We start from the raw sequence: 56,453 nt of genomic DNA, 5'->3' as shown, positions 1-56,453 counted from the left end.
GTCGTAGAGGGTGGCGGTCAGGGTGTCACCCTGTTCGTACTGGCCCTTGCCGGCGTTCCAGCCGTAGTCTCCGGCCAGTTCCCAGACCATCGCCCCGCCGATGCCCTGCTCCACGATCCAGTCGGCCTTGGCCTGCACCGACTGCTCGTCCTCGGTGGAGAGGAAGACCTTCTTCTCCGCGTTCCACAGCCAGGGCGCGGCCAGGGTGGTGTCGTAGTTGCGGACATAGTCACCGGTGAGCGCGGTGTCGGCGGGGAAGCCGTACTGGGTGAGGTAGTCCCCGGTGATGCCCGCCTCCAGGTTCTTGGCGTGCCACATCGGGTTGGAGCCGGCCGGCGACTCCTCGCCCGCGGTGTCCAGGTCGTGCCAGAGGTTGTCGATGCCCTCGGCGCCGTCCCCGCAGCGGGTCAGGCCGGAGCCGGCCGGGCAGTCGGTGGTGGCGGCCCTGCCCCACAGCCCGTTGGTGCCGCCGGTGACGTTCTGCCAGCCCCGGGTGTAGTAGGGCAGTCCGATGTTGATCCGGCCGGGCGGCAGCGAGGTGCGGTAGTAGTGGTAGGCCCAGTCGGCGTTGAGGTAACCGATGCCGCCGTACTGCGAGGTGGTGTAGACCCCGGCGGCGGCCAGTTCGGCGTCCTTGCCGTCGTCGAACAGCGCGGCGTTCGGGCCGACGTACTCGTTCCAGGCGCCGTGCAGGTCGTACGACAGCACACATAAACGAACTAGTCGCCTGACGTGCGGAAACACGAAAACGGCCCCCGCTCCCAGATAGGAGCGGGGGCCGCGACTGGTTGCCCCGACCGGCAGCCGTGGGGGACGGATCATCTACCGGCCGGGGCGGGACCGTGCCGGGCGGGCGCCTCACACCGGACCCGACACGGCCGTCTCTACGCCCGCAGCGGCGCCAGCACCGGGCGCAACCCAAGCGGGTCCACCAGCGGGACACCACCATCCGGCAGCACCCGCAGCGGCGACGCCCACCACGGCGCGCCAGCCGCCAGCGGCGTCCGGTGCGGGTCCGGCACCACCAGCACGCTGCCCGGCCCGATCACCCGCGTACCCGGCCACCGCCACCGCGCCGCGCCCTCCGGCGACACCAGCGCATACGCCGTGTCCCGGGCCGGCCGGTAGATCACCGGCCCGTGCAGCTCGCCCGTCGCCAGCGCGGCGAGCACCGGAACGCCAGGGCAGCAGATCGCCGCCCAGTGCTGAGGCACGGTCACCGGCACCAGCGGCGCCCGCCGGTCCCAGTCCGCACCCTCACCGAGCCACCGGCGGGCCGGCGTACTCATGGCGCGGGCTGCGCCGGGACACCCCGGGCCACATCATGCGCCACCTGTAGCGCCCTGCCACGGGCACACGGGGCCCCGCTCTGGCACCCCGTGGCACACACCACCACGTGCGCCACGCGGAGATCCCAAATCTCTTCACCCGACAGATAGGTAGCCGCGTGGATGGGGCACGCGTACGCCACGCCTCCCGGGCCGCTCGCAGCCTCTACCATCCGCACGGCCAGTAACGGTCCGCCCCCCTGACACGTCACGCATCTACGGCTACGGGCGGGCGGGGTCCCTGCATGCACGGCAGCGCTCATGCTGCCCTCCGATCCTGTGATGGCGGCCTATGTCACCGTACCTCGTGACTCACATCACCGTATACCCCTAGAGTGGCCCCATGCATACAGACAGCACAGCCGGCCACCCATACGAGGCGCTGGCCGAGCGCATTCGCGACCGCATCCGATCCGGCCAGTACGCCCCCGGCTCCCAGCTCCCGCCGCTCCGTGCCCTGGCCGATGCCGAGGGAGTCGCCTACGAGACCGCCCGGCGCGCGATTGGGTGGCTCGCCGAGTCCGGCGCCGTGCGCGTCACCACGCACGGGACTTACGTAGAGGACTCCCCGCCCGTCGGGTCGGGGTGGCAGCACCGGCTCAGGCTGTGGCAGGCCACCGGCAGCACCACCGGCGCCGCCGAGATCATCAAGGGCGCGGACATCCGCCACGTCCGGCCCCCGCGGCACGTCGCCGAGATTTTCGAGCTGCCGCCCGGGACGCGGCAGATCCTACGGCGGCGGTACATCGTCGGTGACGACGACCGGCCGCGGGCCGCGGTCACCGAGTGGTGGTCGCCGGATCTCGCCGAGCGCGTGCCGGCCCTGGCCGAGCCGCGGCCCAACGTCCAGCCGCCGGGGACCGTGCTCACTGCGGTCCGGGACGCGACCGGCCGGCAGCCAACCACGGGCAGGGATGCCATGGTGGCCCGTGAGGCCACCGGGTGGGAGGCGGACGCGCTGCGCGTCCGGGACGGCGCGCCCGTGCTGGCCCTGGTCTGGCAGTGGTCGGACGGCAGCGGACTCATGGTCTACGGCGAGTCCGTGCTGCCCGCCGGAATTGAGGTGGGGTACGCGTACTGACCGGATCGGCCCCGCGCCGTGGGGCCGATCCGCTACGCTCTCTCGCGCCACCACCGATCGCAACCAAGGGGGCCCCGTGGGGGCGCGCAGCCTCACCGCACGACAGGTAGCAGCAGCACGACGCGCATACCGCGCCCGCCGCGCCACCGTCCGCCAACTGGCCGAGCGCTACAACGTAGCCGTGGCCACCATGCGCCACGCCATCAACGGCGGCACCTGGCGCCACATCACCAACCCGCCGCCCGTCCCCGGGCACCCACCGCGCAACCAGGCGCTCACCGCGGACATGGTGCGCCGCGCCCGCACCCGGGCCGCGGGCGGCGAGACCATAGCAGACCTCGCCCGCGAAATGGGCGTACGGCACGACGTGGTGGCGCACGCCGTGTACGGGCTGACCTGGAAACGCATCACGGACCCGCCGCCGCTGCCCCGCCCCGCCCCGGTCAACCCCAGCGACGTGCCATCCTCGCGGCGCCACGCCGACGCGCTCGCCACCCTCCGCGCCCAGCGCGCCGCAGACCCCGACGACTGGGAGCCCGGCGAGTACGAGGCGGCCCGCGACAAGATCCGCACCGACCAGGCGGACGCCCGCGCCCGCCTGGAGGCGGCGCGGGCGGCACTCACCGCACCCACCCGGGAGGATTTCGCGCCCGCGGTGCTGGCCGCCGCCCAGGTGTGGGACCGCATGGACGGCAGCCGACGCAACCGGCTGCTGCGTGAGCTGGTCCACCGGATCGTGGTGGGCCGGGATGCCGATGGCCAGCCCGTGATAGAGGTACATCCGCAGTGGGAGCCGGACCCGTGGGCCGGCCTGCCTGCGTCCCCCGTGCTCGGCTCCCGCCGGCCCCGCCCCGACCGCACCAAGTGACCAGGCCGGGCCACTCGGCCTACTAATTCATCTGCGTGTGCTGTCGTACGACATGATGTTGACGTAGTCCAGGTACCGCGACACCTGGTGGGTCTCCATGCCGCGCAGCAGATAGCCGGAGGAGGGCGCGGCCACGGTCAGCAGATAATGCTGCCCGTCCTCGGCGCCGGCCCGGTCCAGCTTCTCGCGCAGGGTCTTCATCAGCGCCGTATAGCCCTTCATCAGGCCGGCGCGGCGGGGATTGGAGACCGCCCAGTCCAGCGGATTGCCCGCGTCCTTCATGGAGGTGGCGTACTCGTAGTCGATGTCCACCCCGTTGAAGCCGTACTGGCGGATGAAGGCCACGGCCGAATCGGCGAAGGTGTCGATGCCGGCCTGGTTGACCGAGCCGTCGGCGTTGGTGGCCATGGTGTAGAAGCCGCCGGAGGCCACCCGGTCGCCGTCGTCGTCGAAGTAGCCGCCGGTCTCCGCCCAGCCGCCGACCGACACCAGCGTCTTGACGTCCGGGTGCTGCTTCTTGAACTTGCCGAGCAGGTTGAAGTGCCCCTGGTACGGGAAGTCCGGGTCCATCTCGGCGCCCGGAACGTCCGGCCAGGTCATCCCGGTGGCCGGGTTCCGCGGGGTGTCGCCGCCCACCGATATCCGGTTGTCGCCGCCCACGTGGGCGAAGGCGTAGTTGATGTGGGTGAGTTTGTCCCACGGGATGTCGGAGGCCAGATAGGGGTCCTGGCCGCCGGTGCCGGTGCGCCAGCCGGTGAAGTAGCCGATCACCCGGCGCTGGTGATCGGCACCGAGTTTCTCCCGGCCGTCGGTGTCGTAGACGGAGCAGTAGGGCACGTCCACCCCGGGGGTGGCCCACAGGCCGTCGGGGCGGCAGGCCGCGTGGTCCTCGGCCTGGGCGGCGTTCGGCGCGGTCAGGCCGCCGGCCAGCAGCAGGCCGCCGGCCGCCGCGGCGAGCACGCCCGCGGAAAGGCGTCTTCGGGCACGGGACAGCATGATCGTCCTCCGGTGGGGGAAGAAGGCGGAGCCATGGCGGAGCAGCCCCGGCGGTGGCCGGCAGACCACCGCCCGGCTGCTGCGTGAAGTGGCCCTGACATTAAGTGGACTAGACCAAAGCGTCAATAGGTCTGGACCACTTGCCCGCCCGGGCTTTCGCGCGTGCGCCCGCGGTCACGGGCGCGGGCGCGGTGCGTGGTCCGCGGGGTCCGCCCCGGCCACCGGGGAAAGCGGGGTGACAGCCCGGGCGGCCGGCAATCCGACGCACCGGCAGTTCGCCTCGCAGGCGCGGCGGTCGGGGCGCCCGGCACCCGCCGCCGGCCGGCGCCGGGCGAGGCGCTGCGGCGTCGCCGGGCCGGTGGCGCAGCGGTGTGAGTGATCGCACAGGTCTGCCGGGAGTGCCCCGCCCAGGGCCGTGGCACACTGGACGCGTACCAGTGACGCAAGCGCACTCCGGGGTCGGTGAAAGTCCGAACCGGCGGTTAAAGTCCGCGACCCGGCCGCTGCCAGCGGCCGGTTGACCAGGTGAAACTCCTGGACCGACGGTTAAAGTCCGGATGGGAGGCAGTGCGCGGCGGAGCCGGACCGGTGTGCCGTCGGCCCGACGGAGCCCGCCCGCTTTCCGCGGGCCGGCCGCCCGCGGCGCGGGCGCCGCCCGGTGCCGTGTTCCGTATCTTCACGAGCCCCGGAGTCCTTGCCCGACGAGGCAGGAGGATCCGGAGTGGCTCCCCGGGCAGCAGTGAGCGAGCGCGAGACCGCCGCCATGCGCCGGGCCATCGAACTGGCCGCCCGCGGCCTCGGACACACCCGCCCCAACCCCGTGGTCGGCTGCGTGATCCTCGGCCCGGACGGCGAGGTGGCCGGCGAGGGCTGGCACCGGCGGGCCGGCGGCCCGCACGCCGAGGTGCACGCCCTGGCCGAGGCCGGCGAGGCGGCGCGCGGCGGCACCGCCGTGGTCACCCTGGAACCCTGCAACCACACCGGCCGCACCGGCCCCTGCGCCCGGGCACTGCTGGCCGCCGGGATCACCCGGGTGGTGTACGCCGTGCCCGACCCCACCGCCGACGCCCGCGGCGGCGCCGCCACCCTGGCCGCCGCCGGGGCCGAGGTGTCCGGCGGCCTGCTGCGCGCCGAGGCCGAGGCGGTCAACGCCGCCTGGCTCACCGCCGTCCGGCTCGGCCGCCCCCTGGTGCACTGGAAGTACGCCGCCACCCTGGACGGCCGCACCGCCGCGGCCGACGGCACCAGCCGCTGGATCACCTCCGCCGCCTCCCGCGCCGATGTGCACCGGCTGCGCGCCGAGAGCGACGCCGTGCTGGTCGGCTCCGGCACGCTGCGCGCCGACGACCCGCATCTCGCGGTGCGCGGCGTCCCCGGCGCCGCCCAGCCGCTGCGCGTCGCCCTGGACACCGAGGCCGCCGTGGTCAAGCCCGGCGCCCGGATCCTGGACGGCGCCGCCCCCACCCTGATCGCCGTCGCCGACGACCTGCCCGCCGGGCGCACCGCGACGCCCGGCGCGGAGGTGGTCCGGCTGCCGCGGGCGGACGGCGGGCGCGGCCTGTCGCTGCCCGCGCTGCTGGCCGAGCTGCACCGCCGGGAGATCCGCTCCGTGCTGCTGGAGGGCGGCCCGGTGCTGGCCGGGGCCTTCGCCGCCGCCGGACTGATCGACCGGGTCACCGGCTATCTCGCCCCCGCGCTGCTGGGCGCCGGACCGCAGGCGCTCGGCGACGCGGGCATCACCACCGTCTCCCGGGCCCTGCGGCTGGCCGTCACCGGCCTCACCCGCACCGGGCCCGATCTGCGCATCACCGCCGTCCCCGCCCCCGCCGCACCCGAGGAGAGCTGAGTGTTCACCGGAATCGTCGAAGAACTGGGCCGGGTCACCGCCGTCGAGCGGCTCGGCGACTCCTGCCGGCTCACCCTGCACGGGCCGCTGGTCACCGAGGACGCCCGGCACGGCGACTCCATCGCGGTCAACGGGGTCTGTCTCACCGTGGTGGACACCGCCGACGGGGCCTTCACCGCCGATGTGATGGCCGAGACCCTGCACCGCACCGGCCTGGGCGCCCTGGTCCCCGGCTCCCCGGTCAACCTGGAGCGCCCCATGGTGCTCGGCGGACGGCTCGGCGGCCATCTGGTCCAGGGCCATGTCGACGGCACCGGCACCGTACTGGCCCGCACCCCCGGGGAGCGCTGGGAGACCGTGCGGATCTCGCTGCCCGCGCCGCTGGCCCGCTATGTGGTGGAGAAGGGGTCGATCACCGTGGACGGGGTGAGCCTGACCGTGGTGGAGGCCGGGGACGACTTCTTCACCGTCAGCCTGATCCCGGCCACCCTCGCGCTGACCACGCTGGGCGCCAAGGGTCCCGGCGAGCCGGTCAACCTGGAGGTCGACGTGCTCGCCAAGTACACCGAGCGGCTGCTCGCCCATGGCGCCGCCGCGCCCGGCGCCGCCGGGGCCGAGGCCCCCGGAGGGCCGGTCCGGTGAGCCTTTCCGGCGTCCTCGGCGGGCGCGGCGCCACCGCCTTCGCGGTGCCGGTCCGGCCTGTCGCCCGGCCCGTCGCCCGGACCGGCACGGCGGGCAGTCCGCCCGGCCTCGCCGCGCCGGCACCCGGCCGGTGCGGCCGGCGGCACCCTCGTCGTCGGCGGGGTGTTCACCGCCCGGCCCCGACCGTCCTGGAAACCCTGGCCGGACGCCTGCGTCGTCGTCGGCATCCCGGCCGCCCCGGCCCGCGGGCCGGTGGAGTCCCGGCGGCCCGGCTGCCGGCCGGCCTGGCCGGCGTGCCGCCGGCGTTCCACAGCGGTGCGGCCTTCCCGGCCCCGATCTCTCTCGTCTGCCTCGTCCTCGCCCTGCGGGGACTGCGCGACCGGTGGCTGCGCTCCCGAGCGCCGCGGCCCGTACTGGAAGGAAGCCCGGCATGACCGTCACACCCGCCGCCCCCGCCGCCATCGACTCCGCCCCCGGCGCGGAACCGGATCCCGTGCTGGACCCCGTGGAGCGGGCCGTGGCCGACTTCGCCGCCGGACGCCCGGTGGTGGTGGTCGACGACGCCGACCGCGAGAACGAGGGCGACCTGATCGTCGCCGCGGAGAAGATCACCGCCGAGACGGTGGCCTTCATGATGTCCGAGTGCCGCGGCCTGATCTGCGTGCCGATGGCGGCGGCCGACCTGGACCGGCTGGACCTGCCGCAGATGGTGGACGACAACACCGAGTCCATGCGCACCGCCTTCACCGTCTCGGTGGACGCCACCGCCGCGCACGGCGTGTCCACCGGTATCTCCGCCGCCGACCGGGCCGCCACCATCCGGCTGCTCGCCGACCCGGCCGCGGTGCCCGGCGACTTCGCCCGGCCCGGCCACGTCTTCCCGCTGCGCGCCCGGGAGGGCGGGGTGCTCACCCGCAACGGCCACACCGAGGCCGGGGTCGACCTGGCCCGGCTGGCCGGACTGCGCCCGGCCGCCGCCATCGTGGAGATCGCCGGTCCGGACGGCACCATGCTCCGGCTGCCCGAGCTGATCCCGTTCGCCCGCCGGCACGGGCTGGCCATCATCTCCATCGAGGACCTCATCGCCCACCGCGCCGCCCACCGCGCCGCCCGCCGGGCCGCCGGCGCGGGGACGCGGGCGGGGGAGGCTCCGGCTCCCGCCGTCCCGGACGCCCGGCCCGCGGTGCGCCGCGAGGCCGAGACCGCGCTGCCCACCGTGCACGGCGCCTTCCGCGCCCACGGCTACCGGGCCCCGGACGGGGTCGAGCACATCGCCCTGGTCGCCGGCGACCTCGGCGACGGCGAGGACCTGCTGGTCCGGGTGCACTCCGAATGCCTCACCGGCGATGTGCTGGGCTCGCTGCGCTGCGACTGCGGGCCCCAGCTGCGGGCCGCCATGGACCGCATCGCCGCCGAGGGCCGCGGCGCCCTGCTCTATCTGCGCGGCCACGAGGGCCGCGGCATCGGGCTGCTGCCCAAGCTGCGCGCCTACCAGCTCCAGGAACTCGGCCGGGACACCCTGGACGCCAATCTGGAACTGGGCCTGCCCGCCGACGCCCGCGATTACGCCGCCGCCGCCCGCATCCTGGCCGATCTGGGCGTGCGCTCGGTCCGGCTGCTGACCAACAATCCCGACAAGAGCCGGGCCCTGCGCCGGCACGGGCTGCGGGTGCTCAGCCGCGAGCCCATGCCCGCCCCGGCCGGCGAGCACAATCTGCGCTACCTGCGCACCAAGCGGGACCGGATGGGCCACGAACTGCCCTGGCTGGACCCCGAGCCGGTCTCCGCCTGCGGCCAGTGACCCCGCCGCCGCCCGGACCGCCCCGTACCGGCCCCCCGCACGACCACCCGCACCCGACCACCCGACCACCCGACAGTACGCATCCCGAGGAGAGAACACCGTGAGCGGCAAGGGCGCACCCGAACTGACCATCACCGGAGCCAAGGACCTGCGGGTGGCGATCGTCGCCGCGCAGTGGCACACCACGGTGATGGACGGGCTCGTCGACGGTGCCCGGCGCGCCCTGGCGGACTGCGGCATCGAGGACCCGCTGCTGGTCCGGGTGCCCGGCAGCTTCGAACTGCCGGTGGCCGCCCGCCGCCTGGCCGCCCTCGGCTACGACGCCGTGGTGGCGCTCGGCGTCGTCATCCGCGGCGGCACCCCGCACTTCGACTACGTGTGCCAGGGCGTCACCGAGGGCCTCACCCGCCTCGCCGTGGACAGCGGCGTGCCGGTCGGCTTCGGCGTGCTCACCTGCGACACCGAGCAGCAGGCCCTGGACCGCGCCGGGCTGCCCGGCTCCGTGGAGGACAAGGGGCACGAGGCCGCCACCGCCGCCGTGGCCACCGCCGCGGCGCTGCGCGGACTGTCCGAACCCCGGAACTGAGCGCGGACCGCCCGCCGTCACCCCGTAGGCTTGGCACACCATGGCGCTCAAGACATTCGAGGAGCTCTACGCCGAGCTCCAGCAGAAGGCAGCCACCGGCGACCCCGCCACCTCCCGCACCGCGGAACTGGTCGCCGCCGGTGTCCATACCATCGGCAAGAAGGTCGTGGAGGAGGCCGCCGAGGTCTGGATGGCGGCCGAACACGAGGATGCCGGCCGCACCGCCGAGGAGATCTCCCAGCTCCTCTACCACCTCCAGGTGATGATGGTGGCCCGCGGCATCACACTGGAAGACGTCTACGCCCATCTGTGAGCCCGCCGGGAGCGGCCGGCCGGTCCCCGCCGGGCCGGCCGCCGGGCCGTGAGCCGTCTCCCCTCAGTCCCCGTCCGCTTCGCACCCCGTCGGCACCCCGGAAGTAAGGAACCTCCCCTCATGCTGCGCATCGCTGTCCCCAACAAAGGCGCTCTCGCCGAGCCGGCGTCGGCGATGCTCCAGGAGGCCGGCTACCGGCAGCGCAAGGACCGCCGCGAACTGGTGCTGATGGACAGCGACAACCAGGTGGAGTTCTTCTTTCTCCGTCCCCGGGACATCGCGGTCTATGTCGGCTCGGGAAAGCTGGACATCGGGATCACCGGCCGTGATCTGCTGCTGGACTCCGGCTCCGAGGCCGAGGAGATCATGCAGCTGGGCTTCGGCGCCTCCACCCTGCGCTACGCCACCCGGCCGGACGGGGTGCGGGACGTCTCCGGGTTCAGCGGTCTGACCGTGGCCACCTCCTTCGCCGGAGTGGTCGGCAAGCACCTGGCCGACCACGGCGTCAACGCCTCCGTGGTCAGTCTGGACGGCGCGGTGGAGACCGCCATCCAGCTCGGCGTCGCCGAGGTGATCGCCGATGTGGTGGAGACCGGCACCACCCTGCGCCAGGCGGGGCTGGAGATCATCGGGGAGCCCATCCTGCGCTCCGAGGCGGTGGTCATCCGCCGCCACGACGCCCCGGGGGACGACCCCAAGGTGCGCCAGTTCCTGCGCCGCATGCAGGGTGTGCTGGTGGCCCGCCGGTACGTGATGATGGACTACGACATCCGGGCCGAGGCGGTCGAGCGCGCGGTGGCCCTCACTCCCGGCCTTGAGTCGCCCACCGTCTCCCCGCTGCACGACCGCGGCTGGGTCGCGGTCCGCTCCATGGTGCCCACCGAGGACGCCCAGCGGATCATGGACGACCTCTACGACCTGGGCGCCCGCGCCATCCTCACCACCACCATCCACGCCTGCCGGATCTGAGCCGGCCGGCCAGGAGGAGCGATCCCATGCCGGCGTCCGACGGCCGTGCCGAGCCCGAGGGGCTTCCGCCGCTCCCGGTCACCTTCCGGCCGACCCGCACCCGCATCGTGCTGATGGTGCTGGGCGCGGCGGTGTTCACCGCGCTCACCGCGGTCGCGGTGACCCTGCCCGGCAGCGGCGGCGCTCCCTGGGGGTCCGGCGACCGGATCGCCTTCGTGGTCAGCGGGCTGCTGGTGTGGGCGGTGCTGATGCTGCTCGCCCGGCCCAGGGCGGTCGCCGACCGGGACGGGCTCACCGTGGTCAATCTGACCACCCGCCGGCACCTGGCCTGGGCGCAGATCCTCAAGGTGAGCCTGCGGCCCGGCGACCCGTGGGTCTCGCTGGACCTGCACGACGGCACCACCCTGGCGGTGATGGCCATCCAGCCCGGCGTGGACAGCCGCCGCGCCCTGGCCGACGCCCGCGCGCTGCGTGCCCTGGCCGACACCTACGGCACGGCGGCCGGCTCCGGCGGCTGAGCCGCGGAAACCGGCGCCGCCGCCCGCTCACGGCTCCCGCCGCCCGCCGCTCAGCAGCGCCCGGAGCACCGACTCCACATAGTCCGCGGCCTCCTCGTCCCGGGGGAGTGCGCCGGGGACGGAGCGGGCGAGCTGGGCGTGGCCCAGATAGCCGGTGTAGGCCAGGAGCGCCCGCTGCCGGGCCTCGGCGGGCGGGCAGCCGTGCTCGGCGAACAGGTCGACGAGGTAGGCGATCCGCCGGCCGGTCACCCGGCGCACCGCGGCGGCCACGGCCGGGTGGCCCGCGTCGGCGAGCAGCGCGAGTTCGATGGGGCCGGACTCCCGCGCCGCCGCGGCCGTGGTGATCCGGAAAAGCCGCCGCAGCCGCTCCCCGGGCGTGCCGGCCTCCCCGATCTCCAAGATCACGGCCTCGGTCTCCCGCTCCTCCCACCGCTCCAGCGCCGCCGTCACCAGGGCGTCCCGGCCGGAGAAGTGCCAGTAGAAGCTGCCCTTGGTGGTGCCCAGCCGCGCGGCCAGCGGCTCCACGGCGACCGCGGCGAGACCGCCGTCCCGGATCGCGTCGAGGGCGGCGTCCGCCCAGTCCCGGGCCGACAGCCGGGAGGTGCGGGGGCGCTTCCGATCGGCCATGACCCTACGCTACCGTATGGAAAAACCGTACGGCAGCGTATGGAAGTCGCGGCAGGGCTGCCCGGCCGGTGCGCATATGGGGAGGATCCAGTGCGAAAAGTCCGCAATGTTCACGAACGCCTCATCAACGCCCCCGCGGAACGGGTCGGCGCCCTGCTCGACCGGCTGGCCTCCGACGACGACCCCGTCTGGCCCGCCCCCGCCTGGCCCGCCATGCGCTTCGACCGCCCGCTGGGCGTCGGCGCCGAGGGCGGCCACGGCCCCATCCGCTACACCGTGGAGGAGTACGAACCCGGCGTGCGCATCCGGTTCCGCTTTCCGCCGCCCGGCGGCGGCTTTCACGAGCTCGCCGTCGAACCGCTGGGGCCGGACCGCTGCCGGGTGCGGCACGACATGGTCATCGGGACCACCGGGCCGGAACTCCTGACCTGGCCGCTGGCGGTGCGCTGGATGCATGACGCGGTGGTCGAGGAGGTGCTGGACAACCTCCAGCGGGCCGCCGGGGACACCGTCGGCCGCCCGGTCCGCTGGACCTCCTGGGTACGGCTGCTCAACCGGGTGCTCTGGGAACGCCCGCGCGCGGTGCCCGCCCCGCCGCCCGAAGCCGGGCTCGCCCGCCGCGCCCTGCACCGCGTGGACTTCGCCGACGCCTGGCAGGTGCGGCTCCACCCCGCCATGCCCGGTGACCCGGACACCTGGGCCGCCGCCTTCGCCCGCCCGCCGGTCGCCGTCCGGGCCCTGCTGCTGCTGCGGCAGGCGCTGGTCGGCCTGATCGGAATCCGGCCCGGCCCGGCCCGGGGCGGATTCCCGGAGACCGGCCGGACGGAACACGAACTGCTGCTCGGGCTGGACGCCGGCCACCTCGACTTCCGCCTCTCCGTGCTGACCACCGGCAGGGCGGTCACCTTCACCACGGTCACCGCGATCCACAACCGGCGGGGACGTCTCTACTGGGCCGTGGTCCGCCGCCTGCACCCGGCCGTGGTGCGCGCCATGGCCCGCCGCGCCCACCGCGACATCGCCCTGCGCTCCACCCCCGCGGCACGGGCCGGGACCGCCGCGTCCGGCCGGCCGCACGCCGCACGGTTCCGCCTCCCGCGGATTTCTTCCCGTCCCCGGTGAACCGCACGGCCGCCCCCTCCGTGAAGCCCGGTGAACCCGCGCGACGGCGCGGTGAGCGAACAACCGGGGGAGCGGCACCATGTCCACCACCACGAGAGCGGAACACGCCGCACCGGCCCGCGGCATCATGCCGTTGCTGGCGATCACGCTGTCCGGCGCGCTGGTAGCGGTCGCGCTGGGCGCGTACGGAGCCACGCACACCCCGACCGGGCGGCCACTGGCGCTGGTGGTGGGCTTCCGCTCCATGCTGACCATGAAGGTCTGGCTGGCCACGGCGGCGGCCGGGCCGGCCCTGTTCCAGGTGTTCTCCGCGGCCTGGATGTGGCGGCGGCTGCCGGGCGCGGGCGACCCGCCGGCCTGGCTGGGACCGGCACACCGCTGGAGCGGCACCGCCGCCTTCCTGCTCAGCCTGCCCGCCGCCTACCACTGCCTGTGGAGCATGGGATTCAGCACCTTCGACACCCGCACCGCGGTGCACTCGGTGGCCGGGTGCGCCTGCTACGGCGCCTTCACCACCAAGATGCTCGCGCTGCGGGTGCGCAGGCTGCCCGGGTGGACGCTGCCCGTCGCCGGAGGGCTGCTCTTCGCCGCCCTGATGACCGCCTGGGCCACCTCGTCCCTGTGGTACTTCGGCCAGTCCGGCGTACCGCTGCGGTGACCGGGTCCGCTCCCGGCGGGCGCCGGCTCGCGGCGCGGGGAGGGGAGGGGACCGGGGGTCCCCGGAACGCGAGCGCACACCGCATGACCCCGGCCGGGGTCCGTCCTGAGAGGAAGCCGTCATCATGACCACAGAAGAAAGCAGCCCGCGGGACGCGCGGCGGGCGGGGGAGGCCGCGGCCGGGCCGGTGCGCCGCCGGATGCTCGGCGGCCTGCTGGCCGCGGGCGGGGCCACGGCCGGCGCCGTCCTGCTCACCTCCTGCTACATACCGTCGGAGGATCCGCCGGGCGGCGCCGGACCGGATTCCGGCACCGCACCCGGGGGCAAGGCCCCCGGAGACTCCGCCGAAGACTCCCCTGGCGGCAGCGGCAGCGGCAGCGGCGGCGGGGACGGTGCGGCGCCGCAGGGCGATCCGCTGGTCTCCTCCGACCAGGTGCCGGGCGGCGGCGGCGTGGTGCTGGCCGACCGGGAGATCGTGGTGACCCGGGACGCCTCCGGCACCGTCCGGGCGTTCTCCGCCGTCTGCACCCACGCCGGGTGCCTGGTGGACTCGGTCTCGGGCGGGACCATCAACTGCCCGTGCCACGGCAGCGCCTTCGACGCCGGCACCGGCTCCCCGGTGTCCGGCCCGGCCGGCGCGCCGCTGTCCCCGGTCCCGGTCCAGGAGATCGACGGCGGGGTGTTCCCGGCATGAGCGGCAGCGGCGGCGGGCTGACGGCCCGTCTTCCCACGGTGCTGTGGATCGTCGGCGCCACCCTGGCGGTGGGCGCGCTCACCCCCGTGGTGGGCCAGGCGGTCACCGCCCCGCAGCCGCCGGCCGCGGCCCCGGCGGGCACCGGGGAACAGCCGTCCGGCGAGCAGGACGCCGACGGCACCGGGGAAGGCGGCGACCCGGACGGCCCCGGCTATTCCGGCGACGCCCAGGACTCCACGGACGGGGCGGCCGACGAGGGGCGGCCCGGTCCCGCGGACCGGCTGATCGGCATCGCCGAGTCGGTGCTCGGCGAGATCGTGGTGGACGCCGAGGGCCGCACCCTGTACCTCTCCGTCCTGGACCGCACCGACCCGCCCGCCTCGGCGTGCCTGAGCCGGCAGTGCCTGGAGAACTGGCCGCCGGTCCGCCTGCCGGACGCCGGCGGCCTGCCCGCACCGGCCGCCGACGGCATCGACGCCGGTCTGCTGGGGGCCCTGGAACGCCCCGACGGCACCTGGCAGGCGACCCTCGGCGGCTGGCCGCTCTACCGCTACGCCGGGGAGGAGCCCGGCGAGGTGTCCGGAGACGGCATGGGCGGCACCTGGTTCGCCATCACCCCGGAGGGCACGCCCGCCGTCCGCTGACCCCTCGCTCCGGTCCCGCCGGTCCCGCCGGTCCCGCCGGTCCCGCCCGTCCCGCCCTTGCAGGCCGGGCGGGCCGCGGAGTCCTGATCGCGTGACGGGGAAGGAGCGGACGGCGTGAGGCCCGGGCACCGCGGGGCGAGCGCTCAGCGCCCCGCCGGCGGCTCGGGACGGTCGGTGGGGGCGATCCCGCGGCCGGCCATGACCTCCCCGTACGCCTGCATCAGGTCCGGCAGCCGCAGCGTGGCCAGGTCGCCGCGCGAGGGGGTGCTCACCATGCCCGTCAGCCGCATGTCCCGGAAGCCGCAGCTGGTCTCGTACAGGGTGCGCAGAAAACGGCCGTTGCCCAGCTCGTCGATCCAGCCCTCCGCCACCACGTGCTCGCAGATGGAGCGCAGCTCCTCGCGGGCCTCCGGATCCCAGGTGTCGCCGTGCTCCCCGGCCAGCAGCTCCCCGATGGCGGTCAGCTCGTCCGGCCGGTAGCTGGGGAACTCCACCCGGGCGGTGAACCGGGACCCGAGCCCCGGGTTGGCCGACAGCAGCCGCTCCATGCCCTCCGGATAGCCGGCCAGGATCACCACCAGATGGTCCCGGCTGTCCTCCGCCCGCTTCAGCAGCACCTGCAACGCCTCGTCGCCATAGGCGTCGCCCTTGCTGTAACCGGAGTGCACCAGGCTGTACGCCTCGTCGATGAACAGCACCCCGCCCAGTGCCGAGTCGATCAGCCGGTTGGCCTTGACCGCCGTCTGGCCCAGGAACTCGCCCACCAGATCGGCCCGCTGGGCCTCCACCAGCCGGTCGTGGCCCAGCACCCCCAGCGCGTAGAACACCTTGGCCAGAATCCGGGCCACCGTGGTCTTGCCCGTGCCCGAGGGGCCGGAGAAGACGAAATGCCGCTTGGGCGGCTGCACCGGCAGCCCCTGTCCGGCCCGGAACCGGGCCATCCGCAGCTGCGCGGACATCGCCCGGACCTGCTCCTTGACCGGCTCCAGCCCCACCATCCGGTCCAGCTCGGCCAGCGCCTGGGCGAGCAGCGCGCCGTCCGGCCGGCGTATCTCCCCGCCGCGCGGCCCGGGCGGGTAGCCGCCCGTCCCGGCATCCTGCCCCGGCCGGCCGCCGGCCGCCCCGCCCGGCAACTCCACCCCGGCGGCCACCACCGTGCGCCGCCCGTCGCCGCCGGCCGGCAGGTCGTCGGCGAAGTCCAGCGGGCCCGCGGCACCGTCGTGCGGCAGCGGGCCGCCGGCCCCGGCCAGCTCGTCCTCGTCCGCCAGCGCGGACAGCCGGGCCCCGGTGTCCATGAACTCCGGATCGGTCTGGTGCACCGCCCGGTACAGCGGCAGGGCCGCGGCGCTGCGCCCGCTGCCCTCCCGGGCCCGGGCCAGCCAGTAGCGCAGCTCCTTGCGCTGCGGCTGCTCGCTGCGGCAGCGCATCAGCGCCGTCGCCAGCAGCGGCTCGGCCTGCTCGAACATCTCCATCCGGACCCGGGCCATGCCCGCGAACAGGCCGGCCTCCACCCCGAGCTGGGGATCGTCCACCAGGGAGGCGGTGCAGCGGAACAGACCCTCCCAGTCCTTGGCCAGATAGGCCCGGCAGGCATGCAGGAACCGCGCGTGCGGATCGGCGTCCGGTGCCGGGCAGCGGGCCAGCGCCTGGTCCAGCTCGGCCAGCCGCCGGCCGTCCAGCAGATGCGAGGCGTGTGCCAGCCGCAGATCCCGCTCGCTCTCCAGCACCGGCTGCACCCACCAGCCCAGCCAGTACCAGGAGCTCAACTGCCGCCGGTGGCGGGCGCGCTGCTCGCCGAACCGGTCCCGGTGCTCGTACATCCGCAGCAGCGCGGTGGTCACGTCCGAGCGCAGCGCATGCAGCCCCAGCCAGGCGTCCGCCATGCCGGGATCCTCGCGCACCGCCGCGCGGAAGCACTCCTCCGCGTCCGCGTACGCGGCGGCGACATAGGCGTCCACCCCGCGCAGCCATGCCACGTCCGCCGCCGTGCGCCGGCCGTGCATGTCGTGCGTGCCTGAACTCATGACGTCCCCCACAACGGGCTCCTCAGCCGCCCGGCGCCGGCCCCCGGGTCTGCCGCTCCAGGATCCGGAAGGTACCGCCGTGCGGCTCAAGGAGGATATCTGCAAAGGGTGCTGACGGGTCTTCGGCCAGATGCCGCAGCTCCGCCCGCTTCCAGCTCGCCCAGAACGGGTCCAGCGCGGCACCGTCCCGCCGTTGTCCCCGTGCCCAGGCCGTCTCCCGGTCCACCCGCAGCCAGATCAGGCAGGCCAGGAAGGGCCGCACCGCGCGCCGGCCCGCCCCCACCCCCTCCAGCAGCACGACCGGTGCCGGCTTCACCACACTGCTGTGGATGTACCCGCGCCGCTCCCAGTCGTACACCTGGTAGGGGGCGGGCTCTCCCCGGCCCAGCGGCCGGAGCACCTGCCGGTCCAGCCGGCCGGTCCAGCCGAACAGCGACGCATGGCAGGCGAGGTCGTCCAGATGCACCACCGGGGCGCCGCCCAGCGCCCGGCTCAGCGCCGCCGACAGGGTCGTCTTGCCCGATCCGGCGTGCCCGTCCACCCCGATCAGCCGCACCGGGCCCAGAGAGGGGCGCAGCCCGCGCAGCCGGGCCGCCAGCCCGGTGAGCGCGGGATCGTCGGCGGTCGTCACCGGGACAGCGTACGGCGCGCCGCGCGCCGGTGCCGCCCCCTAGGGGCCTCGCGGGGAGCGCATCGGCGCGCACCGCGGCACGCGCGCTCCCGCGTGCCATGACTGGCCGCCGGCCCGGACGGGCCGGATAGTGGACGGGTGGCCGGCCCGGCCCGGTACCGGCCGCCGAACCCCACCGGCACCCCGGGAGAACCACCGTGACCCACCGCCGCGCCCTGCTCTCCGCCGCCCTGCTCTCCGCGCTCGCCGCCGGGACCGGGCCGGCCTCCGCCACCCCGCCCGCCGCGCCGCTGCGGCCCCGCCCGCCGGCCCGGCACCGGGACCCGGCGCTGCCCGCCGGGGGCGGCCCGGTCCCGGAGTACCACGCCTGGACCACCGCGGCCGACTGGGACCGCGGCACCGCACAGGGCACCGGCACCCGCGCCCTGCCCCGCCCCGGCATCGTGATCGACCGCCCGCACGGCGTCCTGCGCCACACCGACCCGCACACCGGCCGTTCCGCCGGCTGGGAGTACGCCGTCTGGGTCTCGCCCGAGCACCGCACCGCCGCCCCCGCGGACGAACTCGTCCCCTCCTGGAACGCCGCCACCCCGCCCGGCACCTGGCTGCGCGTGGAACTGCGCGCCGGCTACGCCGACGGCGGCCACACCCCCTGGTACACGCTCGGCGACTGGGCCTCGGGGGACCGGGATCTCCGCCGCACCTCGGTGCCCGACCAGTCCGACGGCCGCAGCACCGTGCACACCGACACCGTGGCCGTCGCCGGTCCGGCAGCGGACCGGGTGCCGTTCCGCTCCTGGCGGCTGCGCCTGACCCTGTTCCGGGCGCCCGGCAGCACCGCCACCCCCGTGGTGTGGCGGGCCGGCGCGCTGGCCTCCGCGGTGCCCGCCAGGGAAGAGGTCCCGGCCACCGCCCCCGGCCCGGCCGCCGGCACCGAGCTGCCGGTCCCGGCCTACTCGCAGAACGTCCACACCGGCCGCTACCCCGAGTACGACAACGGCGGCGAGGCCTGGTGCAGCCCCACCTCGGTGCAGATGGTCCTGGAGTTCTGGGGACACCGGCCGACCGCCCGGGAACTCGCCTGGGTCGACCCCTCCTACGACGACCCGCAGGTCTGCCACGCCGCCCGGCACACCTACGACCACGCCTACGGCGGCTGCGGCAACTGGCCCTTCAACACCGCCTACGCCGCCGCCGCGCACCCCGGCATCCAGGCCGTGGTGACCCGGCTGCCCTCGCTGGCCCATGCCGAGCGGCTGGTCCGGGCCGGCATTCCGCCGATCACCTCCCAGTCCTTCCACGAGGGCGAACTGCCCGGCGCCGGGTACGGCACGGCCGGCCATCTGATGGCCGTGACCGGCTTCACCCGGGAAGGGGATGTGGTGGCCCACGACCCGGCCGGCCGGGACAACGCCGACGTCCGCCGCGTCTACCCCCGCCGCGCCTTCGAGAACATCTGGCTGCGCACCCGGCGCCGCACCGCGGCCGGCGCCCCGGCCTCCGGCACCGGCGGGATCTGCTACCTGCTCTTCCCGCTGCACCCGAGTGCCGACCAGAGCGGTGCACTGGCCGCGGCCGGTATCCACTGAGGCACGGGCGCGCCTCGCCGGGTGCGCCCGGCCGTGCCGCACCGGCACCCGGGCCGGGCTCCGGGCCCCTCGTGGGCGCGGCGGCCGATCCGGCATACTCGGGCGGCCGGACGTGATCGCCGGCCGCCGCGACCCGGCGGCCGGACGGCACGGACCGCAGACCTCATCACGGCAGTGCCGCCGCCCATCCCTGGCGACCGCTGCCCCAGCGCCCGACAGGGAGGAGCGAGATGACCCCCGCCGTGACGCCCGCCGCCCGCCCCCGGCAGGTGCGGCGCACCCTGCCCACCGAAGAGGCCCGCGATCTGCTGGAGCTGGTCCGGGAGCTGATCCACAAGGAGATCGTCCCGGTCGCCGACGAGGAGGAGGCCGCCGCCCGGTTCCCCCGGGAGGTCTTCCGCCGGCTCTCCGGGACCGGACTGCTGTCCCTGCCCTATCCGCAGGAGTACGGCGGCGGTGGCCAGCCCTACCAGGTGTATCTCCAGATGCTGGAGGAACTGGCCGCCGCCCGGCTGACCGTCGGCCTGGGAGTGAGCGTGCACACGCTGGCCTGCCACGCGCTGGCCGGGTACGGCACCGCCGGGCAGCGTGCCGCGCACCTGCCCGCGATGCTCGGCGGCGGCACCCTGGGCGCCTACTGCCTCTCCGAGCCGGCCTCCGGCTCCGACGCCGCCGCCCTGCGCACCCGCGCCGTGCGGGACGGCGACGACTGGGTGCTGACCGGCACCAAGGCCTGGATCACGCACGGCGGCATCGCCGACTTCTACACCGTGTTCGCCCGCACCGGGGCGCCCGGGCCGCGCGGCATCACCGCCTTCCTGGTGCCGGGCGACGCCCCGGGGCTCACCGCCGCCGCACCCGAGCGCAAGATGGGCCTGGGCGGCTCGCCCACCGCGCAGGTCCACCTGGACGGGGTCCGGGTGCCGGACGCCCGCCGGATCGGCGCCGAGGGCGAGGGCTTCGCCATCGCCCTGGCCGCCCTGGACTCCGGACGGCTGGGCATCGCGGCGTGTGCGGTCGGCCTGGCCCAGGCGGCGCTGGACACCGCCCTGTGGTTCACCGCCCAGCGCCATCAGTTCGGCCGGCCGGTGCTGGACTTCCAGGGCCTGCGCTTCATGCTCGCCGACATGGCCACCCAGATCGAGGCCGGCCGGGCGCTGTACCTGGCAGCCGCGCGACTGCGCGACACGGGAGAGCCGTTCTCCCGGCAGGCCGCCATGGCCAAGCTGTTCTGCACCGACACGGCCATGCGGGTGACCACGGACGCGGTGCAGCTCATGGGCGGTTACGGCTGCACCTCGGACTTCCCGGCCGAGCGCTATATGCGCGAGGCCAAGGTCCTCCAGATCGTCGAGGGCACCAATCAGATCCAGCGCATGGTCATCGCCCGTGACCTGGCGGGCCCGCCCGGCCGCTGATCCCCTCCCCGGCGCGGAGCCGCCCCGGGGCCGGGTCCGTGCCGGCGTGCGCGGCCCGCCCGGGGGTCAGGCGGCGCGGCGCATCCGGGGGACGCGTCCGCGCAGCGGCGCGCGGACCGCCGCGCGGCGCATCGGGGTGCCGCGCAGCCGCTCCGGCGGCGGCGGGATCTCCACCCGCTCCACCGGCACCTCCACAGCCGGGCGCCGCGGCACCACCACCGCGTGCGAGAACGGCTGCAGGCGCCAGTCCAGGCTCTCCGGCAGGGCCCGGGCCGCCGGCTCGTGCCGCGGGGCGGGCTGCCGGGCGCCGGCCTCGAACTCCTCGGCCGAGACACTCCGGCCGGAGCCGGCGCACACCGTCAGTCCGAAGGGGTTCCACCGGGCGGGGCAGGTGGCGTGGCGCGGCAGCGGGCCGCCCGGCTCGGCCACCGCGATCGACTGCCCGCAGTCCGCGCATTTCACCCGGACGGCGTCGGCCGGCGTCTCGTCCTCCTCCGCGGACCCGGCCGGCAGGCCGTGGACCCGGCACCGGGCCGGGTCGTCGGGGTCCTCTGCCTCCTCGGCCGCCTCGATCACGGTGATCTCGGTGGCGCGGAGCTGCTTCGTGGTGCGCATGGCATCCCCCTTGCGAACTGTGGCCCGGAACTGTGGTCTTGGCCACAGCAAGCACTTCCCGCGGGGTCTGACCGCTAATCGCGGCGCACCAGCGCACACCGCAGCACACCTGTGGTTTTCGTCACACGCGGTGCGCGGACCGTGCCCCCGGCGCGCTCCCGATGCCCCGGTGCGGCCACCTCCTGTGCTGCCCGCCGTCCTGCCCGCCGCTCCGTCCGCCGGCCGCCCGTCGCCGGGTGTGCGCCGTCCGTCCGGATGCCCGGCGGATGTGCCTGGACGGGCCCGGCACAGTAAGTTGACCGGCTGTGGAGGAACTCGACCGGCGGATCGTGGAACTGCTCGTCAGCGACGGGCGCATGAGCTACACCGACCTGGGCAGGGCCACCGGCCTGTCCACCTCCGCGGTGCACCAGCGGGTCCGGCGGCTGGAGCAGCGCGGCATCATCCGCGGCTATGCCGCCATCATCGACCCCGACGCCGTGGGGCTGCCGCTGACCGCGTTCATCTCCGTCAAACCGTTCGATCCCAGCGCGCCCGACGACATCGCCGACCGGCTCGCCGACGTGCCGGAGATCGAGGCGTGCCACAGCGTGGCCGGGGACGAGAACTACATCCTCAAGGTCCGCGTGGCCACCCCGGCCGAGCTGGAGCACCTGCTTGCCCGGATCCGCTCGCTGGCCGGGGTGTCCACCCGCACCACCGTGGTGCTCTCCACGCCCTACGAGGCCCGGCCGCCCCGGGTCTGACCCCCCGCGCACCCCGCGTCGGGACCGGCCGGCCCCGGACGCGAGACTGGCAGCCATGACCGACCGCACAAGCCCCGGCGCCGCCCGGCGCACCGTCCTGCTCCGCAACGGCGCGGTGCACACCCCCGCCGACCCCTTCGCCACCGCCATGGTCACCGAGGGGGACACGGTCGCCTGGGTGGGCTCGGAGGGGGCCGCCGACTCCTTCGCCGCCTCCGCCGACGAGACCGTCGACCTCGACGGCGCCCTGGTCACCCCGGCGTTCACGGACGCACATGTGCACACCACCGCGGCCGGGCTGACCCTGACCGGCCTGGACCTGGCCGGCACGCGGGACGCGGCCGAGGTGCTGGAGCGGGTGCGGCGCCATGCCGCGGCCCGGCCCGGGGACGCGGTACTGCTCGGGCACGGCTGGGACGACACGCACTGGCCGGACCGCCGCCCGCCCGGCCGGGCCGAGCTGGACGCCGCGGCCGGCGGCCGGCCGCTCTACCTCAGCCGGGTCGACGTGCACTCCGCGCTGGCCGGCACCGCCCTGCTCGGCCTGGTGCGGGGGCCTTTCGCGCGGCACGGGCTGCCCGACGGGCCGCTCACCGGCGAGGCCCACCACGCCGTCCGCCGTGCCGCGCTGGCCGCCGTCACCCCGGCGCAGCGGGCCGAGGCGCAGCGCGCCGCGCTGGACCGCGCCGCCGCGCTGGGCATCGGCTCGCTGCACGAATGCGCCGGACCCGACATCTCCGGCGAGGACGATCTCACCGCCCTGCTGGCGCTCGCCGCCGCCCGGCCCGGGCCCCGGGTGTTCGGCTACTGGGGCCAGGCGTTCACCTCCGCGAAGGAGGCCGAGGCCGTCCTGGATCTCGGCGCGGCCGGCGCGGCCGGCGACCTGTTCGTGGACGGCTCCCTGGGGTCCCGCACCGCCCGGCTGCGCGAGCCCTACGCCGATGTGCACGGCGCCGCGCACACCGGCGACGCCTATCTGGACGCCGAGGCCGTGGCCGCCCATGTCACCGCCTGCACCGAGGCGGGCGTGCAGGCCGGTTTCCACGCCATCGGCGACGCGGCGATCGGCACGGTCACCGAAGGGGTGCGGGCCGCCGCCCGCGCCCTGGGCATCGCCCGGGTGCGGGCCCTGCGGCACCGCGTGGAGCACGCCGAGATGCTCACCCCGGCGGCCATCGCCGAGTTCGCCGCACTCGGCCTGACCGCCTCGGTCCAGCCCGCCTTCGACGCGGCCTGGGGCGGTGCGGACGGGATGTACGCCGGACGGCTCGGCACCGCCCGGGCCGGCACCCTCAACCCTTTCGCCGCCCTGCTGCGGGCCGGCGTGCCGCTGGCCTTCGGCTCGGACGCCCCGGTGACCCCGCTGGACCCGTGGGGCGGGGTCCGCGCCGCCGCCTTCCACCGCACGCCCGGACACCGGATCTCGGTGCGCGCCGCCTTCACCGCGCACACCCGGGGCGGCTGGCGCGCGCTGGGCCGTGACGGTGCCGGTGTGCTGGTCCCGGGCGCACCGGCGGACTACGCGGTGTGGCGGACCGGGGAGCTGGTGGTGCAGGCCCCGGACGACCGCATCGCCCGCTGGTCCACCGATCCCCGCTCCGGCACCCCCGGCCTGCCCGGCCTCGCCCCCGGCGGTCCGCTGCCGCACTGCCTGCGCACCGTGGTGGCCGGCCGCACCGTGCACGACGCGCTCTGAAGCACCCGGCCCGGCACCGGGCGCGGGCACCGGGGCCGTCCGGAAGGCCCCCCGCCGGGGCCGCGGCGGCGACCGGGGCGGCGACCGGGGGGCCGGACCGGTCTTGCCGGTCGGGTGATCCACCGCTCGGGTGATCCGGGTGCGGCGATACCGCCGAACGACGTGCGCCGGGCCGCGGGTGCCCGGCCCACCGGTCCCCACTGACCAGGAGCTTTGCGGAAACGCCGCAGGTCAGACCAGTGTTGACAGGCGGCTCACGACGAACGATAGGTTCGGCCGGGTCCACCTGAGGGCATCCGGCCGGTGTGCCTCGCGCGCAGTCGTCGAACGCTGCTGGGCCAGGGGGCGGGACCGCTGCAACGGTCTTCCGTCGCTGGGAGCCAGGTCCAGCACCCGCGGCACGGGGGCGCAGGGTTTCCGCCCGGCCGGCAGGTGCGACCCGGATGGTGGCCCGGCCGCTCAGTAGACAACGGCTTTCGGTCGACCCGCAGCCAGCGGGTCCCAGGTCGGCCCGAAGGGCGCCGGGCCCCATTCCCCGGTCGCGCCGCCCCGGCACGGCCCCGCCGTGCCGAAGCAGCCGCCGTTCGGGGTACCGTCGACCTCACACCGGTCGATCAGCAGGAAGGCCACCCACCCGTGCCACCGACCCCGGACACCGCCACCGCCGGTCATGGCACCGGCGTCCCGCCCGCCGCAGCCGCCGGGCAGACCCCGGACGGTCCGGCCGGGCGGAAGCCCGCCGCGGCGTCCGAAGATCCCGCGGGGGCCCCCGGCCGGGCGTCCGTACCGGGGCCGCGCCGGCTGGCCGCCGCGGCGCGCCGCCACGCGCCCCGCAGCGCGCTGGCCGCACTCGCCGGCGGCGCCCTGGCCGCCGCCTTCCCGCCGCTGGGCTGGTGGCCGCTGTCCCTGCTCGCGGTCGCCGCCCTGGCGCTGCTGACCCGGGGCCGCACCGCCCGGCAGGGCGCCTGGACCGGTTTCGCCATGGGGCTGCCCTTCTTCGTCGGCCTGCTCCAGTGGCTGCGGGTGATCGGCTGGGACGCCGTGCTGGGGCTGTCGGTGATCCAGGCGCTGTTCTTCGTCCCGCTGGGCGCGGGGCTGGCGGCCGTCTCCCGGCTGCGGCCGTGGCCGCTGTGGGGCGCCTGCCTGTGGGTGGCCGAGGAGTGGGCCCGTGACCGGGTGCCGCTCGGCGGCTTTCCCTGGGGCCGGCTGGCCTTCGCCAACACCAGCACCCCGTTCACCCCGCTGGCCGCGCTCGGCGGCGCCCCGCTGGTGACCTTCGCGGTGGCGCTGAGCGGCGGGCTGCTGGCCGCCGCGGGCCTCGCCCTGTGGCGGCTGCGCCGCCGCCCCGCCGCGGTCCCGCCGCGCACGGCCGTGCCCCGGGCCCTGGTACCGGCCGGACTGGCCGCGGCCGTGACCCTCGCCGGCCAGGCCGTACCGGTGCCCACCGACGCGGACGACACCGTGCGCATCGCCGTGGTCCAGGGCAATGTCCAGCAGCCCGGCATGGATTTCCTGGGCCGCCCGATGCTGATCCTCAGCAACCATGTCGAGGCCACCCTCGGACTCGCCGAGGACATCGACGCGGGCCGCACCGAACGGCCGGATCTGGTGATCTGGCCGGAGAACGCCTCCGACCTCGACCCCTACCGCGACCCCGCGGCCCGGGCGGCCATCGAGGAAGCGGTCCGGGCGGTGGGCGTCCCGGTGCTGGTGGGCGCCCTGGTCGACCATCCCACCAAGGAGGGCTACGTCGAGAACCAGGGCATCGTCTGGGACCCGCAGACCGGCCCCGGCGACTCCTACACCAAGCAGCACCCGGTCCCGTTCGGCGAGTATGTGCCCTTCCGGGAGCAGCTCAGCAAGGTGATCAGCCGGCTGGAGCGGGTGCCCCGGGACTTCTGGCCCGGCGACCACAGCGGCGTGCTGGACGTCGGCCCGGCCCGGCTGGGCGATGTGATCTGCTTCGAGGTGGCCTACGACGGCATCGTCCGGGACACCGTCAACGACGGCGCCCGCGCCCTGGTCGTCCAGACCAACAACGCCACCTACGGTCACACCGGCCAGCCCGAGCAGCAGCTCGCCATGTCCTCGCTGCGCGCCGTGGAGCACGGCCGGGCGATCGTCACCGCCGCCCCCAGCGGGATCAGCGCCATCGTGGCGCCGGACGGCACGGTGCTGCAGCGCACCGAGGAGTTCACCCAGGACGTGCTCACCGGCGAGCTGCCGCTGCGCGACGGCCGGACGCCGGCCGACCGGGTCGGCGCCGCCCCGGAATGGGCGATGGCCGTCGTCGGCCTGCTGGCCTGGGCCGCGGTCGCCTGGCGCACCCGCCGGGCGGCGCGGCGGGACACGGCGGCGCAGGACTCCCCGGCGTGAGCGCACCCGACGCCCGGGGCGGGCTCCCGGGCCCGGTACTGGTGATCATCCCGACCTACAACGAGGCCGGTAGCCTGGAACCGCTGGCGGCCCGGCTCCGGGCGGCGGTGCCCGCCGCCGATCTGCTGATCGCCGACGACAACAGCCCGGACGGCACCGGCAAGATAGCCGACGCGCTGGCCGCCGCCGACCCGGGCGTCCATGTGCTGCACCGGCCGGGCAAGGAAGGCCTGGGCGCGGCCTATCTGGACGGCTTCCGCTGGGGCCTGGAGCGCGGCTACCGGGTCCTGGTGGAGATGGACGGCGACGGCTCGCACCAGCCGGAGCAGCTTCCGCGGCTGCTCACCGCCCTGGAACGGGCCGATGTGGTGGTCGGCTCCCGGTGGGTGCCGGGCGGCCGGATCGTGCACTGGCCCCGCTACCGGGAGCTGCTCTCCCGGGGCGGCTCGGTCTACTCCCGGCTGCTGCTCGGTCTCCCGCTGCACGACGTCACCAGCGGCTACCGGGCGTTCCGCAGCCATGTGCTGACCCCGGCGCTGCTGGACGACATCGCCTCCCAGGGCTACTGCTTCCAGGTCGATCTGGCGCACCGCGCGCACCGGGCCGGACACCGGGTGGCCGAGGTGCCCATCACCTTTGTCGAGCGGGAGCTGGGCGATTCCAAGATGAACCGGGACATCGTGGTGGAGGCGCTGTGGCGGGTCACCGTCTGGGGGCTGGCCTCCGGGCTCCGCCGGATCACCGGACGCGGGCACACTGGAGAACATGACGACCGGCAACTCCCGACCCTCCCGTAACCCCGCCGGACCCGCCGGGCGCGCCGGCCGGCGGCTGAGAACCCTGCTGCCGCTGGGCGTGGCCCTCTGGGCACTGGCCGAACTCTGGCTGCTGATCCTGCTCGGCGACGCCGCCGGCGGATTCACCGTCTTCCTGGTGCTGCTGGCCGGGCTGGTGCTCGGGGCCCTGGTGATCCGGCAGGCCGGCAGCCGGGCCTGGCGGCGCCTGGCCGAGTCGCTCCAGCGCGGCGGCCCGGAATCCGCGGCGGCCGGCTCCGGCAACGGCCTCACCATGCTGGGCGGCCTGCTGCTGATGGTGCCCGGGCTGCTCTCCGACGCGGCCGGGCTGCTGTGCGTGTTCCCGCCGACCGCCGCGCTGCTGCGGCGTACCGGCGCACGGCTGCTGCGCTCCGGCAAGGGGCCGCTGGGCACCGCCTACCGGCAGTTCAAGGACGCCGAGGAGGCCGCCCGGCTGCGCCGCTCCGAGGCCGCGGGCGACGGCGGCGGGCGGGTGGTGCGCGGCGAGGTGGTGCCTGACGACGGGCCGGCCGGCGGCGGGAGCGGTCCGGGCGGTCCCGGGGCGCCGGAGGAGGACCCCGGGGAGGGGCCGCGCGGCGAACTAGGCGGCCCCCGGCGCTGAACCATGGCCGGACCATGGACGGGCCGCCGCGGCGGCCCGTCCGGCGACAGCCTTGAGGGCGGACCACCGCGGTGGTCCGCCCTCAAGGCCTGTCATGACTCGTCCGCTCGCCCCATATGCTCCTCAGGTCGTGGTCCGGGCCCGCGTGACCGCGGCCGGACTCAGGCGGACTTCTTGTCGCGCGGGTGCACCGCCACGTTCATCCCGCCGGAGCGGAGCACCGCCAGCCGCTCGGCCAGCACTTCCTCCAGCTCCTCGCGGGTACGCCGCTCCATGAGCATGTCCCAGTGCGTCCGCGCGGGCTTGACCTTCTTCTCCTCCGGACCGTCGCCGTCCACCAGCAGGGCCTGGGAGCCGCACACCCGGCATTCCCACTCCGGCGGGATCTCGGCCTCCACCGAGAAGGGCATCTCGAAACGGTGCCCCTTCTGGCATGCGTACTCCACGGCCTGGCGGGGCGCCAGATCGATACCGCGGTCCGTCTCGTAGCTGGTCACCACGAGCCGCGTACCGCGCAGAGCTCGCTCACTCATGAATCGTGCCTCCCGGGCTGGTCGCCCACAGGACAGGTGTCGCTGTCGTCGTTATCCGGTCAACGTCCGGTCGCCGGTGAAGATTCCCGATCCGGGACATGCGTCGCCCACGGGCCGCCTCTTGGTTGTACCCACCGACGTCCGGTTTGTCACATCTGGCAGGAGATGTCACCCAGCGTTCGTACCGGAGTGACGTGCGGTAACGGTCCCTCGTGCGGCCAGAGGCGTACCTTACCGCCCCTCGCGGGGCCGGGGCATCCCCGCCCCGGCGGCGGGGCCCTCCGGGCTCCGCGCGGGGCGCCCGGCGGGCCGGCGGCGGACTACCACCGAGGGGGCCGGCGGCAGCCCGCGGACCTCGAAGACCCGCAGGAAGAACTGGGTCAGCGGGCCGATGGCCAGCGCGTACAGTACCGTGCCCACCCCCGCGGTGCCGCCCAGCAGAATGCCGCTGACCAGCACGGTCAGCTCGATCGCGGTGCGCACCAGCCGCACCGACCGGCCGGTGACCCGGTGCAGCCCGGTCATCAGACCGTCCCGCGGGCCGGGGCCGAACCGGGCGGCGATGTACATGCCGGTGGCCATGCCGTTCAGCACCACCGCCAGGAGCATCAGCGGGATCCGCACCGCGAGCGGCCCGAAGTCCGGGACCAGGGCCATGGTGGCGTCCATGGCCAGTCCCAGCACCACCACATTGGACACCGTTCCCAGGCCGGGCCGCTGGCGCAGCGGCACCCAGGCCAGCAGGACCAGCGCGCCGGTCAGGATCACCACCGTGCCGATGGTGAGCCCGGTGCGCTCGGCCACGCCCTGATGGAGCACGTCCCAGGGGTCGAGCCCCAGCCCGGCACGCACCATCAGCCCCAGGCTCGCGCCGTACAGCACCAGTCCGGCGTAGAGCTGCACCAGACGGCGCGGCAGCCGCGCCTCCCCTTGGACCTTGGACACGGCTTCTCTCCTGTACTTCCGGCGCGGCGGTGGCGGCGCGGTACTTCCGGTGTGCTGCCGGCTGGTCCGAGTGGACCGCCGCGTGGCATCATGTGGCCTGCAAGACCCGGTGTCAAAGGGCCAATCTGATAAAGGTGGACTGATGAATGCGTCGGGCTGGACTTCGACGGTGGGAGCCACCCAGCTTGCCAGGCTGCTCCAGGCGGACGGCGGCGGGGAGGGATGGCGCTCGCCCCGCACCCCGGCCTACCGCGCACTGGCCGACCGGGTGCGGCTGCTGGTCCTGGAGGGCCGGCTGCCGGTGGCCGCCCGGCTGCCCGCCGAGCGGGAGCTGGCCGGCGCCCTCTCGGTGAGCCGCACCACCATCGCCGCCGCCTTCGACGCCCTGCGCGGCGAGGGCTTTCTCACCTCCCGGCGCGGTTCCGGAAGCTGGACCGCCGTCCCCGCCGGGCAGCCGCTGCCCACCCGCGCGCTGGATCCGCTGCCGCCCGATCCGACCGGCAGCACCATCGACCTCGGCTGCGCCTCACTGCCCGCCCCGGCCGGCCTGCTGGACCGTTCCTTCCGCGCCGCCCTGGCGGACCTGGCCCCCTCCGCGCACACCCACGGCGACTACCCGGCCGGACTGCCCCTGCTGCGCGAGGCGCTGGCCGCCCGGTACACGGCCGACGGCGTGCCCACCATGCCCGAGCAGATCATGGTCACCACCGGGGCGATGGGCGGGGTGGCCGCACTGTGCCGGCTGCTGGCCGTGCAGGGTGAGCGGGTCGCCGTCGAGCACCCCTCCTATGCCAATGTGCTCCAGCTGATGCGGGAGGCCGGCGCCCGGCTGGTACCGGTGGCCATGGCCCCCGGGCCGGCCGGCTGGGATCTGCCGGCCTGGCGCCGGGTGCTCCGTGACGCCGCCCCCCGGATGGCCTATGTGATGCCCGACTTCCACAACCCGACCGGCGCGCAGGCCCCCGAGGAGCAGCGCCGGGAGCTGGTGGCCGCCGCCCGTGGCGCGGGCACCGTGGTGGTGGCCGACGAGACCATGCGGGACCTGGCGATCGGCCCCGCGCCCGGGGCCGGTCCGCGGCGGCCGGAGCCGCGGCGGCTCGCCGCCTTCGACCCCGGCGGTTCCACCGTGATCACCATCGGTTCGGCCAGCAAGACCTTCTGGGCCGGGATGCGCATGGGCTGGGTGCGGGCCGCCCCCGAGGTCATCCGCAGCCTGGTCGCCGCCCGCGCCTATGCCGACCTCGGCAGCCCGGTGCTGGAGCAGCTCGCCCTGGCCTGGCTGCTGCGCGAGGGCGGCTGGCAGGAAGCGGTGGCACTGCGCCGGGCCCAGCTGCGCGAGTACCGGGACGCCATGGCCGGCGCGCTGCGCCGGGAGCTGCCCGACTGGGAGTTCGAGCTGCCCGGCGGCGGGCTGACGCTGTGGGTGCGCACGGCTGGCCTGTCCGGTTCACGGATCGCCGACGCGGGCGAGCGCCTCGGGGTGCGGGTCGCCTCCGGACCCCGGTTCGGAGTGGACGGTGCCTTCGAGGGCTTCGTCCGCCTGCCCTTCACGGTGGCCGCGCCGGTGGCCGACGAGGCCGTGGCCCGGCTGGCCGCGGCGGCCCGGATGGTCTCCCGGACCGCGGTGACCGCACCGGCCACGCCCACCGGCTACATCACCTGACCGGCCGCGCCGGGCCGCGGCCGTCAGCGGCCGGCCGGGCGGGCCCGGACATGCATCCGCTCGCCCTGCGCACCGAACAGCGAGAGGAACTCCACCGGCCGCTCGCCCGGGTTGGCGAAGCCGTGCGGGGTCCGGGTGTCGAACTCGGCCGCCTCGCCGGCGGCCAGGACCAGATCGTGCTCCCCGAGCGCCAGCCACAGGCGGCCGGAGAGCACATACAGCCATTCGTAGCCCTCGTGCACGCTCTGCTCCGGGCGCGTCGCGTCGGCCGGCCGGCGGGCCGGAATGATGATCTTGTAGGCGTGCAGTCCGCCCAGATAGCGGGTGAGCGGAACGAAGGTGCGGCCGTACTGGGTGAACGGCCGCGGGTGGACCCGCGGATCTCCCGTCGCCGGCGCACCCACCAGCTCGTCCAGCGGGACCCCGTGCGCCCGGGCCAGGGGCAGCAGCAGCTCCAGCGTCGGCCGGCGCTGCCCGGACTCCAGCCGGGAGAGGGTGCTCGCCGAGATCCCGGTGCTCTCGCCGAGCTGTGCCAGCGTGGTGCCGCGGGCCAGCCGCAGCGCCCGCAGCCGGGGCCCCACCGCGGTCAGCACACCCGCCAGTTCGTCGTCGCCGGCCATCCTCCCATTTGCCACCCCGGCAAACGCCGATGTCAACCCCCGGCGGTCACCGGCAGAAGCTGTCAACACCGGTCAACAGAACACCCGGTCCGGCCGGTGCCGGCCGGCATTCGGTCGGCGCCGGTCTGCGCCGTCTGCGCCGGTCTGCGCCGTCTGCGCCGGTCTGCGCTGGTCAGGTGCTGGTCAAGAAGGGTCGATCCCCGTCGTTTCGGGGGCCGGGGAGCGGCGGTCCAGGGAGAGCACGGGCTCCGGCAGCAGGGCGCGCACCGCCCGGCGCTGGGTCTCGCTCGCGGTGTCGTCCTGCGGGTCCGGGGTGGCCGGGACCTGGAGCCGGACGGCCCGGTCCGGACCGAGCCGGGCATAGCCGCGGCCCGGCGGCAGCACCGGCGGGGGAGCGCTCGGCAGCGGGCCGTCCAGCACGAACCGGATCTCGGCGGCGGGCATCGAGCCCAGCACCACCCGGGCGCCGGGCGCGGTCCGCACCGCCTCCGACAGCTCCTCCCACGCCGCGCAGTCCTCGGCCACCGCCACCGTGACCCGGGCCGCCCGTCCGTACCGCAGCGGCACCTCCAGCAACTGCTGTGCGCCGGGCGAGCCGTCCGGACGGGCCGGATGGCCGAGCAGCGAGGGCCGGTCCAGCACGATCCACAGCGGGCGCACCGCCCGCTGCGGGCCGCCGGCCTGCCGGGCCCGGCTGACCTCCAGCAGCCGCCGGCCGGTCTCCCGGGCGGCCCACTCCAGCGCCGCCCGGGCACCGGACGGCGAGGATTCCACGGACAGCACCCCGCGCCGGCCGGTGAAACAGCCGAACTCGCCCGCGCCGCCGCCGTCGATCAGCAGCACCTCCCCGTCGCGCAGCGCCTGGAGCGTCACCGAGCGCAGCAGCGAGGTGGTCCCGGAACCCGAGGGGCCGACCGCCAGCAGATGCGGGGCGGGGGAGCGCGGCCCGGTCCGCCACACCACCGGCGCGGCATGCACCGGCTCCGCCTCCCCGTCCGCCGCGACCGGCACCAGCCGGTCCACCGCCTCGGTGTCGGTGAAGCCGAGCACCAGCTCGCCGGGCGCCATGATGAAGCGCTGGGCGCAGATGCCGGCGGGCAGCGGGCCCGGCACCGTCATCTCCAGCCGGTTGCGCTCCTCGTCCCAGCGGAAGCGCAGCTCGCGGTCGCCGCCGGTCTTGGCGGCCAGCAGCCGCTCCACCCGGTCGCGGGCCTGCGGGTCGCCGTCCGGGAAGTGCCCGGGGTAGCGGATCAGCAGCCGGGCGAGCCGGTCGTCCAGGCCGAAGGCGTACTCCTCGATGCCGCGCTCCCAGCCACCGCCCAGCAGATACATCGCCTCCGGGGGCGGTTCGCCGCCGGCCGGCGGCCCGGGCGGGGCGAAGTACGGCACCAGCGACTCGTAGAGGGTCTGCAGGCGTTCCTCGTCGCCCTCCGCCGGGGGCCGGACGCCCGGCGGCCCGGTGCGGTCCCGCCACCCCGCCGCCAGGGCCGCGGCCAGCAGCAGCAGCCCGCCGGCCGGCGGCCCGTAGGGCACCACGGCGAGCAGCACGGCCGTCCCGGCGGCCAGCACCAGCAGCGGTCCGCGGCGGTCCGCGGGGGCGGCCCGCCAGCCCCGCCCGGCCGCCGCCGCCAGCCGTACCAGGCCGCGGCCCAGCATCAGCGGCGGGCGCAGCCAGAACCGGTTCGCCCCCTGGCTCACAGGGAGAGGCCGCCGAGCAGGCCGGCCAGGCTCTGGCCGCCCGCCCGGATGCTGGGTGCCACCGCGGTGCCGGCGAGATAGAAACCGAACAGTCCGCAGACGATCGCATGGGACGGTTTCAGTGCATCCTTGCGGAAGAACAGGAAGACAATGACCCCCAGCAGCACGACCCCGGACACCTGGAGAACCATCAGCACACCACCTCGCGTCTCGGCAGAAAACGCACCGTCAGTACGCTAAGCGGCAACAAAGGTACTCAGGGTATTTTCGGCGCATACAGGTGACAGCGCGGCAAAGGTGTGAAGGTTCGCGGCCGGCGCGGAGGCCGGCCCGGCCGGCGGGAGCCACCTGCGGGACCGTGCCGGAAGCACCACGGACCCCGATAGTCTTGTGCCCGATCAAGGGGCAAGGAGGAGCAGTCACCATGACAGAGAGCACGGCGCCCCTGTCGCCACGGTCCCGCATCGCCGTGACGGCGGGCCGGGCGGCGGCAGCCGTATCGCGGGCCGCCGGCCGCGGCAGCGGATCGGTCATCGGAGGACGCGTCGCGCTCAAGCTCGATCCCGAGCTGCTTCGCGTTCTCTCGGGCCACCTCGACATCGTGCTGGTCTCCGCGACCAACGGGAAGACCACGACCACCCGCCTGATCGCCGAGGCCCTGCGGGCCGCCGGAGAGGTGGTCTCCAACGCGCTGGGCGCCAACATGCCGGCCGGCATCACCTCCGCCCTGGCGCAGGGCAGCCGGGCCCGGTACGGCGTCCTGGAGGTCGACGAGAAATACCTCACCGCGGTGGCCGCCGAGGTCAACCCGAAGGTCGTGGCCCTGCTCAACCTCTCCCGCGACCAGCTCGACCGCGCCGCCGAGACCCGCATGCTGGCCGACCACTGGCGCGAGGGGCTCAAGGACACCAAGGCCGTGGTGGTGGCCAACTGCGACGACCCGCTGGTCACCTGGGCCGCCTCGGACAGCCCCAATGTGGTCTGGGTGGCGGCCGGCCAGGAGTGGAAGGACGACGCCTGGTCCTGCCCCTCCTGCGGCGGGGTGCTCCAGCGGCCCGAGGGCGGCTGGGCCTGCGCCGAATGCGGCTTCCGCCGCCCCAGCCCCACCTGGGCGCTGGCCGGGGAGACCGTGCTCGACCCGCACGGCACCGCCTGGCCGATCCGGCTCCAGCTCCCCGGCCGCGCCAACCGCGCCAACGCCGCCACCGCGGCGGCCGTGGCCGCCGTCTTCGGTGTCGCCCCGGGCCCCGCGCTGGAGCGGATGTACCAGGTGACGGCGGTGGCCGGCCGCTATGACACGGTCACCTGGCAGGACCGCGAGCTGCGCCTGCTGCTGGCCAAGAACCCGGCCGGCTGGCTGGAGACCTTCTCCCTCATCGACCCGCCCCCGGCCCCGGTGCTGCTCTCGGTCAACGCCCGCAGCGCCGACGGCACCGACACCTCCTGGCTGTGGGACGTGGACTACACCCGGCTGGCCGGCCACCCGATCGTGGTGGTCGGCGACCGCCGGCTGGACCTGGCGGTGCGGCTGGAGGTGGCCGGACAGAACTTCCGGGTCTTCGACACCGTGGAACAGGCGGTCCGGGCCGCCGCCCCGGGCCGCATCGAGGCCATCGCCAACTACACCGCCTTCCAGGACCTGCGCCGCGCCGTCGGCAACTGACTCGCAACCGAAGGAAGCCAGCACCATGAGCGAATCCAGCCTCCGGGTGGTGTGGGTCTACCCGGATCTGCTCAGCACCTACGGCGACCAGGGCAACGCGCTGGTCACCGCCCGCCGGGCGGAGCAGCGCGGCCTGAAGGTCACCCGCACCGACGTCCGCTCCGACCAGCGCATCCCGACCTCCGGCGACATCTATCTGATCGGCGGCGGCGAGGACCGTCCGCAGCGGCTGGCCGCCGAGCGGCTGCAGCGCGACGGCGGCCTCCAGCGGGCCGTGGACAACGGCGCCATCGTCTTCGCGGTCTGCGCCGGCTACCAGATCATCGGCCACGAGTTCATCAACGACCTGGGCGAGCGGCAGCCCGGCCTCGGCCTGCTCGACGTGGTCACGGTGCGCGGCGAGGGATCCCGCTGCGTCGGCGACGTGCTGGCCGACATCGACGAGCGGCTCGGCCTGCCGCAGCTCACCGGCTTCGAGAACCACCAGGGCGTCACCCGTCTGGGCCCGGGCGTGCGCCCGTTCGCCCGGGTCCGGATCGGCCGCGGCAACGGCACCGGCGACGGCACCGAGGGCGCCTGGCGCGACACCGTGATCGGCACCTACATGCACGGCCCGGTGCTCGCCCGCAACCCCCAGGTGGCCGACCTGCTGATCAAGCTGGCCCTGGACGTCAACGCGCTGCCGCCGGTGGACGACCGCTGGTACGAGGCGCTGCGCGCCGAGCGCATCGCCGCCGCCCGCCAGCCCGCCTGACCGCGCCGCACCCGGGAGCCGCCCCCGGCCCGGGAGCGGGCCGGGGGCGGTCCTATGCTGGTGGCGCCCCGGGCATCTCCGGCCGGACACCCGGAACCGGGGCGGATCGGGAGCGACGGGATGGATCACCACAGCATGGACGGCGGGGCCGGTCACGGCGGGCACGGCGCGGGGCTGCCGCCCCTGACCCTGCCGCGGGCGCTGGAGTTCTCGCCCGACGCCGTCTTCCTCACCGCCTGTGTGCTGCTGCTCGGTCTCTATCTGTGGGGCGTGGCCCGGCTGCGGCTGCGGGGCGACGCCTGGCCGGTGGGCCGCACCGCCGCGTTCGGGCTCGGCGTGGCCTCCCTCGCGCTCGTCACCTGCACCGGGCTCAACGACTACGGCATGGTGCTGTTCAGCGCCCATATGACGCAGCACATGGTGATCTCCATGCTGACGCCGATCCTGCTGCTGCTCGGCGCACCGGTCACCCTGGCGCTGCGCGCCCTGCCCATCGCCGGGCGGGGCCGCACCGGACCCCGGGAACTGCTGACCGCCCTGCTGCACTCCCGCTACGCCGGCGCGGTGACCAGCCCGCTGTTCACCATCCCGATGTTCATCGCCAGCCTCTACGGGCTCTACTTCACCCCGCTGTTCGACTTCCTGATGAGCAGCCGGGCCGGCCATGTGGCGATGATGGTGCACTTCCTGGCCGTGGGGCTGGCGTTCTTCTGGCCGATCATGGGCGTGGACCCGGGCCCCCGCCGGCCCGGCCATCTGATGCGGATGCTGGAGCTGTTCGCCACCATGCCCTTCCACGCCTTCTTCGGCATCGCGCTGATGATGGCGACCGGCCCGATGGTGGAGACCTACGCCGACCCGCCCGCCTCCCTGGGCGCGGACGCGATCGCCGACCAGACCGCGGCCGGCGGCATCGCCTGGGCGTTCAGCGAGATCCCCTCGGTGATCGTGCTGATCGCGCTGGTCATCCAGTGGTATTTCTCCGAGGACCGCAGGGCGCGCCGGCTGGACCGCGCGGCCGACCGGGACGGCGACCGCGAACTCGCCGCCTACAACGCCTATCTGGCCTCGCTGGAGACCCGCACCTGAACCGCCGCGCCGCCCTCGCGCACCCCCGTCCGGGCACCACCGTCCCCGGCGCCGGGCTCAGTGCTGGCCGGCGGCCTCGGCGGCGGCATGCAGGGCGCGGGCGATCATCGCCAGGTCCTCCGGGGAGGAGACATAGGGCGGCATGGCGTAGATCATCTCCCGGTACGGGCGCAGCCAGACGCCCTCGGCGCGGGCGGCCCGGGCGGCCCGGGCCGTGTCCACCGGCCGGTCCATCTCCACCACCGCGATGGCGCCGAGCGTGCGCACCTCCCGCACCCCGGGCAGCTTGGCGGTGGGGGCCAGGGCCCCGGCCAGCGCGGTCTCGATCGCGGCCACCCGTCCGGCCCAGTCGCCGTCCGTCAGCAGCCCCAGGCTGGCCTCGGCCACGGCGCAGGCCAGCGGATTGGCCATATAGGTCGGACCGTGGTTGAGCTGCGGATATTCGCCCGAGGCGATCCCCTCGGCCACCCGCGGGGTGCACAGGGTGGCGGCCAGCGTCAGATAGCCGCCGGTCAGCGCCTTGCCCACGCACATGATGTCCGGGACCACCCCGGCGTGCTCGGCGGCGAACATCCGCCCGGTGCGGCCGAAGCCGGTGGCGATCTCGTCGAAGACCAGCAGCACCCCGTGGCGGTCGCACAGCTCCCGCAGGATCCGCAGATAGGCCGGCTGGTGGAACCGCATGCCGCCCGCGCCCTGGACCACCGGCTCCACGATCACCGCCGCCAGTTCCCCGGCGTGCTCCGCCACCGTCCGTTCCAGGTGCTCCGCATACGCCCGGTCCACCGGGGCGGCGAACCCGGCCGGCGGCAGTCCGGCGAACACATGGCGGGGCAGCAGCGGTGCCCACAGGTGGTGCATGCTGTTGTCCGGATCGGACAGTGACATCGCCTGCCAGGTGTCCCCGTGGTAGCCGCCGCGCCAGGTCAGCAGCCGGTGCTTCGCCGGGCGGCCCCGCGAGTGCCAGTACTGGAGCGCCATCTTCACGGCCACCTCCACCGACACCGACCCGGAGTCGGAGAGGAAGACATGCGACAGGTCGCCGGGGGCCATCCCGGCCAGCCGCCGGGCCAGCCGCACCGCGGGCTCATGGGTGAGACCGCCGAACATCACATGGCTCATGGCGTCCAGCTGGCGGCGTGCGGCCCGGTTGAGCACCGGGTGGTTGTAGCCGTGCACCGCGGCCCACCAGGAGGACATGCCGTCCACCAGCTCCCGCCCGTCCGCCAGCCTGATCCGGGTGCCGGCCGCGCCCGCGACCGGCAGCGCGCCCGCCGGATCGGGGTGCGGCGCGTACGGATGCCACAGGTGCCTGCGGTCCAGCTCGGCGATCTGCGGGCCGGTCAGCGGAGCGGTGTCGTCGGCGGAGTCCTGCGCGAAGTCGGTCATGGGCCCTCGTGGTTCTCGGCGGCGGGCGCGGGTCGGCGGTCCCGGGCCGACGCTACCGGGGGACCCGTGCACTTCTCACGGTCGGATGGTGACAGAGGGGACTGTGCCGCCCCTGTCGCGGACTGACAACGTGGCGGGTGCCGGCCCACACGCTGCCGAGGAGAGCGATGAACAAGCGGTACGAAGTCTTCTGCCTCGCGGACCGCCGCTTCTACGAGACCCCCGACCGGATCGCCGGGGGCACCGCCCCCGGCGGGGACGGCCCGGGGGAGCTGTTCGGCACGGCCCGGCGGCCGGTGCCGGCGGGCTGGCGCTCCGAGCGCTCCGGGGACTGGCTGCATCTGCATCCGCCGGGCGTCCGGATGCCGCCGCAGGGCTGGAAGATCCACGCCTCGGCCTGCCCGGACAACGCGGACCGGGTGGCGGGCCGGGTGTGGGAGTACTGCGTGCCCCGGGGCATCCCGTTCAAGTTCGTGCCCGGCCGCAGCCTGCTGTTCCTGCGCAACTCCAAGTACGCCGGCCGCGACTCCAGCGGCAAGTTCGCCACCCTCTACCCCCGCGACGAGGAGCAGTTGCACACCGTCCTGCGCGAGCTGGGCGAACGGCTGTCCGGTGAGCCCGGCCCGTACATCCTGACCGATCTGCGCTGGGGCGCCGGGCCGCTCCATGTGCGCTGGGGGGCGTTCGCGCCGCGCCACTGCGACAACGGCTCCGGCACCCTGGTGCCGGCCGTCGAGGATCCGTCCGGGCGACTGGTGCCCGACCGCCGCGACCCGGTGTTCACCGTGCCGGAGTGGGTCACCCTGCCCGCCTTCCTGGAACCGGAACTGGCCGCCCGCAACGGCCTGACCGTCGCGGACCTGCCCTACCGGATCGAGCAGGCGCTGCACTTCTCCAACGGCGGCGGGGTCTACCGGGGCACCGATCCGCGCAGCGGCGCCGCCGTGGTGCTGAAGGAGGCCCGGCCGCACGCCGGTCTGGCCTCGGACGGCGCCGACGCGGTGACCCGGCTGCGCCGCGAGAAGGCGGCCCTGGAGCGGCTGGCCGGGCTGTCCGTCGCCCCGGCGGTGCGGGACTGGCTCACCGTGGGCGAGCACCGCTTCCTGGTCATGGACCATGTGCCCGGCCGCACCCTGAACTCCTTCTTCGCCGAGCGGCATCCACTGCTGTCGCCGGAACCGGCCCCGGCCGCCGTGGCGGACTACACCCGCTGGGCGCTGGACGTCCTGGCCGCGGTGGAACGGGCCGTGGCCGCCCTGCACGGCCGCGGCGTGGTCTTCAACGACCTGCACATGTTCAACATCATGGTCGGCGAGGACGAGAAGTCGGTGACCCTGCTGGACTTCGAGGCGGCCCGGCTGACCGGGGACGAGCCCGCGGACACCATCCGGCAGACCGTCGCCCATCCCGGCTTCGTGGCGCCCGCCGACCGCTCCGGCTTCGCCATCGACCGCTATGCCCTGGCCTGTCTGCGGCTGGCGCTGTTCGTGCCGATGACCACGCTGCTGGCCATGGACCGGGGCAAGGCGGCCGGTCTGGCCGAGGTGGCCGCCCGCCAGTTCCCCGGGCTGCCGCCGGACTTCCCGCGGGAGGCGGTCGCCGAGATCACCGCCCCGGCCTCCGCGGCCCCGGCCTCCGCGGCCCCGGCGCCCGCCCGCTCCGGCGCGCACCGGCCGGCCGGGACACCGCCGCCGGAACCCGCCGACTGGCCGGCCGGCCGGGACGCCATGATCCGGGCCATCCTCGCCTCCGCCACGCCCGGGCGCGACGACCGGCTCTTCCCCGGCGACATCGCCCAGTTCGCCCCCGGCGGCGGCCTCGGCCTGGCCCACGGCGCCGCCGGGGTCCTCTACGCCCTGGCCGAGACCGGCGCCGAGCCCTGGCCGGAGGGCGAGCGCTGGCTGCTGCGGCACGCCGCCGACCCGCCCCCGGCCACCGCCCCGGGGCTGTGGGACGGCCTGATGGGGGTCGCGTACGCGCTGCACCGGCTGGGCCGCACCGAGGCCGCGGCGGGCCTGGCCCACCGGGCGCTCGGCGAGCGCTGGGAGCGGCTGCCCGCACATCTGCACGGCGGACTGGCCGGCATCGGCCTGGTGCTCGACGAACTGGCCGCCGCCACCGGCGATCCCGCCCTGGAGCGCAGTGCCGCGCTGGCCTGCCGGCTGGCCGCCGACCGGGTCTTCGACCCGCCGGAACCGCTGCCGCCCGGCCCCCGGCGCGCCGGCCTGCTGTACGGCGCCACCGGCCCGGCGCTGCTCTTTCTGCGCCGCCACCGGCGCACCGGCGACCCGGCGCTGCCGGCCGCCGCCGAGGCCGCGCTCGCCCGCGATCTGGCACACTGCGCGCCCGGCCGGGACGGCGCACTGGCCGTCGACGAGGGCCGGCGCACCATGCCGTACCTGGGCGAGGGCAGCGTGGGCATCGCCGCCGTGCTCGACGACTATCTCGCCGTCGCCGGCGGACACCCCGGCTTCGAGCGGGCCCGGCGCGCCATCCTGCCCGCCGCCCGGCTGCGCTACTACGCCCAGCCCGGCCTGTTCCAGGGCCGGGCCGGCATGATATGGCATCTGGGCCGCACCACCGCGCCGGGGGTCCGTCCGGGGGATCTCGCCGCGCAGACCGAGGCCCTGGGCTGGCACGCCATGCCCTGCCTGGGCGGCCTGGCCTTCCCCGGCGAGCAGTTGCTGCGGCTGTCCATGGACCTCGCCACCGGGACCGCGGGCTGCCTGCTGGCGCTGGGCTCGGCCCTCGGCGTCCCCGGGGCGCGCGCCGCGCGGCTGCCCTTCCTGCCGCCTCCGGGCGGCGGGCCACAGACCGGTCCCCGACCGGGGGCCGAACGCGAGGAAGCCCTCTCGGGCGGGGCGTGACCCCGCGCCGCGCCCGGCTTTCTCCGCGATCCGCACAACCGACACCGCGAACGACACCGGAAGGAGCCGATATGTCCCTGCTCGACCTGCAGAACCTGGAGACCCCGGAGACCACCGGCGGGGGTGGCGACGACAGCAGCGTCAGCCTGCTGCTGTGCGACAAGCACAGCTCGCACAGCAATCTGCTGTGCCTCTGAGCGCGGCCTTGCCGCACACGGCGCGGCCCCGGGCGGCTTCCGCCCGGGGCCGTCCCCGTGGCCGCCGGCCGGCGGGCCGTCAGACCCAGCCGGCTGCCCGGGCGATGCGGATGGCGTCCACCCGGTTGCGGGCCCCGGTCTTGTGGATGACCGCGGCCAGATAGTTCCGCACCGTGCCGCGGGCCAGCGAGAGGACCGCGGCGATCTCCGCCACCGGTGCCCCCTCCGCCGCCAGCGCCAGCACGCTCAGCTCGCGCCCGGTGAGCGGCATCTGCGCGGCCCGGAGAAAGTCCCGGGCCAGGGTGTCGTCCACGAACGGCCGGTGCTGCGCCACCTGCCGGACCGCGTCCAGCAGCAGCTCCGGCGCCGCCTCCTTGCTGACGAATCCCAGTGCCCGGGCCTCGGAGGCCCGCCGCACCAGACCGGGGCGACCGCCCTCCAGCAGCACCAGCAGCGCGGCCCCGGTGGGGGCGGGCCGGCAGCGGCCGCGGGAGTCGAGGTCGACCATGCAGACATCGGCCGGCCGGGAGCCGGGTGCCGCCCCGTCGGCCTCCTCCCAGGAAGCGGTGGCCACCTGGATGTCCGGATGTCGGTCCATCAGCGACGCCAGCGCGGAGCGCAGCAGCGGCTTGTCGTGGACGAGAAGTAAGCGGATCACGAAGTGCCCTCCCTGACATGCCCGGCACCTGCCTGCGGATCTGCACTCCCCCGTGTCCGTCCCACCCCGCTCCTGCCCGCGCAGACCGGGATAATTCCGGGCGCACCGGTTCTTCGAGGTTTTTCGGAAAGCGTGCCCGGTCCTGGAGATTCCGCGGCCCCGATGTGGCGGCCGGGCCCCGGTGCCGGTCGGTCAGCCGGTCAGCTCCGCGACGGCGCGCAGCAGCCGCTCGATGTGGGCCGCGGGGGTGGCCGCCCCGAAGCCGGCCCGCACCGCCCGCAGCGGCCCGTCGCAGCCGGTGTCCCGCCCCGGCATCGCCCAGCAGGGCCCGGACCAGGGGGTGGGCGCGGAACAGCCCGGCCCGCACCCCGACGCCGTGGCGCCGGCCGTCCGCGTCCCGGGTCACCGCCCGGCCGGCGCCGCCGCCGGCCAGATAGGATGCGGCGCCGGACGGGGCGCAGAGCTTGTGGCCGTTCATCCACCAGTCGCCGGCCGATCTCGGCACCCTGTGCCCCTACTGCATGGTGGTGTGGACCGTCTCCATCGCCCTGTTCTGGTACGTGGCACTGCATGTGCTGGAACGCGGCATCGTCCCGCTCCCGGAACGGGCCCGGCCCGCCCTGCGCTGGATGCTGGACACCCACTGGGTGATCCTGGGCGCCTGGTACGCGCTGATCGCCCTGGCCGCGTTCCTGCGCTTCACCGGATGATGCGCCCCCGCCGCCGGTGACAGTTCTGTCACAGTTCCCCCGGCCTTCCGGCCCGGCATGTTTGTCCGTCAACTCCTGGGTACGCGCGTTACGTTGCGTGCCGGGCCGGAGGGGGAGACGTGACGGAGAAGCGACCGATCTTCGAACGGCGTGCGGTGATCCGGGCGGTGCACGCCCTGGTGCAGCCGGACTTCGCCCTGCCGCCGCCCGGTGACCGGCCGCTGGTGCTGATCGAGGGACCGCCCGGCAGCGGCAAGACCGTGCTGCTGGACGCGCTGGCCGACCGGATCCGTCCGCACATCCCGCACGGCCGGGCCGATTTCACCGACCCCCGGCACGAGGACGTTCCGTACACCCTGTCCGTCCTCGCCGGAGCCCTCACCCACCGCCGGCCCCGCTACCGCCGGCTGCGCTTCCCGCGCCTGCTGATCGGCCTGCTGGTGACCGGGGAGGATCTCGGCCATCTCGACTTCGAGCAGGCCCGGCAGGAGATCACCGCGCTGCTGCGGCAGCGCCGGCGCGGAAGCTGGCCGCACCGCTTCCTCCAGGAGGTGGCCGGTGCCCAGAACCTGGAGCTCGGCCTGGCCACCGGGCTGCTCGGCACCTCCCTGCAGATGCCGCTGCGCGGCCTGGACACGCTGGTGGGATTCACCTTCTCCGGCCGGGCGCAGACCTGGTTCGGCCACCGGGACCGGGACCTTCCGGACCACCCGGTGGACACCCTGGTGACCCTCAACACCCGGGCCCGGGAGGCGCGGGAGGAGGAGGGCGGAGCGGAACGGGCCGCCGCCGCCCGGGCGTACACCGCCCAACTGCTGTGCGAGGCGTTCCTGGCCGATCTGCGGGACGCCGCCCGCCGCCTCCGTGGCCTGCCCACCCCGGTGATCCTGCTGGACAACGCCGGAACCCCGGCCGGCCGCCGCTTTCTGCGCCGGCTGCTCCAGGCCCGCCCGCCGCTCGGCCCGGCCGAGCCCCTCACCGTGATCGCCACCGCCCACGACGCGCTCCCCGAACTGGCCGACGCCCGGACCGCCCGGCTGCTGGAGGTGCTGGAGGCCCCCGAGCGACCGCTTGTTCCGGCGGCGGAGACCTCCGGGCCGCTCTGGCTGCGCTACCGGCTGCCCGACCTGAACCGGGCGGATGTGCAGACCCTGCTGGACGGCGGGTCCGGCCGCGCCGACCGGCGCCTGGCCCGGCTGGTGCACGAGTTCTCCGCCGGCCACGCCGAGACGGCGGGACTGCTGGCCACGCTCGCCGTGCGCGGCCCCGGCGAGCCCGGCTCGGTCGGTGAACTGCTCGGCCGCCCGGTGCCCCGGGAGCCGGAAGGAGCCGGCACCGGCACCGGCCACGGCACCGGAACCGGCACCGGTGAGGCGGACACCGCGGGGGAGCGGCTGCTGCACCGGCTGCTGCCCGCCGAGGCGCACCAGGCCGGGGCCGCCGTGACCGCCCTGGCCCGCGGCGCAGCCCCCCGCCGCGAGACCGACGGGCTGTGGCTGAGCCACCAGAGCGATCTGATCGACCCCGCCTGGCAGGACACCGTCCGGCAGGCCGCCCTGTGGCTGGGCGCCCCCGCCGGCCCCGCACCCGGCACTCCCCGGGACTCCCGCACCCTGGTGCTGCGCCGGCTGCTGCTGCGCCGGCTCGCCGTACTCCCCGGGGACGACGGGCCCGGCTGGCGGACCGTGCACCAGCGGCTCGCCGGCTTCTGCCGCACCGCCGGGGACCGCACCGGGGAGCTGTACTACCGGCTCGCCGCCGACGACCTGGAACAGGTCGCCGCGGACCTCGCCGCGCTGCTGCCCGGCACCCCGGGCGGCGCATGGCTCCGGCTGCTCACCGAGGTGACCCGGGCCCCGTGCGGCTCCGCCGAGCGGCGGGAGCTGGAACCCTACGCCCACTACCGGCAGTTGCTGGAGATGTCCGCCGCCGGTCCGGGCGACTCGGCCGGGGCCTGGACGGCGCGGGCCGTGGCCGCCCTGCGGGTGCTGGCCGACCCGGCCGGCGGAACCGACCGCGGGTTTCTCTGCTCGCAGGCGGCCCGGGCCCTGGCCGCGCTCGCCCCGCACTCCCGGGACGGGCTGGTCGAACTGCACCGGGCCGCACGCGAGTACGAGCGACAGGCCCAGTGGTGGTCCTGACCGGGCCCCGACCGGCACCGCCGCCCGCCGGACGCACCGGAACCGAGCCGCACCCAGCCGCACCGAGGAGACCCTGATGTCCGCGCGTACCGACACCTCCGAGGATTTCGCCCCCAGGCCCCGGGTCCTGACCAGGCTGCTGCTGCCGGCCGCGCTGCTGGTCCTGGCCGTCCTGGCCGCCGTGGCCGTGGTCCGGCTGCCGCCCCATCTCGCCTGCGGGGGGCTGGGTTCCGGGCTGGTCGAGCGGGGCGGCGAATGCATCGGCGTGACCGACGGCGGGCCCGCCTTCCTGCCCGGCCCCGAGGAACTGCACGAGGAGTACCGGCGCATCCAGTCGCTGATCAAGGCGGAGAACGACCGGGTGGCGGACGACGGCCGGCCCTCGGTGAAGGTCGCGCTGGTCTCCACCCTCACCCCGGACACCGGCGGCCCGCTGTCCCCGGAACAGATCCTGCACTCCCTGCGCGGTGCCTATGTCGCCCAGATGCGTGCCAACCACGGCGAGGAGGCCCGCCTCGGCGACCCGGGCCTGCAGATCCGGCTCCACCTGGCCAATGCCGGCAAGGTGCAGGACAAGTGGGAGCCGGTGGTCGAGGAACTGATCGGCATGACCGACGACCGGGCCCCGCTGATCGCCGTCGTCGGCTGGGGGCTGAGCGTCCAGGACACCGAGGACGCCGCGGCGCGGCTGTCGGAGGCCGGCATCCCCATGGTCTCCTCGGTGGCCAGCGCCACCGGCCTCAATCACAGCACGATCCCCGGGCTGGTCCGGATCACCCCGTCCAACGACGACTTCGTGCGGGCGCTGGCCGAGTACGCCGACGCCCGCCCGGACCTGAGCCGGGCCGCCCTGGTCCTGGACGAGAACTCCGAGGACCGGCATGTGAACACCCTCACCGAGGCCTTCCGGGCGCATTTCGGGGACCGGATCGTCAGCGAGGAGCCCTTCGGCGGGACCACCGTGGGCGACGAGTACCGGTATGTGGAGTTCTTCAACATCGTGCAGAACGTCTGCGGCACCGGCGCCGAGATGGTGCTGTTCTCCGGGCGCACCGCCAATCTGCACGACTTCCTGGACCGGCTGCGCGGCCGGTACTGCACGGAACGGCCGGTCACCGTGCTGTTCGTGGAGACCGGGCCGGTGATCGCCGAGGAGGACGTCCGGCCGCTGGACGACAGCGACATCACCGTGGTGCAGGCATCGGCCAACGACCCGCGCTGGTCGCTGGAGGAGGACAGCGGCGCCCCGGCGGGCTTCGCCCCGTTCTACCGGGCCCACCAGGAATATCTCGGCGGCCAGGGGCTGCCGGCCGAGCTCTCGGACGGCTACGCCCTCGCTCATCACGACGCCCTGATGACCGCCGTGCTGGCGATCCGCTCCCAGTACAGCGAGCGGCGCGGGGAACTGCCGAGCAGCGCCCAGATCCGGCCGGCCCTCTTCCAGCTCAAGGACGGCAACAGCGTCAAGGCCGCCAGCGGCAGTCTGCAGTTCCCCGCCGCCCGGGCGGGCGACCCGGGCGGGCGGCCGGTACCGGTGATCGAGATACCGGACCGCGGCACCGGCCACCCCGTCCATCACACCCCCCTGGAGTGACCGGTGCGCCGCCCGCCGGGCTAGCGGAAGCGGTCCGCGTGCTCGGCGGCCCACTGCGCGAAGGTGCGCGCCGGGCGGCCGAGCACCCGCTCGACGGTGGAGTCGACGCTGCTGCCGGCGCCTGGGTCGGCGTACCAGCCGACGACGTACTCGGCGTCCGCCCGGGACACCCCGGTGGCCATCAGCCGCTCCACGGCCTGCTCGTGGGTGATCGGGACGAAGGCGATGTCCCGGCCGACGGCCCGGGAGAGGACGGCGATCCGCCGGCGCGGGGTGAGCGATTCGGGCCCCGTGAGGTGGTAGGCGCGCCCGGCATGGCCGTCCCCGAGCAGTGCCTCCGCCGCCACCGCCCCGATGTCGGCCTCGTGGACGACGGCGCTGGGCCGGTCGTAGGGCTCGCGTACGACGCCCTCGCCGCGTATCGAGGCGGCCCAGGTCAGCGTGTTGGACATGAACTCCTGCGCCTCCAGCCGGGTCCACTCCACGCCGGAGTCCGCCACCGCCTGCTCGGCCGGGCCCACCCAGCCGCCCCACAGCACGGTGATGCGCCGGACGCCCGCGTCGACCGCCCGCCGCACCAGTGCCGGGCCGGCGTTGCCGAGCCCCGACGTCACCGTCAGATGCAGCCGGTCGACGCCGCGCAGGGCGGCGTCCAGCGTCTCCGGCTCCGTGTGCGTGCCGGCCACCGGCTCCGCCCCGGCCGGCAGCCAGGCCGCCGCCGCGGCCGGATCGCGCGTCAGGGCCCGGACCCGCTCTCCCCGCCGGGTCAGCTCCGCCACCACGTGCCGTCCGGTGTTGCCGGTGGCGCCCGTGACAAGTGTGGTCACCGTTGTGCTCCCTTCGTCACCGCCGACGCTAGAAGCTCAACTGCACTTGAAGTCAACCGGCCCCCGGCCGCTCTCCGGCCCCTCCTCCCGGACCGCGAACAGGCTGCCCGGTGCCTGCCCGTTGCCTGACCGGCGCTCAGCCCGCCGGGGGCTCTCCGGCGCCGCGGGGCAGTCGGGCGGCGAGCTTGCCCAGGAACTCCGGGCAGTCGCGGAAGTCCTCGGCATCGCACCGCAGGGCATGCTCCACCAGGTCGAGCGAGACCGTGGCCGCGGCGATGCGCTGCCGCAGCGCGGACCGCTGCCGCAGCAGGATCCGCCGCCGCTCCCCCCGGTCCGGCTCGTCACCCAGCCGGCGGATCTCCTCCAGGGAGAAGCCGCTCTCCTTGCCCAGCAGGATCATCGCCACGTCCATGACCTGTCCTGGCGCGTAGCGGCGCTGCCCGCCGACCCGGCGCGCCGGGACGAGCACACCCGTCTCCTCCCAGTGCCGCAGCACATGGGTGGCCAGACCGAAACGCCCGGCGAGCTCCCCGATGGTCAGTTCCCGCGGGACCGGATGCGATGCCGTCATGCCCGCCATCCTGGCACCCCGCCGGCGTCCGGGCCCCCGGCGCTCACCCCTCCCCGGTCTCCCCTCCGGCGGCCAGCACCAGCCGGGCGTACCAGGGGAACGGATTCCAGCCCGGCCGCAGCGGGCCGCGCCGCACCGGGGAGGCGGCCAGGCGCGGGCGGGCCCGCAGCGCCGCCTCGGCCTCCTCCAGCGGCGCGAACCGGAAGTCGTACACCATCACCCGGCCGCCCGGCCGCAGCACCCGCTCCAGCTCCGCGGCGGCGGCCGGCAGATCCGGCCAGTGGTGCATGCTCAGCGTCGTCACCACCACATCCGTGCCGCGGTCCGGCTCGGGCAGGGCGGCGACATCGCCGGTGCGCAGGGTGATCCGGCCGGACAGCCCCCGTTTCCGGGCCGCCTGCTCGCCCAGCGCCACCATGTCCGCGGAGACATCCACCCCCGTCAGACGCAGATCGGGGCGGAGCGCGGCCAGCTCGTGCAGCAGCCGGCCCGGCCCGGTGCCGATGTCCAGCACCCGTCCGTCCGGCGGCGCCACGGCCGCCACCTCCCGCGCCACCTGCCGGTACAGGCCGCGCAGCGTCCAGCGGGCCAGCCGGTCGTAGGACCGGCTGCGCCGCCCGTCGAAGTGACCGTGATCGTGCCGGCCGTGCCGCTCCACCGTGAGCCGCCTCCGCTTCGGCATGGGATCATCCCTCCTTCCAGGTGTCCGGACGGAAGGCCGGACACCCGGCCACTGTGGAGGTTCAGGTCGGCCTGAAGTCAACTCCCGCCGCCGCCGGGGCCGGGCCCCGGGCCGCCGGGCTCAGGCGGTCGCCGGGGCGTTCGCCCCGGCCCGGGAGATCAGCAGGTCGAGCAGCGCCAGCAGCGCCCCGCGCACATCCTCGCGGGAGCGGGCGTCGAGCATCAGGACCGGCGTCGCCGGATCGCTCAGATGCAGCGCGGCGGCGATCTCCTCGGCGGTGTAGAGCTGCTCCCCGTGGAAGCAGTTGGCGCCGACGATGAACGGCAGGCCGCGGTTCTCGAAGAAGTCGATCGCCGCGAAACTGCGGTCCAGCCGCCGGGTGTCCACCAGCACGATGGCCCCCAGCGCGCCGGCCAGCAGGTCGTCCCACATGAACCAGAACCGCTCCTGGCCCGGCGTGCCGAACAGATACAGCACCACCCCCGCGTCGCGGAGGGTGATCCGGCCGAAGTCCATGGCCACCGTGGTCGCCGTCTTCGACTCGATGCCGGCCAGGTCGTCGACACCGACCCCGGCGGCGGTCAGCCGCTCCTCGGTGCGCAGGGGCTGGATCTCGGAGACCGCTTCCACAAGGGTCGTCTTGCCGACGCCGAATCCGCCGGCGATCAGAATCTTGACCGGCGACTCTTCCTGGGCGGCGGGGTCGTCATATTCGGGCAAGGCTGTCCCTGATTCTCATGAGCAGATTGACATTGGAGGTCTCGGCGGCCTCCAGGGGAGGCCGGTGCGCGATCAGGCCGCGGTCGGCCAGCTCGCCGAGCAGGACCGTCATCGGGGTCAGACGCATGTGCATCCGGGCGGCGATCTCGGCGACGGCCCTGCTCTGCGGCGGGCGGCACATCCGCAGAATGGCCTGCCACTCGCTGGGCAGCCCGCCCGCGTTCTCCGCCGCGGGCGTCGCGGTGATCAGCGTGTCCATGGTCAGGGCGGCGCGGGGAGCGGCTGTACGCCCGTCGGTGAGGGCGTACAGCCGTGTTCTCCGGCCCGTTCCGGGCTCGTGACCATCCGGCATCAGGAGTTGGGCACCTGCGCACGTTCCGGGGTGCTCAGCCATTCGCCGAGCGCCTGAGAGGTCCGCACCGCCTCGCCGCCCAGCTCGCCGAGCCGGGCCTTGCGGGAGGTCACCACGATGAGGGTGCTGCCCTCGCCGCAGCCCACGATGCACAGATAGCGGTCGTCCATCTCCACGAGCTGGCGGATCACCCGGCCGCCCGCCACCTCGCGGGAGATGGCCCGCATGGTGGAGGCGATGCCGGAGGCGGCGGCGGCGATCCGTTCGGCCTGGGGGCGGTCCAGCAGATAGGCACTGAGCTTGATTCCGTCGTTGGACAGCAGCACCGCTCCCTGGATGCCGGCGATCCGGCTGAGGTTGTTGTCCAGGATGCTGTAGATGGCGTCGTTCGGTTTCGTCGTCATGCCCTGTCCCGTCGGAGCTCTTCTTCCACTGTCTGGGTGCCGAGTGCGTAGTCGTCCCAGGCGTCCGCCACTTCCTCGGGGGTCGCGTCGTCCCTGGCCGCGCTCTCCGGTGCCCGCGCGTTCAGCAGCTGCCCGGCCATGTGCGTCTGCGGCACCCGCTCCGGCAGCGGCGGCCGGGCGCCGTCCGGGCGGGCCAGGGACTCGGTGACCTCCCGGGCCCGCTCGCCCGGCCGGCGGCGGGGGAGACCGGCGGCGGTGGGCGGTCCCTCGGACGGCGGGGCCGGGCGCGGCCCCGGTACGGGCGCGCGGCCGGTGTCCCGTCCGGCGTCCTCGGCCGCCCCCTCGGCCGGCTGCCCCTGCCGGGTCCTGCCGGTCTGCTCCGTCGTCCCGGCCGGCTCGGCCCTCTCGCCCTGTCCGGCCTTCGCGCTCCGTCCCGTCGTTCCGGACTGCTCCGGTGTGTCCGGCCGCTCGGCCCGGGCGGCCCCTTGCGGGGCGGGCGCCGGGTCCGCGGCGGGGACCAGATGTTCCGCGGGCAGGATCACCACGGCGGAGGTCCCGCCGTACACCGAACGGCGCAGCGTCACCCGGGCGCCCAGCCGGGCGGCCAGGTGACCGACCACGAACAGCCCCAGCCGGTGTGCGTTCTCCGCCAGCACCGAATAGGGCGGTGCGGAACGCAGCCGGCCGTTCATCTCCTCGTACCGCTCCGCGGCGACCCGCGGGCCGCGGTCCTCCACCTCGACCGACAGCCCGTCGGCCACCAGCTCCGCCCGGATCACCACCTTGGACCTGGGCGGGGAGAACCGGGTGGCGTTGTCCAGCAGTTCCGCCAGCAGGTGGCTGATCTGGCTGATCACCCGCGGCTGCACGCTGATCTCGTCCAGCGCCTGCCGTTCGATCCGCCGGAAGTCCTCCACCTCGGCGGCGGCCTCGCGCAGCAGGTCCGCCACCCGCATCGGCTCGATGTGCGGGTCCGGGATCTCGCCCCCGGCCAGGATCAGCAGGTTCTCGATCTGCCGCCGCATGCCCACGGTGAGCTGGTCGGAGCGCATCAGCTGGGCCAGCAGCGCCTCGTTGCTGCCGAAGGTGTCCTGGAGCTCCTCGGTCAGGGTGAGCTGGCGGCTCACCAGGTTGCCGGTGCGGGAGGCGATGCCGGCGGCGAACGAGCCGAACCCGTGCCGCTCGTCGGCGAGCTGCCGGTGCCCGTCCACGGAGACCGCGACCACCCGGGCGAAGGCGTCGCTGATCCGGCCGACCTCGTCCTTCTCCCCGGTCGGCCGGGGGAGTTCGTCCTCGGCCACCGGCCGGCCCTGCTGCAGCCGCTCGACCACGGCCGGCAGGGTCCGGTCGGCCACGGTGACCGTGCGGCCGTGCAGGGCGGCCAGCCGGCGCAGCACGGACCGGGTGGTGAGCACCACGGCCCCGATCACCAGCAGCAGCGCGGCGGCGCTGCCGGCGACCAGCCATCCCACCTCGGTCTCCAGTTCGCCGGCCCTGGCCTTCCCCTTGTCCAGCACCTCCTGCATCCGGTCCACGATGAACGCGGACAGTTCGGCGGAGAACTGCTCCTCGGCCGCGGCCCAGTCCTCGGCCTCCTCCGGCAGCGTGATGCTGTAGCCGGCGGCGCCGTGGTAGGCGAGCACCGCGTTCTCGGTCCGGATCTTGCTCTTCCAGGCGTCGGAGGCGGTGATCCGCTCCAGCGCCCGCCGGCTCTCCGGCGTCAGATAGGGGATCACCGAGGTGTCCATCAGATACCGCTGGGCACCGACGGAATGGGTGAAGTCGCTGAACTGCGCCGCGTTGAGCACCCCGGCCGGCCCGCCCAGGGCGAGGGTGGCGTCCTCCCGGGCGAGGAGTTCGTCGGCCGAGAGCAGGGCCGTGACCGGCCGGCTCTCGCTGGTCAGCCCGGCGTCGTTGAGGCTGGCGAACTCCTGGTAGATGCGGATGATCTGGGCGATCACCCGGGTGTAGTAGCCCACCGTGTGCGATGCGCTGCCGCTGCGGTTGTCCGCGGTCTCGCGGAAGGCGTCGAGCTCCTCCAGCCGGCTCTGCAGGTCCGCCAGATAACCGGCGGTGCGCTCGGGCACCACCGGGCCGGTGGCGAGCGCGTCGGCCACCGTGGTGGCGGCCCAGTCGGTGGCCGAGCGCTGGATGGCCATGTCGGCCTCCTCCACGGGGAACCCGGACCACCGGGCGGCCGTCATGCTGCGCTCGGCCTGCAACTCGGTCATCAGCTCGTACAGCGGGAGGCCGACCCGCTCCCCGGCCGTCACATCGGCCCGCAGGTCCTCGGCCTGCTGGAGCCAGCGCTCGGCGGTGAAGGCCAGTTGGGCGCCCATCGCCACGGATGGCACCACCGCGAGCCAGATGAGCAGGGTGCGCAGCCGGACGGCGCCCCGCCGCCGGGCCGGACGGCCGGCTCTCCCGGGTTCGCCGGTGTCTTCGGTTTCTCTGTCAGTCATCGGTCCTCATGCGCGGGAAAGGGGACAGACCGAGGTGCGGGCCCGTCCGCCTCCGGTGCCGGGGCAGCGGCCGGCAGCGCCGGTGCACGTCGGGCCCTGCCGGTGTCGGCCGGCACCTGAGGGGGACGCCGATCATATACAGGCGCCGGGCAAAAAGAGATCTTCCCGTAAAGATCGATACTTGACGCGAAGTTGCACGCTTTGGCCCAAGAACGGATCACTGTCCCGGATGGCGCCCCTTGGGTCCCGACGGATGCCGCCATGGGCCGCACAGGCGCAGGCGAGGATAGCGGCCGGACGGCGCCGGGGGAACGGACCGGACCGGAACAACTTCCGGACCGCCCCGGCGGATGTGTGCCGTCGCCACCGTGTTCGCCCAGGGCGGACAGGCCGGGCCGGCGGGCGCCCCTCCCGCCCCCGGGCCTACAGCCAGCCGGGATCGGTCTCCGTCACGGTGCCGTCCCGGCTCTCCAGCAGGTCGAAGCGCAGGTGGGCCTTGGGCAGTTCGTGACGGAAGAAGTACCGGCAGGCGGCCCGCTTGCCGAGGTGGAACGGGCTGTCCGCGGAGCCGGTGGCGAGGTGCACATCCAGCCACAGCCAGGCCAGTACCACATGCCCGACCGCCTCCAGATAGGCGGTGGCGTGCACCAGCGCCCGGGCCGGATCGCCGTCCGCCCACACCGTCGCGGTGACGCCCTGGACCCGCGACCAGGCCGCGTGCAGCTCCCGGGCGAAGTCCGCGGCGTCGCCGCCGGCCTTGCGGGCCCGTGCCGCGGTGTCCGCGATCCGGTCGCCCAGCAGGGCCAGCGCCGCCCCGCCGTCCCGGATGGCCCGGCGCCCCAGCAGGTCCAGGGCCTGGATGCCGTGTGTGCCCTCGTGGATCGGGTTGAGCCGGTTGTCCCGGTAGTGCTGCTCCACGTCGTAGTCGCGGGTGTAGCCGTAGCCGCCGTGCACCTGGATGGCCAGGTGGTTGCCTTCCAGGCACCACTGGGAGGGCCAGCTCTTGGCGATGGGGGTGAGGATGTCCAGCAGCCGCGCCGCCTCCTGGCGGTCCTGGGCGGTGGCGGCGGTCTCCTTGTCGTCCACCAGCCTGGCGCAGTACAGGATCAGGGCCATGGCCCCCTCGGCATAGGCCTTCTGGGCCAGCAGCATGCGCCGCACGTCCGGGTGCTCGATGATCGGCACCGGGGGTCCGGAGGGGTTCTTGTCGCCCAGCGGGCGTCCCTGGAGCCGGGTGCGGGCATACTCCACCGCCTTGAGGTAGGCGGTGCAGCCGAGCGCCGCGGCTCCGGCGCCGACCCCGATCCGGGCCTCGTTCATCATGTGGAACATGCAGGCCAGGCCGCTGTGTTCGGCACCCACCAGCTCGCCCACCGCGCCCGGGGCACCGCCGGGGGTGTGGCGGCCCTCGCCGAAGGCCAGCACGGCGTTGGTGGTGCCGCGGTAGCCCATCTTGTGGTTGAGCCCCACCAGGCTGACGTCGTTGCGGTCCCCGGTCCGCCCGTCCGGTTCCAGCAGGTACTTGGGAACGAGGAACAGCGACAGCCCCTTGACCCCGGCCGGGGCCCCCGGGGTGCGGGCCAGCACCAGGTGGACGATGTTCTCGCCGAGTTCGTGGTCACCGCCGGAGATCCACATCTTGGTGCCGAACAGCCGGTAGCTTCCGTCCGGCTGCGGCTCGGCCCGGGTGGCCACGTCCGCCAGGGCGGAGCCGGCCTGCGGCTCCGACAGGCACATGGTGCCGTAGAAGCGGCCGGCCAGCATGGGCCGCACCCAGGTGTCGATCTGCCCGCGGCTGCCGTGCGCGCACAGCAGGGCCGCGTTTCCCCGGGTGAGCATGGGGTAGGCGGCGGTGCCGATGTTGGCGGCCTGGAACCAGGCGAAGCAGGCGGTGGCCACCACCCGGGGCAGCCGGGCGCCGCCCAGCTCCGGTTCCATGGGGGCGGCCAGCAGCCCGGACTCGGCGAACGCGGCCAGCGCCCGGCCCACCTCCGGGATCATCTCCACCCGGCCGTCCACCATGCGCGGCTCGTTCTGGTCGGCGAGCTTGTTGTGCGGCGCGAAGTGCCGGGTGGCGAGCTGCTCGCTGAGCTCCAGCACGGCGTCCACGGTCTCCCGGGAGTGCTCGGCGTAGCGGGGCCTGCCCAGCAGCCCGCCGACGTCCAGCCAGTGGTGCAGCAGGAAGTCGAGGTCCTCCCGGGAGAGCAGGGTGGACGGCGTCGCCATGGCTCGGGCCCCCTTTCGCCGGCCGCCGGCGACCACCGGGCGGCCATGCTGTTACTCAGCGTGGTTACTAAGCGCTTGCTCAGTCCTCACCATACCCGGTCGCCCCCCTGGCGGCCAGCACCCGCACCACCCCGGATACCGGCCGCCCGCCCCGCCGGGACTCAGCCGCGCGCGGCGGCCACGGTCCGGGCCAGCCGTGCCGCCGCCGTGCCCAGCCCGGTCGGCCCCTCCGGCAGCACCCCGCGGCGGTGGTGGCGCAGCAGGTCCTCCTCCCGGTAGCGGCGCACACTGCGGTGCCAGTTGAGAATGGCCGGCATCCAGTTGCGCAGGTCGTCGGCGTACGCCTCGACCGCGCGGCGGGCCTCCTCGTCCAGGCCGGCGTCCTCGAACAGCACCGGCAGTTCGGCGGCGGCGATGTGCTGGAACTGCGCCAGCCTGGACCGCATCAGATCGTCCACGATGCCGAGCGCGGCGGGGTAGCCGCAGCCGAAGAAGTTCTGCACCACCAGCAGGGCGTTGTGCACCTCGCCCTCGAACTCGATCTCCTTCTGGTAGGAGAAGGTGTCGTTCATCAGCGTCATGTAGTCGGCCGCCGCGTTCTCCAGCGAGATCAGCGGTCCGCCGGCCCAGATGTCCGGCGGTACGCAGCGCCCGTGCGACAGCCGAGCCAGATTCATCGTCAGACCGGAGCCGAAAGTCAGGCGCCGCATCTCGGTGTAGTCCACCGGGTCCGGGATCCGGTTCTCCGCCACATTGGCCAGCTCCCACAGCCAGCTGTCGAGCATCTCCGTCACGGTGCGGCGGAACTCCCGGCGGGCCCGCTCCTCCATCGGGCCGGCGGTGCGCTCCCACAGATCCGTCAGGCCCCGCTCCATCGAGGTGGCCGGCGCCGCCGGCGGCTCTCCTCCGGTCACCGGCATGCAGGCCTTGAGCCGTTCGGTGACCGCCTTGGCCCGCGCCAGATCGCGCCCCGGCCCGAAGACGGCCGGGTAGTAGTCGTCGGCGAAGGTGCCCCACACCAGCCAGCAGCTCGCCAGGTCCAGCTCCTGGAGCGTGGCGTCCGGATCGATGCCCGCGGCGCACAGTGCGAGGTCGTAGTCGGCCAGCTTCGCCTCGTCCCACACCGTCCGGCCGCCCGCGTCGGGCTGCGGACCGAGAATGCCCATCCGCTCCGCCCACTGCGCGGCCCGGCACCGCGCCTGGTCGAGATGCGGACTGAGGGTGAGCTCGAAGGGCATGTCGAACTCCGGCAGCCGGGACGGGCCGACCCGCTGGAACGGCACATGGCCGTATCCGCGGGCCCGGGCCCGTTCCGCCCGGGCGGTGGTGGAGACCGGTGCCCGCCCGATCCGGGCGGCGGCCGTGCCCGGCCCGGCCGGCAGCAGGAAGGCCGGCCCGGCGGCCCCCGGTTCGGCTTCCTCGTTCATGTAGCGGCTGGAGCGCATGTGCCATTCGTGGCCGCCGGACTGCCAGTCCTGGAGCCCTTTCGCATAGGCCAGCACCGCCGCGCATTCGCCCGCGTCCAGGGCGTGTTCGGCGAACACCGGGCCCAGTTCCGTGAGGGCGGTGTGCTCGAACTGCTGCAGCCGCGCGGTGAGCAGGTCGTTCACCGCGTCGGCCGCCTCCTGGGTGGTGCAGCCCAGGAAGGTCTCCAGTACCAGCACCCCGTTGGACAGTTCGCCCTCCTGCTGCGTCTCGCGCTGGTAGGAGAACAGGTCGTTGCGCAGATGCACGCCGTCGGCGAAGGTGTCCCGCAGCACCCGCAGGGGGCGTTCGCCGGCCACCCGGGCGGGCACCTCGGCGCGGGCGGCGAACTCCACCAGCCCGGCCGACCAGGGCGCGCCGCCCACCTTGCGCCGCATCTCGATGTACTCCACCGGATTGGGGATCCGGCCGGCGTTGATGTTGGACAGTTCCCACAGCGACTCGTTGAGCAGGTTCCTGGTCGACTCGGCGAACCGTGCCCGCCAGTCCTGCGACATCGCCGGGACGGTGCGCGCCCACAGATCGGCCAGCCCCTTCTCCACGGGGTTGGCCGGTTCCGGGAAGCCGTCCGCCAGTTCCATGGGCATGAACGCGGGCAGCCGGTCCAGATACGTTTTGCCGCCCTCCCGGTCCCCGGTCCGCTTGAACAGCTCCAGGAAGTGGTCGTCGAAGAAGAACACCCACACGTACCAGTCGGTGACCAGCGCCAGATCGCGCTCGGAGGCGTCGGGGTGGGTGTAGGAGCACAGCAGGGCGTAGTCGTGGGCCTCCAGGTCCCCGGTGTCCCAGATCCCCGATCCCTCCAGCATCCCCATCTCCCGGGCCCATTCCCGGGTGTGGGCGCGGGCGGACTCCAGATGCGGATTGAGACGCGCCGGATACGGCGTGTAGAACTCGGGCAGGTGGAACGGCGGTGCACTCACGTGATGCTCCCGGTGTCGCGGCCCGGACAATGCGCAGAACGGATTACCCCACCGCCCGGCCGCCAGGCCTTCACAC

At 75.0% G+C, this 56,453-nt stretch carries 51 protein-coding genes, 2 pseudogenes and 1 riboswitch (1 of these 54 only partly in view); of the genes and pseudogenes, 29 read left to right on the top strand and 24 right to left on the bottom strand.

The window, feature by feature from the left end:
• Nucleotides 1-708, bottom strand: a pseudogene (locus BM242_RS14635) (chitinase C-terminal domain-containing protein); its annotated part reaches 750 nt to the left of the window's first position; the annotation flags it as partial.
• Nucleotides 709-884: 176 nt separating this feature from the next.
• The gene (locus tag BM242_RS14630; protein ID WP_093839258.1) at nt 885-1,289 is read right to left on the bottom strand and encodes a hypothetical protein; all 405 of its coding nucleotides are present in this window, start codon (nt 1,287-1,289) and stop codon (nt 885-887) included.
• Between the two features lie 382 nt (nt 1,290-1,671).
• On the opposite strand from BM242_RS14630, the gene BM242_RS14625 reads away from it, so the two are divergent.
• Entirely contained in the window at nt 1,672-2,409 is a 738-nt protein-coding gene (locus tag BM242_RS14625; protein WP_093839257.1) for a GntR family transcriptional regulator, read from the top strand.
• A 76-nt stretch (nt 2,410-2,485) separates the two neighbouring features.
• A complete protein-coding gene (locus tag BM242_RS14620) occupies nt 2,486-3,277 on the top strand; it encodes a helix-turn-helix domain-containing protein (RefSeq protein ID WP_139238335.1) in 792 nt (263 codons plus the stop codon).
• A gap of 42 nt (nt 3,278-3,319) precedes the next feature.
• On the opposite strand, the pseudogene BM242_RS14615 reads toward BM242_RS14620, so the two are convergent.
• Nucleotides 3,320-4,273, bottom strand: a pseudogene (locus BM242_RS14615) (glycoside hydrolase family 18 protein); the annotation flags it as partial.
• 444 nt (nt 4,274-4,717) lie between these two features.
• Nucleotides 4,718-4,848: riboswitch (FMN riboswitch) on the top strand.
• 188 nt (nt 4,849-5,036) lie between these two features.
• Here BM242_RS14615 and ribD point away from each other — a divergent pair.
• The 7 genes from ribD to BM242_RS14580 all read left to right on the top strand — a co-directional run bounded on the left by ribD (nt 5,037) and on the right by BM242_RS14580 (nt 10,948).
• The gene (gene ribD, locus BM242_RS14610; protein ID WP_093839387.1) at nt 5,037-6,119 is read left to right on the top strand and encodes a bifunctional diaminohydroxyphosphoribosylaminopyrimidine deaminase/5-amino-6-(5-phosphoribosylamino)uracil reductase RibD; all 1,083 of its coding nucleotides are present in this window, start codon (nt 5,037-5,039) and stop codon (nt 6,117-6,119) included.
• Nucleotides 6,120-6,761 (top strand): riboflavin synthase, encoded by a 642-nt coding sequence (locus tag BM242_RS14605; RefSeq protein WP_093839255.1) that lies wholly within the window; start codon nt 6,120-6,122, stop codon nt 6,759-6,761. It abuts the gene before it with no gap.
• Between the two features lie 430 nt (nt 6,762-7,191).
• Nucleotides 7,192-8,562 (top strand): bifunctional 3,4-dihydroxy-2-butanone-4-phosphate synthase/GTP cyclohydrolase II, encoded by a 1,371-nt coding sequence (locus BM242_RS14600; protein WP_093839254.1) that lies wholly within the window; start codon nt 7,192-7,194, stop codon nt 8,560-8,562.
• Between the two features lie 100 nt (nt 8,563-8,662).
• Nucleotides 8,663-9,148, top strand: coding sequence for a 6,7-dimethyl-8-ribityllumazine synthase (gene ribH / locus BM242_RS14595; protein WP_093839253.1), 486 nt, complete (start codon nt 8,663-8,665; stop codon nt 9,146-9,148).
• Between the two features lie 40 nt (nt 9,149-9,188).
• The gene (locus BM242_RS14590; RefSeq protein WP_093839252.1) at nt 9,189-9,461 is read left to right on the top strand and encodes a phosphoribosyl-ATP diphosphatase; all 273 of its coding nucleotides are present in this window, start codon (nt 9,189-9,191) and stop codon (nt 9,459-9,461) included.
• A gap of 120 nt (nt 9,462-9,581) precedes the next feature.
• Nucleotides 9,582-10,430, top strand: a complete 849-nt coding sequence (gene hisG / locus BM242_RS14585) for an ATP phosphoribosyltransferase (protein WP_093839251.1) — start codon at nt 9,582-9,584, stop codon at nt 10,428-10,430.
• Between the two features lie 26 nt (nt 10,431-10,456).
• Nucleotides 10,457-10,948, top strand: a complete 492-nt coding sequence (locus tag BM242_RS14580; RefSeq protein ID WP_093839250.1) for a PH domain-containing protein — start codon at nt 10,457-10,459, stop codon at nt 10,946-10,948.
• 27 nt (nt 10,949-10,975) lie between these two features.
• Here BM242_RS14580 and BM242_RS14575 read toward each other — a convergent pair whose 3' ends face one another.
• On the bottom strand, nt 10,976-11,575 hold the full coding sequence (locus BM242_RS14575) for a TetR/AcrR family transcriptional regulator (protein WP_093839249.1): 600 nt from the start codon (nt 11,573-11,575) through the stop codon (nt 10,976-10,978).
• Between the two features lie 90 nt (nt 11,576-11,665).
• On the opposite strand from BM242_RS14575, the gene BM242_RS14570 reads away from it, so the two are divergent.
• The 4 genes from BM242_RS14570 (at nt 11,666) to BM242_RS14555 (ending at nt 14,693) form a co-directional block, all read left to right on the top strand.
• Nucleotides 11,666-12,697, top strand: coding sequence for a DUF2867 domain-containing protein (locus tag BM242_RS14570; RefSeq protein ID WP_093839248.1), 1,032 nt, complete (start codon nt 11,666-11,668; stop codon nt 12,695-12,697).
• Between the two features lie 79 nt (nt 12,698-12,776).
• The gene (locus BM242_RS14565) at nt 12,777-13,355 is read left to right on the top strand and encodes a DUF6529 family protein (RefSeq protein WP_093839247.1); all 579 of its coding nucleotides are present in this window, start codon (nt 12,777-12,779) and stop codon (nt 13,353-13,355) included.
• Between the two features lie 124 nt (nt 13,356-13,479).
• Nucleotides 13,480-14,049, top strand: coding sequence for a Rieske (2Fe-2S) protein (locus BM242_RS14560; RefSeq protein WP_245834084.1), 570 nt, complete (start codon nt 13,480-13,482; stop codon nt 14,047-14,049).
• Complete coding sequence (locus BM242_RS14555; protein WP_093839246.1) at nt 14,046-14,693, top strand: COG4315 family predicted lipoprotein; 648 nt, start codon at nt 14,046-14,048, stop codon at nt 14,691-14,693. Before BM242_RS14560 ends, BM242_RS14555 begins: the two co-directional genes overlap by 4 nt.
• 143 nt (nt 14,694-14,836) lie before the next feature.
• Here the strand turns inward: BM242_RS14555 and BM242_RS14550 are convergent, their stop codons facing one another.
• Together BM242_RS14550 and BM242_RS14545 are read right to left on the bottom strand one after the other, a co-directional pair.
• The gene (locus BM242_RS14550) at nt 14,837-16,729 is read right to left on the bottom strand and encodes an AAA family ATPase (RefSeq protein ID WP_093839245.1); all 1,893 of its coding nucleotides are present in this window, start codon (nt 16,727-16,729) and stop codon (nt 14,837-14,839) included.
• Between the two features lie 10 nt (nt 16,730-16,739).
• Complete coding sequence (locus BM242_RS14545; protein WP_093839244.1) at nt 16,740-17,348, bottom strand: uridine kinase family protein; 609 nt, start codon at nt 17,346-17,348, stop codon at nt 16,740-16,742.
• Between the two features lie 197 nt (nt 17,349-17,545).
• Here BM242_RS14545 and BM242_RS14540 point away from each other — a divergent pair, with 197 nt between their 5' ends.
• Both BM242_RS14540 and BM242_RS14535 read left to right on the top strand, forming a co-directional pair.
• The gene (locus tag BM242_RS14540; RefSeq protein WP_245834081.1) at nt 17,546-18,937 is read left to right on the top strand and encodes a peptidase C39 family protein; all 1,392 of its coding nucleotides are present in this window, start codon (nt 17,546-17,548) and stop codon (nt 18,935-18,937) included.
• Nucleotides 18,938-19,167: 230 nt separating this feature from the next.
• On the top strand, nt 19,168-20,355 hold the full coding sequence (locus tag BM242_RS14535; RefSeq protein ID WP_093839243.1) for an acyl-CoA dehydrogenase family protein: 1,188 nt from the start codon (nt 19,168-19,170) through the stop codon (nt 20,353-20,355).
• Between the two features lie 66 nt (nt 20,356-20,421).
• Here the strand turns inward: BM242_RS14535 and BM242_RS14530 are convergent, their stop codons facing one another.
• Nucleotides 20,422-20,970, bottom strand: a complete 549-nt coding sequence (locus tag BM242_RS14530) for a hypothetical protein (RefSeq protein WP_093839242.1) — start codon at nt 20,968-20,970, stop codon at nt 20,422-20,424.
• Between the two features lie 305 nt (nt 20,971-21,275).
• Here BM242_RS14530 and BM242_RS14525 point away from each other — a divergent pair, with 305 nt between their 5' ends.
• The 5 genes from BM242_RS14525 (at nt 21,276) to fxsA (ending at nt 27,204) form a co-directional block, all read left to right on the top strand.
• Nucleotides 21,276-21,716 (top strand): Lrp/AsnC family transcriptional regulator, encoded by a 441-nt coding sequence (locus tag BM242_RS14525; RefSeq protein WP_093839241.1) that lies wholly within the window; start codon nt 21,276-21,278, stop codon nt 21,714-21,716.
• Between the two features lie 55 nt (nt 21,717-21,771).
• Nucleotides 21,772-23,412 (top strand): amidohydrolase, encoded by a 1,641-nt coding sequence (locus tag BM242_RS14520; RefSeq protein ID WP_093839240.1) that lies wholly within the window; start codon nt 21,772-21,774, stop codon nt 23,410-23,412.
• Nucleotides 23,413-24,048: 636 nt separating this feature from the next.
• A complete protein-coding gene (gene lnt, locus BM242_RS14515; RefSeq protein WP_093839239.1) occupies nt 24,049-25,788 on the top strand; it encodes an apolipoprotein N-acyltransferase in 1,740 nt (579 codons plus the stop codon).
• Nucleotides 25,785-26,585 carry a polyprenol monophosphomannose synthase gene (locus tag BM242_RS14510; RefSeq protein ID WP_245834080.1) on the top strand — a complete coding sequence of 267 codons (801 nt, stop codon included), beginning with the start codon at nt 25,785-25,787 and terminating at the stop codon, nt 26,583-26,585. The genes lnt and BM242_RS14510 overlap by 4 nt, the downstream gene beginning before the upstream one ends.
• Nucleotides 26,554-27,204, top strand: a complete 651-nt coding sequence (fxsA, locus tag BM242_RS14505) for an FxsA family membrane protein (RefSeq protein ID WP_093839237.1) — start codon at nt 26,554-26,556, stop codon at nt 27,202-27,204. Before BM242_RS14510 ends, fxsA begins: the two co-directional genes overlap by 32 nt.
• Nucleotides 27,205-27,365: 161 nt before the next feature.
• On the opposite strand, the gene BM242_RS14500 is transcribed toward fxsA, so the two are convergent.
• Both BM242_RS14500 and yczE read right to left on the bottom strand, forming a co-directional pair.
• Complete coding sequence (locus BM242_RS14500; protein WP_093839236.1) at nt 27,366-27,737, bottom strand: RNA polymerase-binding protein RbpA; 372 nt, start codon at nt 27,735-27,737, stop codon at nt 27,366-27,368.
• Between the two features lie 231 nt (nt 27,738-27,968).
• Nucleotides 27,969-28,682 carry a membrane protein YczE gene (yczE, locus tag BM242_RS14495; protein ID WP_245834079.1) on the bottom strand — a complete coding sequence of 238 codons (714 nt, stop codon included), beginning with the start codon at nt 28,680-28,682 and terminating at the stop codon, nt 27,969-27,971.
• 142 nt (nt 28,683-28,824) lie between these two features.
• Here yczE and yczR point away from each other — a divergent pair, with 142 nt between their 5' ends.
• Nucleotides 28,825-30,345: a MocR-like transcription factor YczR gene (yczR, locus tag BM242_RS14490; RefSeq protein WP_093839235.1), complete on the top strand. Its 1,521-nt coding sequence runs from the start codon at nt 28,825-28,827 to the stop codon at nt 30,343-30,345.
• 23 nt (nt 30,346-30,368) lie between these two features.
• Here yczR and BM242_RS14485 read toward each other — a convergent pair whose 3' ends face one another.
• The 3 genes from BM242_RS14485 to BM242_RS14475 form a co-directional block, all read right to left on the bottom strand.
• A complete protein-coding gene (locus BM242_RS14485; protein WP_093839234.1) occupies nt 30,369-30,965 on the bottom strand; it encodes a helix-turn-helix domain-containing protein in 597 nt (198 codons plus the stop codon).
• 183 nt (nt 30,966-31,148) lie between these two features.
• Nucleotides 31,149-32,663, bottom strand: a complete 1,515-nt coding sequence (locus tag BM242_RS14480; RefSeq protein WP_175541416.1) for a hypothetical protein — start codon at nt 32,661-32,663, stop codon at nt 31,149-31,151.
• The gene (locus BM242_RS14475) at nt 32,660-32,854 is read right to left on the bottom strand and encodes a hypothetical protein (protein ID WP_093839384.1); all 195 of its coding nucleotides are present in this window, start codon (nt 32,852-32,854) and stop codon (nt 32,660-32,662) included. Before BM242_RS14475 ends, BM242_RS14480 begins: the two co-directional genes overlap by 4 nt.
• A 233-nt stretch (nt 32,855-33,087) precedes the next feature.
• Between BM242_RS14475 and BM242_RS14470 the strand changes: the two genes are divergently transcribed.
• The 3 genes from BM242_RS14470 (at nt 33,088) to BM242_RS14460 (ending at nt 36,169) form a co-directional block, all read left to right on the top strand.
• Complete coding sequence (locus BM242_RS14470) at nt 33,088-34,326, top strand: Mur ligase family protein (RefSeq protein ID WP_093839233.1); 1,239 nt, start codon at nt 33,088-33,090, stop codon at nt 34,324-34,326.
• Between the two features lie 25 nt (nt 34,327-34,351).
• Nucleotides 34,352-35,080 (top strand): type 1 glutamine amidotransferase, encoded by a 729-nt coding sequence (locus BM242_RS14465; RefSeq protein WP_093839232.1) that lies wholly within the window; start codon nt 34,352-34,354, stop codon nt 35,078-35,080.
• A gap of 120 nt (nt 35,081-35,200) precedes the next feature.
• The gene (locus BM242_RS14460) at nt 35,201-36,169 is read left to right on the top strand and encodes a cytochrome c oxidase assembly protein (protein WP_245834078.1); all 969 of its coding nucleotides are present in this window, start codon (nt 35,201-35,203) and stop codon (nt 36,167-36,169) included.
• A 57-nt stretch (nt 36,170-36,226) separates the two neighbouring features.
• On the opposite strand, the gene BM242_RS14455 is transcribed toward BM242_RS14460, so the two are convergent.
• On the bottom strand, nt 36,227-37,558 hold the full coding sequence (locus tag BM242_RS14455; RefSeq protein WP_093839231.1) for an adenosylmethionine--8-amino-7-oxononanoate transaminase: 1,332 nt from the start codon (nt 37,556-37,558) through the stop codon (nt 36,227-36,229).
• A 167-nt stretch (nt 37,559-37,725) separates the two neighbouring features.
• Between BM242_RS14455 and lanKC the strand changes: the two genes are divergently transcribed.
• Nucleotides 37,726-40,425: a class III lanthionine synthetase LanKC gene (gene lanKC, locus BM242_RS14450; RefSeq protein WP_093839230.1), complete on the top strand. Its 2,700-nt coding sequence runs from the start codon at nt 37,726-37,728 to the stop codon at nt 40,423-40,425.
• Between the two features lie 71 nt (nt 40,426-40,496).
• Complete coding sequence (locus BM242_RS14445) at nt 40,497-40,622, top strand: SapB/AmfS family lanthipeptide (protein ID WP_093839229.1); 126 nt, start codon at nt 40,497-40,499, stop codon at nt 40,620-40,622.
• 79 nt (nt 40,623-40,701) lie between these two features.
• Here BM242_RS14445 and BM242_RS14440 read toward each other — a convergent pair whose 3' ends face one another.
• Nucleotides 40,702-41,280: a response regulator transcription factor gene (locus BM242_RS14440; protein WP_093839228.1), complete on the bottom strand. Its 579-nt coding sequence runs from the start codon at nt 41,278-41,280 to the stop codon at nt 40,702-40,704.
• A gap of 192 nt (nt 41,281-41,472) precedes the next feature.
• On the bottom strand, nt 41,473-41,595 hold the full coding sequence (locus BM242_RS30260; RefSeq protein WP_342746967.1) for a hypothetical protein: 123 nt from the start codon (nt 41,593-41,595) through the stop codon (nt 41,473-41,475).
• Between the two features lie 149 nt (nt 41,596-41,744).
• Here BM242_RS30260 and BM242_RS14435 point away from each other — a divergent pair, with 149 nt between their 5' ends.
• The 3 genes from BM242_RS14435 (at nt 41,745) to BM242_RS14425 (ending at nt 45,725) form a co-directional block, all read left to right on the top strand.
• Nucleotides 41,745-41,990: a vitamin K epoxide reductase family protein gene (locus tag BM242_RS14435; RefSeq protein WP_093839227.1), complete on the top strand. Its 246-nt coding sequence runs from the start codon at nt 41,745-41,747 to the stop codon at nt 41,988-41,990.
• Nucleotides 41,991-42,109: 119 nt separating this feature from the next.
• Complete coding sequence (locus tag BM242_RS14430; protein ID WP_093839226.1) at nt 42,110-44,131, top strand: P-loop NTPase family protein; 2,022 nt, start codon at nt 42,110-42,112, stop codon at nt 44,129-44,131.
• Nucleotides 44,132-44,207: 76 nt separating this feature from the next.
• Nucleotides 44,208-45,725, top strand: coding sequence for an ABC transporter substrate-binding protein (locus BM242_RS14425; protein WP_093839225.1), 1,518 nt, complete (start codon nt 44,208-44,210; stop codon nt 45,723-45,725).
• Between the two features lie 20 nt (nt 45,726-45,745).
• On the opposite strand, the gene BM242_RS14420 is transcribed toward BM242_RS14425, so the two are convergent.
• The 9 genes from BM242_RS14420 to BM242_RS14380 form a co-directional block, all read right to left on the bottom strand.
• Nucleotides 45,746-46,552: an NmrA family NAD(P)-binding protein gene (locus BM242_RS14420; protein ID WP_093839224.1), complete on the bottom strand. Its 807-nt coding sequence runs from the start codon at nt 46,550-46,552 to the stop codon at nt 45,746-45,748.
• A gap of 136 nt (nt 46,553-46,688) precedes the next feature.
• On the bottom strand, nt 46,689-47,123 hold the full coding sequence (locus BM242_RS14415) for a MerR family transcriptional regulator (RefSeq protein ID WP_093839223.1): 435 nt from the start codon (nt 47,121-47,123) through the stop codon (nt 46,689-46,691).
• 43 nt (nt 47,124-47,166) lie between these two features.
• Nucleotides 47,167-47,805: a class I SAM-dependent methyltransferase gene (locus tag BM242_RS14410; RefSeq protein ID WP_093839222.1), complete on the bottom strand. Its 639-nt coding sequence runs from the start codon at nt 47,803-47,805 to the stop codon at nt 47,167-47,169.
• Between the two features lie 120 nt (nt 47,806-47,925).
• Nucleotides 47,926-48,525, bottom strand: coding sequence for a GTP-binding protein (locus BM242_RS14405; protein ID WP_093839221.1), 600 nt, complete (start codon nt 48,523-48,525; stop codon nt 47,926-47,928).
• On the bottom strand, nt 48,512-48,877 hold the full coding sequence (locus tag BM242_RS14400) for a DUF742 domain-containing protein (protein ID WP_093839220.1): 366 nt from the start codon (nt 48,875-48,877) through the stop codon (nt 48,512-48,514). Before BM242_RS14400 ends, BM242_RS14405 begins: the two co-directional genes overlap by 14 nt.
• Nucleotides 48,877-49,281 carry a roadblock/LC7 domain-containing protein gene (locus BM242_RS14395; RefSeq protein WP_093839219.1) on the bottom strand — a complete coding sequence of 135 codons (405 nt, stop codon included), beginning with the start codon at nt 49,279-49,281 and terminating at the stop codon, nt 48,877-48,879. The genes BM242_RS14400 and BM242_RS14395 overlap by 1 nt, the downstream gene beginning before the upstream one ends.
• A complete protein-coding gene (locus tag BM242_RS14390) occupies nt 49,278-51,743 on the bottom strand; it encodes a sensor histidine kinase (RefSeq protein ID WP_093839218.1) in 2,466 nt (821 codons plus the stop codon). The genes BM242_RS14395 and BM242_RS14390 overlap by 4 nt, the downstream gene beginning before the upstream one ends.
• 423 nt (nt 51,744-52,166) lie before the next feature.
• Complete coding sequence (locus BM242_RS14385) at nt 52,167-53,969, bottom strand: acyl-CoA dehydrogenase (RefSeq protein WP_093839217.1); 1,803 nt, start codon at nt 53,967-53,969, stop codon at nt 52,167-52,169.
• Between the two features lie 161 nt (nt 53,970-54,130).
• On the bottom strand, nt 54,131-56,377 hold the full coding sequence (locus BM242_RS14380) for a terpene synthase family protein (protein ID WP_093839216.1): 2,247 nt from the start codon (nt 56,375-56,377) through the stop codon (nt 54,131-54,133).
• Nucleotides 56,378-56,453 lie beyond the last annotated feature (76 nt).

The organism is Streptomyces aidingensis (genome assembly GCF_900112355.1).
Taxonomy (GTDB): domain Bacteria; phylum Actinomycetota; class Actinomycetes; order Streptomycetales; family Streptomycetaceae; genus Streptomyces; species Streptomyces aidingensis.
The sequence above is the reverse complement of the archived record's forward strand: the minus strand, read 5'-3'. Positions and strand labels throughout refer to the sequence as shown.

Bases quoted from the DNA above. Each gene is read 5' to 3' on its own strand.
- BM242_RS14630 (WP_093839258.1), bottom strand. From the start codon at position 1,289: ATGAGTACGCCGGCCCGCCGGTGGCTCGGTGAGGGTGCGGACTGGGAC.
- BM242_RS14625 (WP_093839257.1), top strand. From the start codon at position 1,672: ATGCATACAGACAGCACAGCCGGCCACCCATACGAGGCGCTGGCCGAG.
- ribD (WP_093839387.1), top strand. From the start codon at position 5,037: ATGCGCCGGGCCATCGAACTGGCCGCCCGCGGCCTCGGACACACCCGC.
- BM242_RS14600 (WP_093839254.1), top strand. From the start codon at position 7,192: ATGACCGTCACACCCGCCGCCCCCGCCGCCATCGACTCCGCCCCCGGC.
- BM242_RS14590 (WP_093839252.1), top strand. From the start codon at position 9,189: ATGGCGCTCAAGACATTCGAGGAGCTCTACGCCGAGCTCCAGCAGAAG.
- hisG (WP_093839251.1), top strand. From the start codon at position 9,582: ATGCTGCGCATCGCTGTCCCCAACAAAGGCGCTCTCGCCGAGCCGGCG.
- BM242_RS14580 (WP_093839250.1), top strand. From the start codon at position 10,457: ATGCCGGCGTCCGACGGCCGTGCCGAGCCCGAGGGGCTTCCGCCGCTC.
- BM242_RS14575 (WP_093839249.1), bottom strand. From the start codon at position 11,575: ATGGCCGATCGGAAGCGCCCCCGCACCTCCCGGCTGTCGGCCCGGGAC.
- BM242_RS14565 (WP_093839247.1), top strand. From the start codon at position 12,777: ATGTCCACCACCACGAGAGCGGAACACGCCGCACCGGCCCGCGGCATC.
- BM242_RS14560 (WP_245834084.1), top strand. From the start codon at position 13,480: ATGACCACAGAAGAAAGCAGCCCGCGGGACGCGCGGCGGGCGGGGGAG.
- BM242_RS14555 (WP_093839246.1), top strand. From the start codon at position 14,046: ATGAGCGGCAGCGGCGGCGGGCTGACGGCCCGTCTTCCCACGGTGCTG.
- BM242_RS14535 (WP_093839243.1), top strand. From the start codon at position 19,168: ATGACCCCCGCCGTGACGCCCGCCGCCCGCCCCCGGCAGGTGCGGCGC.
- BM242_RS14530 (WP_093839242.1), bottom strand. From the start codon at position 20,970: ATGCGCACCACGAAGCAGCTCCGCGCCACCGAGATCACCGTGATCGAG.
- BM242_RS14520 (WP_093839240.1), top strand. From the start codon at position 21,772: ATGACCGACCGCACAAGCCCCGGCGCCGCCCGGCGCACCGTCCTGCTC.
- fxsA (WP_093839237.1), top strand. From the start codon at position 26,554: ATGACGACCGGCAACTCCCGACCCTCCCGTAACCCCGCCGGACCCGCC.
- BM242_RS14500 (WP_093839236.1), bottom strand. From the start codon at position 27,737: ATGAGTGAGCGAGCTCTGCGCGGTACGCGGCTCGTGGTGACCAGCTAC.
- yczR (WP_093839235.1), top strand. From the start codon at position 28,825: ATGAATGCGTCGGGCTGGACTTCGACGGTGGGAGCCACCCAGCTTGCC.
- BM242_RS14485 (WP_093839234.1), bottom strand. From the start codon at position 30,965: ATGGCCGGCGACGACGAACTGGCGGGTGTGCTGACCGCGGTGGGGCCC.
- BM242_RS14475 (WP_093839384.1), bottom strand. From the start codon at position 32,854: ATGGTTCTCCAGGTGTCCGGGGTCGTGCTGCTGGGGGTCATTGTCTTC.
- BM242_RS14470 (WP_093839233.1), top strand. From the start codon at position 33,088: ATGACAGAGAGCACGGCGCCCCTGTCGCCACGGTCCCGCATCGCCGTG.
- BM242_RS14465 (WP_093839232.1), top strand. From the start codon at position 34,352: ATGAGCGAATCCAGCCTCCGGGTGGTGTGGGTCTACCCGGATCTGCTC.
- BM242_RS14460 (WP_245834078.1), top strand. From the start codon at position 35,201: ATGGATCACCACAGCATGGACGGCGGGGCCGGTCACGGCGGGCACGGC.
- BM242_RS14455 (WP_093839231.1), bottom strand. From the start codon at position 37,558: ATGACCGACTTCGCGCAGGACTCCGCCGACGACACCGCTCCGCTGACC.
- lanKC (WP_093839230.1), top strand. From the start codon at position 37,726: ATGAACAAGCGGTACGAAGTCTTCTGCCTCGCGGACCGCCGCTTCTAC.
- BM242_RS14445 (WP_093839229.1), top strand. From the start codon at position 40,497: ATGTCCCTGCTCGACCTGCAGAACCTGGAGACCCCGGAGACCACCGGC.
- BM242_RS30260 (WP_342746967.1), bottom strand. From the start codon at position 41,595: ATGCCGGGGCGGGACACCGGCTGCGACGGGCCGCTGCGGGCGGTGCGG.
- BM242_RS14425 (WP_093839225.1), top strand. From the start codon at position 44,208: ATGTCCGCGCGTACCGACACCTCCGAGGATTTCGCCCCCAGGCCCCGG.
- BM242_RS14415 (WP_093839223.1), bottom strand. From the start codon at position 47,123: ATGACGGCATCGCATCCGGTCCCGCGGGAACTGACCATCGGGGAGCTC.
- BM242_RS14410 (WP_093839222.1), bottom strand. From the start codon at position 47,805: ATGCCGAAGCGGAGGCGGCTCACGGTGGAGCGGCACGGCCGGCACGAT.
- BM242_RS14400 (WP_093839220.1), bottom strand. From the start codon at position 48,877: ATGCCGGATGGTCACGAGCCCGGAACGGGCCGGAGAACACGGCTGTAC.
- BM242_RS14395 (WP_093839219.1), bottom strand. From the start codon at position 49,281: ATGACGACGAAACCGAACGACGCCATCTACAGCATCCTGGACAACAAC.
- BM242_RS14390 (WP_093839218.1), bottom strand. From the start codon at position 51,743: ATGACTGACAGAGAAACCGAAGACACCGGCGAACCCGGGAGAGCCGGC.
- BM242_RS14385 (WP_093839217.1), bottom strand. From the start codon at position 53,969: ATGGCGACGCCGTCCACCCTGCTCTCCCGGGAGGACCTCGACTTCCTG.